General features: G+C 66.2%; 50 protein-coding genes. 17 read left to right on the top strand and 33 right to left on the bottom strand.

Going from position 1 to position 56,702, the window contains the following annotated elements:
- The first annotated feature begins 32 nt into the window (after positions 1-32).
- Positions 33-1,148: an ABC transporter substrate-binding protein gene (locus ACFRAU_RS09060; RefSeq protein WP_377999634.1), complete on the top strand. Its 1,116-nt coding sequence runs from the start codon at positions 33-35 to the stop codon at positions 1,146-1,148.
- Between the two features lie 126 nt (positions 1,149-1,274).
- Here ACFRAU_RS09060 and ACFRAU_RS09055 read toward each other — a convergent pair whose 3' ends face one another.
- The 3 genes from ACFRAU_RS09055 to ACFRAU_RS09045 form a co-directional block, all read right to left on the bottom strand.
- Positions 1,275-2,129: an IclR family transcriptional regulator gene (locus tag ACFRAU_RS09055; RefSeq protein WP_377999723.1), complete on the bottom strand. Its 855-nt coding sequence runs from the start codon at positions 2,127-2,129 to the stop codon at positions 1,275-1,277.
- 183 nt (positions 2,130-2,312) lie between these two features.
- Positions 2,313-3,584 (bottom strand): aminopeptidase P family protein, encoded by a 1,272-nt coding sequence (locus ACFRAU_RS09050; protein WP_377999633.1) that lies wholly within the window; start codon positions 3,582-3,584, stop codon positions 2,313-2,315.
- A gap of 34 nt (positions 3,585-3,618) precedes the next feature.
- Positions 3,619-4,992, bottom strand: a complete 1,374-nt coding sequence (locus tag ACFRAU_RS09045) for an MFS transporter (protein WP_377999632.1) — start codon at positions 4,990-4,992, stop codon at positions 3,619-3,621.
- Positions 4,993-5,487: 495 nt separating this feature from the next.
- Here ACFRAU_RS09045 and ACFRAU_RS09040 point away from each other — a divergent pair, with 495 nt between their 5' ends.
- The gene (locus ACFRAU_RS09040) at positions 5,488-6,045 is read left to right on the top strand and encodes an NADPH-dependent FMN reductase (RefSeq protein ID WP_377999631.1); all 558 of its coding nucleotides are present in this window, start codon (positions 5,488-5,490) and stop codon (positions 6,043-6,045) included.
- A gap of 30 nt (positions 6,046-6,075) precedes the next feature.
- Here the strand turns inward: ACFRAU_RS09040 and ACFRAU_RS09035 are convergent, their stop codons facing one another.
- A complete protein-coding gene (locus ACFRAU_RS09035; protein WP_377999630.1) occupies positions 6,076-6,627 on the bottom strand; it encodes a dihydrofolate reductase family protein in 552 nt (183 codons plus the stop codon).
- Positions 6,628-6,787: 160 nt separating this feature from the next.
- Here ACFRAU_RS09035 and ACFRAU_RS09030 point away from each other — a divergent pair, with 160 nt between their 5' ends.
- The 5 genes from ACFRAU_RS09030 to ACFRAU_RS09010 all read left to right on the top strand — a co-directional run bounded on the left by ACFRAU_RS09030 (position 6,788) and on the right by ACFRAU_RS09010 (position 9,788).
- The gene (locus ACFRAU_RS09030; protein ID WP_377999629.1) at positions 6,788-7,246 is read left to right on the top strand and encodes a hypothetical protein; all 459 of its coding nucleotides are present in this window, start codon (positions 6,788-6,790) and stop codon (positions 7,244-7,246) included.
- A 256-nt stretch (positions 7,247-7,502) separates the two neighbouring features.
- On the top strand, positions 7,503-7,832 hold the full coding sequence (locus ACFRAU_RS09025) for a PadR family transcriptional regulator (RefSeq protein WP_377999628.1): 330 nt from the start codon (positions 7,503-7,505) through the stop codon (positions 7,830-7,832).
- Positions 7,833-7,834: 2 nt separating this feature from the next.
- Positions 7,835-8,206, top strand: a complete 372-nt coding sequence (locus ACFRAU_RS09020) for a DUF1048 domain-containing protein (protein WP_377999627.1) — start codon at positions 7,835-7,837, stop codon at positions 8,204-8,206.
- The gene (locus ACFRAU_RS09015) at positions 8,203-9,030 is read left to right on the top strand and encodes an ABC transporter ATP-binding protein (RefSeq protein ID WP_377999626.1); all 828 of its coding nucleotides are present in this window, start codon (positions 8,203-8,205) and stop codon (positions 9,028-9,030) included. The genes ACFRAU_RS09020 and ACFRAU_RS09015 overlap by 4 nt, the downstream gene beginning before the upstream one ends.
- Positions 9,027-9,788 (top strand): ABC transporter permease, encoded by a 762-nt coding sequence (locus ACFRAU_RS09010; protein ID WP_377999625.1) that lies wholly within the window; start codon positions 9,027-9,029, stop codon positions 9,786-9,788. The genes ACFRAU_RS09015 and ACFRAU_RS09010 overlap by 4 nt, the downstream gene beginning before the upstream one ends.
- Before the next feature lie 50 nt (positions 9,789-9,838).
- Here the strand turns inward: ACFRAU_RS09010 and ACFRAU_RS09005 are convergent, their stop codons facing one another.
- On the bottom strand, positions 9,839-10,534 hold the full coding sequence (locus ACFRAU_RS09005; RefSeq protein WP_377999624.1) for a maleylpyruvate isomerase family mycothiol-dependent enzyme: 696 nt from the start codon (positions 10,532-10,534) through the stop codon (positions 9,839-9,841).
- Between the two features lie 328 nt (positions 10,535-10,862).
- Positions 10,863-12,452, bottom strand: coding sequence for a PucR family transcriptional regulator (locus ACFRAU_RS09000; RefSeq protein WP_377999623.1), 1,590 nt, complete (start codon positions 12,450-12,452; stop codon positions 10,863-10,865).
- Positions 12,453-12,585: 133 nt separating this feature from the next.
- Between ACFRAU_RS09000 and ACFRAU_RS08995 the strand changes: the two genes are divergently transcribed.
- The 4 genes from ACFRAU_RS08995 to ACFRAU_RS08980 all read left to right on the top strand — a co-directional run bounded on the left by ACFRAU_RS08995 (position 12,586) and on the right by ACFRAU_RS08980 (position 16,348).
- Positions 12,586-14,118 (top strand): purine-cytosine permease family protein, encoded by a 1,533-nt coding sequence (locus ACFRAU_RS08995; RefSeq protein ID WP_377999622.1) that lies wholly within the window; start codon positions 12,586-12,588, stop codon positions 14,116-14,118.
- Between the two features lie 32 nt (positions 14,119-14,150).
- A complete protein-coding gene (locus ACFRAU_RS08990) occupies positions 14,151-15,107 on the top strand; it encodes a polysaccharide deacetylase (protein ID WP_377999621.1) in 957 nt (318 codons plus the stop codon).
- A gap of 213 nt (positions 15,108-15,320) precedes the next feature.
- On the top strand, positions 15,321-15,527 hold the full coding sequence (locus tag ACFRAU_RS08985) for a hypothetical protein (protein WP_377993599.1): 207 nt from the start codon (positions 15,321-15,323) through the stop codon (positions 15,525-15,527).
- Between the two features lie 146 nt (positions 15,528-15,673).
- Entirely contained in the window at positions 15,674-16,348 is a 675-nt protein-coding gene (locus ACFRAU_RS08980; RefSeq protein WP_377999620.1) for a DUF1345 domain-containing protein, read from the top strand.
- A 90-nt stretch (positions 16,349-16,438) separates the two neighbouring features.
- On the opposite strand, the gene ACFRAU_RS08975 is transcribed toward ACFRAU_RS08980, so the two are convergent.
- The 9 genes from ACFRAU_RS08975 to ACFRAU_RS08935 form a co-directional block, all read right to left on the bottom strand.
- Positions 16,439-17,629 (bottom strand): glycoside hydrolase family 3 N-terminal domain-containing protein, encoded by a 1,191-nt coding sequence (locus ACFRAU_RS08975; RefSeq protein ID WP_377999619.1) that lies wholly within the window; start codon positions 17,627-17,629, stop codon positions 16,439-16,441.
- A 308-nt stretch (positions 17,630-17,937) separates the two neighbouring features.
- Positions 17,938-18,648 (bottom strand): class F sortase, encoded by a 711-nt coding sequence (locus ACFRAU_RS08970; RefSeq protein ID WP_377999618.1) that lies wholly within the window; start codon positions 18,646-18,648, stop codon positions 17,938-17,940.
- Positions 18,649-18,650: 2 nt separating this feature from the next.
- On the bottom strand, positions 18,651-19,316 hold the full coding sequence (locus tag ACFRAU_RS08965; protein WP_377999617.1) for a hypothetical protein: 666 nt from the start codon (positions 19,314-19,316) through the stop codon (positions 18,651-18,653).
- Between the two features lie 170 nt (positions 19,317-19,486).
- Complete coding sequence (locus ACFRAU_RS08960) at positions 19,487-20,266, bottom strand: hypothetical protein (protein WP_377993605.1); 780 nt, start codon at positions 20,264-20,266, stop codon at positions 19,487-19,489.
- Between the two features lie 524 nt (positions 20,267-20,790).
- On the bottom strand, positions 20,791-20,967 hold the full coding sequence (locus tag ACFRAU_RS08955; protein ID WP_306925217.1) for a CsbD family protein: 177 nt from the start codon (positions 20,965-20,967) through the stop codon (positions 20,791-20,793).
- Between the two features lie 108 nt (positions 20,968-21,075).
- Entirely contained in the window at positions 21,076-22,548 is a 1,473-nt protein-coding gene (locus ACFRAU_RS08950; protein ID WP_377999616.1) for a PepSY-associated TM helix domain-containing protein, read from the bottom strand.
- Between the two features lie 249 nt (positions 22,549-22,797).
- Positions 22,798-23,568: a YcnI family protein gene (locus tag ACFRAU_RS08945; RefSeq protein ID WP_377999615.1), complete on the bottom strand. Its 771-nt coding sequence runs from the start codon at positions 23,566-23,568 to the stop codon at positions 22,798-22,800.
- A 156-nt stretch (positions 23,569-23,724) separates the two neighbouring features.
- Complete coding sequence (locus ACFRAU_RS08940; RefSeq protein WP_377999614.1) at positions 23,725-24,339, bottom strand: hypothetical protein; 615 nt, start codon at positions 24,337-24,339, stop codon at positions 23,725-23,727.
- Between the two features lie 456 nt (positions 24,340-24,795).
- Positions 24,796-29,466, bottom strand: coding sequence for a beta strand repeat-containing protein (locus ACFRAU_RS08935; protein ID WP_377999613.1), 4,671 nt, complete (start codon positions 29,464-29,466; stop codon positions 24,796-24,798).
- Between the two features lie 254 nt (positions 29,467-29,720).
- Between ACFRAU_RS08935 and ACFRAU_RS08930 the strand changes: the two genes are divergently transcribed.
- Together ACFRAU_RS08930 and ACFRAU_RS08925 are read left to right on the top strand one after the other, a co-directional pair.
- Positions 29,721-31,592 carry an O-antigen ligase family protein gene (locus tag ACFRAU_RS08930; protein ID WP_377999612.1) on the top strand — a complete coding sequence of 624 codons (1,872 nt, stop codon included), beginning with the start codon at positions 29,721-29,723 and terminating at the stop codon, positions 31,590-31,592.
- 291 nt (positions 31,593-31,883) lie between these two features.
- On the top strand, positions 31,884-32,273 hold the full coding sequence (locus ACFRAU_RS08925) for a hypothetical protein (protein ID WP_377993612.1): 390 nt from the start codon (positions 31,884-31,886) through the stop codon (positions 32,271-32,273).
- A 23-nt stretch (positions 32,274-32,296) separates the two neighbouring features.
- Here the strand turns inward: ACFRAU_RS08925 and ACFRAU_RS08920 are convergent, their stop codons facing one another.
- Both ACFRAU_RS08920 and ACFRAU_RS08915 read right to left on the bottom strand, forming a co-directional pair.
- Positions 32,297-32,989 (bottom strand): potassium channel family protein, encoded by a 693-nt coding sequence (locus ACFRAU_RS08920; protein WP_377993613.1) that lies wholly within the window; start codon positions 32,987-32,989, stop codon positions 32,297-32,299.
- A complete protein-coding gene (locus tag ACFRAU_RS08915) occupies positions 32,982-34,442 on the bottom strand; it encodes a TrkH family potassium uptake protein (RefSeq protein ID WP_377999611.1) in 1,461 nt (486 codons plus the stop codon). The genes ACFRAU_RS08920 and ACFRAU_RS08915 overlap by 8 nt, the downstream gene beginning before the upstream one ends.
- Positions 34,443-34,853: 411 nt before the next feature.
- On the opposite strand from ACFRAU_RS08915, the gene ACFRAU_RS08910 reads away from it, so the two are divergent.
- Positions 34,854-36,836: an amino acid transporter gene (locus ACFRAU_RS08910; protein ID WP_377999610.1), complete on the top strand. Its 1,983-nt coding sequence runs from the start codon at positions 34,854-34,856 to the stop codon at positions 36,834-36,836.
- A 95-nt stretch (positions 36,837-36,931) separates the two neighbouring features.
- On the opposite strand, the gene ACFRAU_RS08905 is transcribed toward ACFRAU_RS08910, so the two are convergent.
- Positions 36,932-37,642, bottom strand: a complete 711-nt coding sequence (locus ACFRAU_RS08905) for a TetR/AcrR family transcriptional regulator C-terminal domain-containing protein (protein ID WP_377999609.1) — start codon at positions 37,640-37,642, stop codon at positions 36,932-36,934.
- A 104-nt stretch (positions 37,643-37,746) separates the two neighbouring features.
- Between ACFRAU_RS08905 and ACFRAU_RS08900 the strand changes: the two genes are divergently transcribed.
- Together ACFRAU_RS08900 and ACFRAU_RS08895 are read left to right on the top strand one after the other, a co-directional pair.
- Entirely contained in the window at positions 37,747-38,967 is a 1,221-nt protein-coding gene (locus ACFRAU_RS08900; protein WP_377999608.1) for a glycosyltransferase, read from the top strand.
- Positions 38,968-39,309: 342 nt separating this feature from the next.
- The gene (locus ACFRAU_RS08895) at positions 39,310-40,158 is read left to right on the top strand and encodes a phosphatidylinositol-specific phospholipase C/glycerophosphodiester phosphodiesterase family protein (protein ID WP_377999607.1); all 849 of its coding nucleotides are present in this window, start codon (positions 39,310-39,312) and stop codon (positions 40,156-40,158) included.
- Between the two features lie 23 nt (positions 40,159-40,181).
- Here ACFRAU_RS08895 and ACFRAU_RS08890 read toward each other — a convergent pair whose 3' ends face one another.
- From ACFRAU_RS08890 to glgX, 8 genes are all read right to left on the bottom strand, one after another.
- Positions 40,182-40,874: a hypothetical protein gene (locus tag ACFRAU_RS08890; protein WP_377999606.1), complete on the bottom strand. Its 693-nt coding sequence runs from the start codon at positions 40,872-40,874 to the stop codon at positions 40,182-40,184.
- A 433-nt stretch (positions 40,875-41,307) separates the two neighbouring features.
- Positions 41,308-41,850: a signal peptidase I gene (locus ACFRAU_RS08885; RefSeq protein ID WP_377999605.1), complete on the bottom strand. Its 543-nt coding sequence runs from the start codon at positions 41,848-41,850 to the stop codon at positions 41,308-41,310.
- A gap of 17 nt (positions 41,851-41,867) precedes the next feature.
- Entirely contained in the window at positions 41,868-42,491 is a 624-nt protein-coding gene (locus ACFRAU_RS08880) for a SipW-dependent-type signal peptide-containing protein (protein WP_377999604.1), read from the bottom strand.
- 8 nt (positions 42,492-42,499) lie between these two features.
- Entirely contained in the window at positions 42,500-43,150 is a 651-nt protein-coding gene (locus ACFRAU_RS08875; RefSeq protein ID WP_377999603.1) for a SipW-dependent-type signal peptide-containing protein, read from the bottom strand.
- Positions 43,151-43,386: 236 nt separating this feature from the next.
- Entirely contained in the window at positions 43,387-44,049 is a 663-nt protein-coding gene (locus ACFRAU_RS08870) for a class F sortase (RefSeq protein ID WP_377999602.1), read from the bottom strand.
- Positions 44,050-44,053: 4 nt separating this feature from the next.
- A complete protein-coding gene (locus tag ACFRAU_RS08865) occupies positions 44,054-44,947 on the bottom strand; it encodes a hypothetical protein (protein ID WP_377999601.1) in 894 nt (297 codons plus the stop codon).
- 232 nt (positions 44,948-45,179) lie between these two features.
- Complete coding sequence (locus ACFRAU_RS08860) at positions 45,180-45,434, bottom strand: hypothetical protein (protein ID WP_377999600.1); 255 nt, start codon at positions 45,432-45,434, stop codon at positions 45,180-45,182.
- Between the two features lie 325 nt (positions 45,435-45,759).
- Positions 45,760-47,925, bottom strand: coding sequence for a glycogen debranching protein GlgX (glgX, locus tag ACFRAU_RS08855; protein ID WP_377999599.1), 2,166 nt, complete (start codon positions 47,923-47,925; stop codon positions 45,760-45,762).
- Between the two features lie 214 nt (positions 47,926-48,139).
- On the opposite strand from glgX, the gene ACFRAU_RS08850 reads away from it, so the two are divergent.
- A complete protein-coding gene (locus ACFRAU_RS08850; RefSeq protein WP_377999598.1) occupies positions 48,140-49,360 on the top strand; it encodes an MFS transporter in 1,221 nt (406 codons plus the stop codon).
- 101 nt (positions 49,361-49,461) lie between these two features.
- On the opposite strand, the gene ACFRAU_RS08845 is transcribed toward ACFRAU_RS08850, so the two are convergent.
- From ACFRAU_RS08845 to ACFRAU_RS08815, 7 genes are all read right to left on the bottom strand, one after another.
- Complete coding sequence (locus ACFRAU_RS08845; protein WP_377993635.1) at positions 49,462-50,142, bottom strand: hypothetical protein; 681 nt, start codon at positions 50,140-50,142, stop codon at positions 49,462-49,464.
- A gap of 366 nt (positions 50,143-50,508) precedes the next feature.
- Entirely contained in the window at positions 50,509-51,111 is a 603-nt protein-coding gene (locus tag ACFRAU_RS08840) for a hypothetical protein (protein ID WP_377999597.1), read from the bottom strand.
- 2 nt (positions 51,112-51,113) lie between these two features.
- On the bottom strand, positions 51,114-51,431 hold the full coding sequence (locus ACFRAU_RS08835) for a hypothetical protein (protein ID WP_377993639.1): 318 nt from the start codon (positions 51,429-51,431) through the stop codon (positions 51,114-51,116).
- A 501-nt stretch (positions 51,432-51,932) separates the two neighbouring features.
- Positions 51,933-53,084, bottom strand: coding sequence for a serine hydrolase (locus ACFRAU_RS08830; RefSeq protein ID WP_377999596.1), 1,152 nt, complete (start codon positions 53,082-53,084; stop codon positions 51,933-51,935).
- Between the two features lie 223 nt (positions 53,085-53,307).
- Positions 53,308-54,579, bottom strand: a complete 1,272-nt coding sequence (locus ACFRAU_RS08825; RefSeq protein ID WP_377999595.1) for an aminotransferase class I/II-fold pyridoxal phosphate-dependent enzyme — start codon at positions 54,577-54,579, stop codon at positions 53,308-53,310.
- On the bottom strand, positions 54,576-55,433 hold the full coding sequence (locus ACFRAU_RS08820) for a class I SAM-dependent methyltransferase (protein ID WP_377999594.1): 858 nt from the start codon (positions 55,431-55,433) through the stop codon (positions 54,576-54,578). The genes ACFRAU_RS08825 and ACFRAU_RS08820 overlap by 4 nt, the downstream gene beginning before the upstream one ends.
- Positions 55,434-55,621: 188 nt before the next feature.
- On the bottom strand, positions 55,622-56,593 hold the full coding sequence (locus ACFRAU_RS08815) for a D-glucuronyl C5-epimerase family protein (protein WP_377999593.1): 972 nt from the start codon (positions 56,591-56,593) through the stop codon (positions 55,622-55,624).
- Between the last annotated feature and the right edge of the window lie 109 nt (positions 56,594-56,702).

Raw genomic sequence — 56,702 nt, 5'->3', positions numbered from 1 at the left:
ACATCCAGAAGAGAAAAAGGAAAAGTGCCCCAATGATGAAGCACAAGCTCTACGCCACCGCTGCCCTGGGCGTGGTCGCCCTCAGCCTCGCCGCCTGCGGCGGCGGCACCTCGGCCAGCTCGCCCGCCTCCAGCGGTTCCGGCAGCACCGCGTCAGCGGACACCTCGACAATGCCAACGGTCAAGCTCATGGTGGGCGGCATCGACAAGCAGATCTACCTGCCCTACCAGCTGGCGGAAAGCCTCGGCTACTACACGAAGTACGGCGTGAAGGTGGAGCTCTCCACGGAGCAGCACGGCGGCGTCGGGGCGGAAGAAGCCATGGCGTCCGGCCAGGTGGACATGGCCGGTGCGTGGTACATCCACACGGTCGACTTCCAGTCCAAGGGCAAGAACGTCATCGACCTCGTGCAGCTCTCCAGTGCACCGGGCGAGCGCATCATGTGCAGCCCCAAAGCCAACGTCCACTCGGGCGCGGACCTCAGGGGCAAGACCGTCGGCGTGACCGACCTCGGCTCGGGCACCGATGAGCTCACCCAGTTCATCGCGGCCAAAGCCGGAGTCACGAAGAACGATTACCACACCATCGCCGTGGGCGCCGGAGCCACCGCCATCGCGGCCATCCAGCGCGGCTCCGCCGACTGCGTCATGACCACCCAGCCCACAGTCGGCGCGCTGGAGAGCAAGAACCTCGCCGTCTCGGCAATCGACCTGGCGACCGCGGACGGCACCAAGGGCGCGCTCGGCGGCTCCTGGCCCGCGGCCAGCGTGCTGGCACAGGCCGACTGGGTCAATTCCCACGAAGCCGAGGCCCAGAAGGTTGTCAACGCACTCGTGGACACCATGCACTGGATCAGCACCCACTCGGCCGCAGAGATCGCGGACAAGCTGCCCTCCACCTTCGTCCAGAACAGCACCATCTCGAAGGACCAGTACGTCAAGGCGCTGGACACGGACAAGGGACAGTTCCTGCCTGATGGCCTCATGCCGGCTGGCGGCCCCAAGACCATCTTCGCAATGGAGAAGCAGAACGGCGTGGACACCTCCAAGGTGACCTTCGGCGGCACCTTCACCAACAAGTACGCGGACGCCGCGCTCAAGCTCGAGGGCTACACGCCCACCACTGCGCCGGCCGGCTCGGACGGCTGATCCCCACCGGGCTTGCGTCACCAAAGCTAAAGTACGACGGCGGGCCCGCACCTTTCAGCGCGAAAGGTGCGGGCTTTGCCTGTGGTTCTTACGTGGTGCGGTGGTGCTTAGTCGCTGCTGCGGTCCTTACGCGCTGCGGCGCTGCTTTGGAGCCACCCCGCCCAGGCGCTGCGTGACCTGCCCGGCCGCGCTCGCGCAGGCTTCGCCGAGGCTTTGCAGTGTGTCGGGGGAAACCCGGAACTTGGGTGCGGGGATGAGGACGGCGGCCGCGATGTCGCCGCGGTGGTCGTAAACGGGTGCCGCGATGCCAACCTCCTCGATGGACGTCTCGCCGTAGTTGATGGCCCAACCGCGCTTGCTGACGTCCCCGAGCCGCTGCAGGTACTCCTCGACGGAGTGGCCGTCGAGGCCGGGCAGGGTGATGGTGCCGCTGCGGAGCAGGGTGCTCACTCGTTCGGTTTGTTCGCCGGCGAGAAAGATCTGGACCGAGGCGCTGAGGGCGTCGTTGTACCGGGCGCCGAGCGGGGTGGTGTGCTTGACCTGCTGGCGGCTGGCGATCTGCTCCACGCACATCGACTCCGTGCCGTTCCACACCATCAGGGCGCTGGTCTCACCGGTCCGTTCGGTGAGTTCCCGCAGCACCGGGTAGGCCACGCGGCGTTCCTCGAGCTCGGCGAGCAGCGGCCCAGCCACCGCGATGAGGCCCAGCCCCAGCCGGAAGCGGCGCGTGTCCGGGTCCCGCTCCACCAGGTGCTCCTGCTCGAACGTGGCCAGGATCCGGGACACCGTGCTCTTGTGCAGGCCAACACGGCTGGCGATTTCCGTGACGCCCAGCATCGGCTCGTCCGCGGTGAAACTGCGGAGCACGGCGATGGCGTTGACGATCACCGAGGCGCCGCGGGCGTCGCCGCTGGCGGCTTCGTTGCCGGCGTCCTTGCCGGTGTCGGGGGCTGGCTTCGCGGGTGTTGCCGGGGGAGTCATGGTGTTCACTATATTTCTTCGCGGTCGTGCTTCCGGTCAATGTTGCCGAGCGGAAGCGGGGGTGGGCATGCCCTCCCGGCCGGCCGCCGTCGTCGTACTTAACCCAAGGCTGCTAAATCAACAGCCTTGACGACAACGGTTGCCCGGGGAGGGCATGCCCTGATTGTTTGTTACCCGACGGCGTTAGGCGCTGATGATGTTGTATTCGGGGCCGAACGGGAACGTGGTGATGTTCTCGGCGCCGTCCTCGCCCACCACCAGGATGTCGTGCTCGCGGTAGCCGCCCGCGCCGGGCTGGCCCTCGAGGACCGTGATCATCGGTTCCATGGAGACCACCATGCCCGGTTCGAGCACGGTGTCGATGTCTTCGCGGAGCTCGAGCCCGGCTTCGCGGCCGTAGTAGTGGCTGAGGACGCCGAAGGAGTGGCCGTAGCCGAAGGTGCGGTTGGCGAGCAGGCCGTGGGACACGTAGATCTCGTTGAGCTCGGCGGCGATGTCCTTGCAGACGGCGCCGGGCTTGATGAGTTCCAGGCCGCGCCGGTGGACCTCGACGTTGATGTTCCACAGTTCGAGCGAGCGGGCATCCGGTTCGCCGTAGAACAGCGTCCGCTCCAGGGCCGTGTAGTAGCCGGAGGTCATGGGGAAGCAGTTCAGGCTCAGGATGTCGTGTTCCTGGATTTTCCGGGTGGTGGCCCAGTTGTGCGCGCCGTCGGTGTTGATGCCGGACTGGAACCACACCCAAGTGTCGCGGATCTCGGAGTCGGGGAACGTGCGGGCGATCTCGTGCACCATGGCCTCGGTGCCGATGAGGGCCACCTCGTATTCGGTGATGCCGGCGGTGATCGCGTTGCGGATTGCTTCGCCGCCGAGGTCGCCGATGCGGGCGCCGTGCTTGATGACCTCGATTTCCTCGGCGGACTTGATCATGCGCTGGCGCATTGCGGCCTGGGCCACGTCCACCAGGGTGGCGGAATCGAACGCGGCCTGGATCTTGTTGCGGTTGTCCAGCGGCAGGGAATCGTCCTCGACGCCGAGCCGGCGGACGCTGATGCCGCGGGTGCGCAGCACCTCCTGGATCCCGTGGATGAAGTTGTCCCGCCGCCAGTCCGTGTACACGAGGTTGTCGCCGTAGCTGCGGCGCCAAGGCATGCCGGCGTCGATATTTGCGGTGACGGTGACCGTGTCCTCCTTGGTGACCACCATGGCGTAGGAGCGGCCGAAGTAGGTGAACAGGAAGTCGGAGTAGTACTTGATCGAGTGGTAGCTGGTCAGGACGACGGCGTCCAGGTCCTTCTCGGCCATGATGCTGCGCAGGCCGGCGAGGCGGCGCTCGAACTCTTCATTCGAGAAAGTCAGGGTGACCTTCTCGCCGTTGTTGAGGACCTTGAGGCGTTCGAGCTTGGCGACGTCGTTGACAGTGTCGCCGCGACGGGGGAGGTTCTCGGTGATGGTCATGCTTGTTCCTTTTCTTTCTTGGGTGGGTGTGGTGTCAGTGCTGCTGCAGGGGCTTCTTGGAAGTCTCCACGGCGAACAGGACTGCGATCAGGGAAACCAGTGAGGCGGCCACGAGGTACCAGCCGGGAGCCAGCTTGTTGTGCGTGAGGCCGATGAGGAGGGTGGCCATGAACGGGGCGGTGCCGCCGAACAGGGCGTTGGAGAGGTTGAAGCTGACGGCGAACCCGCTGTACCTGGTCTTCGTGGGGAAGAGCTCGGCCAGGAAGCTGGGCAGCGTGCCGTCGTTGAGGGTGAGCATGCCGCCCAGGAGGATCTGGACCAGGACGATCACCAGGAAGTTGCCCGTGTCCAGGAGCATGAACGCCGGCACGGTCAGCAGCATGAACAGCACGGACGCGGTGATCAGCATGCGCTTCCGGCCGAACCTGTCCGAGGCGATGCCCGTAAGGAAGATGAAGCCGATGTAGCTGGCCAGCGCGATTGTGGTGGCCAGGAACGACTCGCCGGCGCCGAAACCCAGTTCCTCGGCGAGGTAGGTGGGCATGTAGCTGAGGATGACGTAGAAGCCGACGGCGTTCAGCAGCACCGCGCCCGTGGCGATGATGAGCTGCCGCCTGTTGTTCCGGAACATGTCCCGGGCGGGTGCCTTGCCGTGCTCCTCCTGCGAGAGGGCGCGGAACGCGGGGGTGTCCTCGAGCTTGGTGCGGATGTACCGGCCGATCAGGCCCATCGGGGCGGCGAGCAGGAACGGCAGGCGCCAGCCCCAGTCGTGCAGCTGGCTTTCGCTAAGGACTGAGGTGAGGAGTGCGGCCAGCAAGCTGCCCAGCAGCAGTCCCGCCGCGGTGCTTGCGGGTACGACGGCGGCATACAGTCCGCGCCGATGTGCCGGTGCGTACTCCACCAGGAAGGCGGAAGCGCCGGCGTACTCGCCCGAGGCGGAGAACCCCTGGACGACGCGGACCAGCAGGAGCAGGACCGGCGCCAGGAAACCAATGGTGCCGTAGCCGGGGATCAGGGCAATGCAGAACGTGGCCACAGACATGATGACGATCGAAAGCGACAGCGCTTTCCGCCGTCCCAGCCGGTCTCCGATGTGGCCCCAGAAGAAGCCGCCCAGGGGCCGGACGAAGAAGGAGATGGCGAAGACGCCGAAGGTTGCCAGCAATGCTGTCTGGCGGTCGGCCTCCGGGAAGAAGACCGTGGAGATGATGCCGGCCAGGTAGCCGTAGACGGCGTAATCGAACCATTCGACGAAGTTGCCGATGAAGCTCGCGGTGATGACCCGGCGTCGGGTGTCTTTGCTGACCCCGTCGCCGGAGTGGGGTGCCTCGTTGGGCTGGCTGGCTTGGCTGGCGTGGCCGGTCAGCGGCTCTGCTGCTCCGGCCGTCTGGGTTATCGGGTGTTCCATGTGTCCACCAATGAAAGCTTGGGGTTGCTTGTGTTGCAACGCTGTTGCACCAGACTAGGCGTGACCCGGCTCACTCGTCAATGGGTATTTTTGGGCTTATCTGGCGAGTGTCTTGTCCAATCCGGATAGTGGAGTGCCGCTGAATGGCGAGGGGTCGCTTCGCTATAGAGGTGTGGATGGTTGCAATTGAAACAACCCGGTTGCATTAGGCGACATGATCCGGGTGGCGTGAGATCAGACGCTCCCTCACTTTTCGCCGCCTTTTCCCGGACGCTTCCTCACCTAACGTCGTCTTTTCCCGGACGCGTCCTCACGTTTCGTCGTCTTTTCCCGGACGCTCCCTCACTTTTCGCCGTCTTTCCCCGGACGCGTCCTCACCTTTCGTCGTCTTTTCCCGGCCCTTCCTCACCCAGGTCTGCGCAGCCGGGGCCTGGCTACGGCGTCACCGCCTGCGCCGCTGTATCAAGGAATTACCGGAATGAACGGGAGCGAATCATGGTGAAGATAGCGGTGCTCATCGGCAGCACGCGTCCGCAGCGCCGCAGGAGGCAGGTGGCGGAGTGGGTGTATTCCAGGGCCGGTGCCCGGGGAGGCGCGGACTTCGAGTTGCTTGACCTGGCGGACTACGACCTTCCGCTGCTGGATGAGCCCATACCGCCATCGATGGGTCAGTACACCCACGAGCACATGAAGGTCTGGGCGCAGGCAATCTCCCGCTTCGACGGCTTCATTTTCGTGACCGCCGAATACAACCACTCCGTTCCCGGTGCACTGAAGAACGCGCTGGACTTCCTTTATGCCGAGTGGAACAACAAGGCCGCGGGATTTGTCAGCTACGGAAGTGCCGGGGGAGTTCGGGCGGTCGAAAACCTCCGCCTGATCACGGCGGAGCTGCAGATGGCAGGCGTCCGCGCCCAGGTGGCGCTGCCCTTCGCGTCAGAGTTCGAGAACTACACCGTCTTCACACCGAGTGATGACGCTGAAGAAGCCTTGAAGCCGCTGCTGGACCAGCTCATCTCCTGGTCCACCGCACTCAGGACCATCCGGACCTGACGGGCCCGGGCAGCCCGAAGTGTCCAATCGTCAGTCGTTGCGAACGCTGTAGGTGCTGACGATGTTTCCCTTGCTGGTCCTGTACTGGTCCTTCAGCTCCAGCCTGGTCAGCGGATCGCCGTCCTCGAACAGCCGCCGCCCGCTGCCGGCCACCACTGGATGCGTCATGAGGGTCAGCTCGTCGAGGAGGCCGGCGAACAGCAGCTGCCGGGTGACCGAGATGCTGCCGCATACGGCGATCTCGCCGCCGTCGCGCTTTTTGAGATCGGTGATGAACTCCTCGAGCGGCGCCCCGATCAGGTGCGAATTTTGCCATTCGAGCGGTTCCGACAGGGTGCGCGATGCGACGAACTTTTCCACCGGGTTGATGAAGGCGGCGAAGTCCTCGTCCTGGGAAGCGTTGGGCCAGTACCCCGCCCACTCCTGATAGCTGACCCGTCCGAGCACGACGGTGTCCACGGTGTTGATCATCTTGGTCAGACCCTTGCCGAGGTCCTCATCGAAGCTGTCGAACTGGAAATTGAACGGGTCCTGCACCACGCCATCCACGGAGTGGAACAGTCCGGCGGTCACCTTGCGCATTGGCTCCTCCTAATCGGGTCGTCAGGCATTACCGTATTCGGCCGCGGCCGGCGTGGGAAGGTCCTGCCGCGCGCCGCGGCATTTTGACATGCCGGCGACGCGGGCCGCCAGGGCTCCTATGCTGGCCTAGGAATCGGCGTCGAAAATGAGGGGACCAACGATGATTCACCGCGCTGCCTTCGGTTTAGCCGCGATTGTCGCGCTTTTGCTTTCGGCGTGTTCGGCGCCGAAGGGGGATCCTGCTCCCGCGTCGGCTGTGCCTTCGGTTCAGCAGGAAATGCCGACGGCGGTGGTCCAGAGTGCCGCAGGCAAGAAAGCCGTGGTGCACGCCGGGGTGTCGTCCGCTCCCGAGGCAAGCGGTCAGCTCATCGGCAGTCTTGCCGCGGATAGGGCCGGATGCATCGTGGTGCGGACCCGCGGCGGGGAAGAAACAACGCTGGTCTTCCCTGAAGGCACTGTGTTCAAGGGCGAGTCACTGGCATTGCCGGACGGTTCATCCCTGTCCGCCGGGGCTAACGTGATCTTGGACGGTGCGCGTGTTCCCGCTGACGAGAAATTGAGCGTATGCCCCAACTACTTCAGGCTTTTCACGGTAGTGACAGCCACTGTCAACCGGTAGCGGCGGGATCTGCGGGAGCGTTGGGCGTGGAGGCGGCGGGATCTGCGGGAGCGTTCGGGTGGAGGCGGCGGGATCTGCGGGCGCGTTGGGGGTGGAGGCGGCGGGATCTGCGGGAGCGTTCGGGTGGATAAACGCTCTCTCAGCTTTCGCCGTCGTGCGCTAAACGCTCTCTCACTGTGGCACCATTGCGCTTCGTCTACTTAGCGTTACTATGTACTGGTAGCTAGTAGTACTAAGTAGCTGGAGGAGGTGTCCGGTGGGCAAGCAAATGACGGAGATGCTCAAGGGGACGCTGGAGGGCATCGTTCTTGCCCTCCTGACCGGTAAGCCGGCGTATGGATACGAGATCACGACGCTGCTCAGGGAGAAGGGATTCGCCGATATCGCGGAGGGCACGGTCTATGCGCTGCTGGTGAGGATCGAGCAAAAGGGCCTTGTCGACGTCGAGAAGCGTCCGTCAGAGAAGGGCCCTCCGCGCAAGGTGTACACGCTCAATGCCCAGGGGGATGAGTACCTGGAGGAGTTCTGGAGAACATGGAGCTTTCTGGCCGACCGGCTCGAACAGCTCCGAGAAGGAGGGAAATAGACATGGCCATGGGATGGATTGAGCAGGTCACCGGCTCGCTCGAACAGAAAAAACAGTACCGGCAGTACAAGGCCCGCGCGAAGCAGCTTCCCGCAAACTACCGCACAGCGCTCGAGGCGCTGGAGCGGTACCTGACGTACTTCGGGGCGATCACGAAGGGGGAGACCCTGGTGAAGATGCTGGAGGATCTGGCGGATCTCTTCGTGCAGAGTGCGGCGAGCGGAACCCCGATCCGGGAAGTCGTCGGGGAGGACCCCGTGGAGTTCGCGGAGACGTTCCTCCAGAACTACTCGGAGGGGCAGTGGATCAACAAGGAGCGGAAACGGCTCGCCGAGGCGATCGACGGCATCACGAAAGAGGAGGAGGTCCCATGAGCACCACTGCGCCGCGGGATCGCGAGCCCGCGATCCGCGTGCAGGGCATGGAGAAGTCGTACAAGTCTTTGCAGGTGCTGCGCGGTGTTGATTTCGACGTGGCGCCGGGCAGCATCTTCGCCCTTCTCGGCTCGAACGGGGCAGGAAAGACCACCATGGTGAGGATCCTGTCCACACTTTTAAGGCCCGACGCCGGCACGGCCACCGTGAACGGGTTCGACGTGCTGAAGGAGCCGCTCCGGGTCCGGGAATCCATCAGTCTCACCGGACAGTTCGCAGCGGTGGACGAGGTCCTCTCAGGCCGGGAGAACCTAGTGCTCGTTGCCAGGTTGCGGCACCTGAAAAACCCCGGCAACGTGGCGGATGATCTGCTGGCGCGCTTCAACCTGGCCGACGCAGGATCGCGGAAGGTGTCCGAGTATTCGGGAGGCATGCGCCGCCGTCTCGACATCGCCATGAGCCTGATCGGGCAGCCGAAGGTGATCTTCCTCGATGAGCCGACGACGGGACTCGACCCTGAAGCGCGCATCGAAGTGTGGCAGGTGGTGCAGGATCTCGCCAACCAGGGGACCACCGTTCTGCTGACCACGCAGTATCTCGACGAGGCCGAACAGCTCGCAGACCGAATTGGCATTCTTCATGAGGGACGGATCATCGCTGATGGGACCCTCGCGGAGCTGAAGCAGCTGCTCCCGCCGGCGGAAGTCCAGTACGTCGAGAAGCAGCCGACCCTGGAGGACATCTTCCTCGCACTGGTGGGGAAGGACAGCAGGGCCGGGTCGAGTGTCGCATCCGGCGTCGCATCAAGGGAGGGCCGGTCATGAGCAAGCACTTCTTCGGGGACACTGCCATCCTTCTCGGTCGGTCGATGCGCCACATCTTCCGTAGCGTGGACACGATCATCACCACTGCGATCACGCCGATCGCCCTCATGTTGCTGTTCGTCTACGTGTTTGGCGGCGCCATCAGGACGGACGCCGACAACTACATCAATTACCTGCTTCCCGGAATCATGCTGATCGCGATCGCGTCGGGCATCGCGTATACGGCCGTTCGCTTGTTTACCGACATGAAGAGCGGCATTTTCGAGCGGTTCCAGTCCATGCCGATCGCGCGGTCGTCCGTGCTGTGGGCCCACGTCCTGACGTCGCTGGTTGCCAACGGGCTGTCGCTCGCGATCATCGTTTTGGTGGCCCTTCTTATGGGCTTCCGGACGTCGGCCGGGCCGCTGGAGTGGCTCGCCGTCGTCGGGATCCTCACGCTGTTCACCCTGGCACTCACCTGGATCGCAGTCATCGCCGGGTTGTCTGCCAAGTCCGTGGACGGCGCCGGCGGCTTCTCCTACCCGCTGATCTTCCTGCCCTTCATCAGTTCGGCGTTCGTCCCCACGGACACCATGCCGGGTCCTGTGCGTGCGTTTGCCGAGAACCAGCCGGTCACTTCGATCGTCAACACCATCCAGGACCTGTTTGCGCAGCGTCCCGTCGGCGTCGACATTTGGATCGCTTTGGCATGGTGCCTTGGGAGCCTCGTCCTCGCCTACGTCTTCGCGATGGGCGCTTACCGGCGGAAGATCAGCTAAGGGCGTTCGACGGCGGCCGGGCGGCGGTTGGGGGATGGGCGGCGGTTCGCTTAGGGAGTCAGCGGACCGCGGAGGACACGCAGTGCGAGGCCCTTGTCGCCGTCGATAACGGCTTTGTCTGAAAGGCTGGAGCGGCCCCAGAGGCCCCAGTACATTTCCTGAGGCGCTGCGGTGACCGACGCTGCGATGTCCCCGGTGCCGAAAGTCCAGGCCGTCCCGTCCGGGACGCGGAAGGTCACCGCCCTTCCCGGGTCGGCCATCCGCTCCAGCCGAAGTTGGCGCGGGGCGAACATTGCCAGCGCCTCGTCGATGCCGTCGAGCAGGAAGTCCTCTGCGAACTCCGGGTCCGCGAGGCCGGATGCCTGGTGGGCGTCGACGAGGTGGATGGCGTGCTCGTGTGCCTGCCGGCGAAGCCAGAAGCCGGCCGTTCGCGGGGGAGGGCCGAAATTCCAGCACGCCGCGTCGGGGTTCGCGGAGGTCATGGTGGCCAGGAAGTCCGGCGTCCCTTCGAGGAACCAGGCTGCTGCTCTTGCGGAAGGCGGGATCGGTTCTTCGACGTACTGGCCGGCGCGAACCACTCCGGCAGCCCATCGTTCGATTGAGCCGAGATGCCCGAATAGCGCATCGAGGGTCCATCCCGGGCATGCCGGAACCGACCGGTCCAGCATGTTCACCGGTTGGCGCGCAACGGCTTCGAGGGCGCCGAGGCTCCGGGTGAGTTCGGCAAGGTAGCGTTCGGGCAGCATGGGTCGAGCATATCCAAGACCGATAGTGCGGAAGGGTTGGGCTGGAGGCGGCGGGAGGTGAGGACGCGTTCGGGTTTGGGCGGCGGGAGGTGAGGACGCGTTCGGGTTGGAGGCGGCGGGAGGTGAGGACGCGTTCGGGTTGGAGGCGGCGGGAGGTGAGGACGCGTCGGGTTGGAGGCGGCGGGAGGTGAGGACGCGTCACGTTTGAAGCGGCGGGAGGTGAGGACGCGTTCGGGTTTGGGCGGCGGGAGGTGAGGACGCGTCTTGTATCCAGGACGCTTCCTCACCTTTTGCCGGGTTTTCTCGAACGCTTCCTCAGCTTTCGCCGTCAATGGCCCTGGGGGAGTGCGGCCAGGCGCGTGGCCAGGTGCAGCCCAACGAGGCGGCCCGTTCCCCGCGGGTCGCCGCCGCACAGGTCGAAGATGCGCTGCAGCCGGTGGTACATCGACTGCCGTTCCAGATGCAGTTCGCGTGCGGCTTGCGCTGTGTTGCAGCCGGAGTCGAGCCACACCGTCAGGGTGTGCAGCAGCTGCGAGTTCCGCTGCTCGTCGTGCTCGAGAATGGGCCCCAGCGTCCGGCGGACAAAATCGCGGCGGGCGCCGGCATCGATACTCTCGGCCGCCAGTCGCTCGGCACCAAACGCGTCCGCGTCGCGCACCTGCCGACTCCCGCCGGCAGCGCGGCCAGCCCGGGGCGCCAGATCCAGCGTCCGTCGGGCCTCCGTCATGGACCAGCCTGCCTCACCAATGCCCTGCCCCAGAGGTCCGACGGCGATCGCGGAACCTTCCGGGACATCGAGCCCGCCCAGCGCTTCGATCAATGACGCCCGCGCGGCCCGGGCTCCCTCGCGGGGAATGCCAGCCAACGCGATGAGCTCCAACTTGTCCGCGTAGCTCGCGGCATGCGGAACCGACGCCGCCAGAACCGTATCCAGCGCCGGGCGCAGCCTGCCGGATGCGGCCGAACGGATCATGACGGCGGCCACCGGACCGTCGACGGCGAACCCCGCCGCCGCGCCCAGCTGCTCCAGCCGCCACGGCTGGGCCCCGGAATGGACGGCGCGCATGAGTTCGGCGCCCGCCAGTTCCTTCAACCCGGGCGGCATCCGCTGGAGCAGGGCAAGGCCAAGAATGTCGACGGACCGTTCGCCGGCCACCCGCACAAACGTCGGGTCGACGCCCTCTGGCAGCTCCAGCTCGAGCCGGGCGGCCAGCACACCGCGGACCGGAACGTCGACCGCCGTCGTACCCACCGCCGTCGTCCTCACCGTGCCCAAACCGCCGGTGCCCAAACGGCCGGTGCCAATAGCGCCGTCGGAACTCCCGCCGTCGGCCGTTCCAGGGGAACCGCCCGCAGCGCCGCCGCCCGCACTCCCCAGCGTCAGCCCGGCCGGCGACACCAGGCGGACCCCGGTCCCGGTCTGCCCGGCGAGCACGGCGAGAACCTCGTCCAGCCCGCCGCCGTGGGCGAGTTCGGCGGCCATGGCGTGGCTGATTTCGTCCCCGCGCTGCAGCAGCTCCACCGACTTGCCCACCAGGATCGAGTTGATCTCCTGCATGATGCCCACGAAGGGCGCCACGTTGCGCAGCTCGAACAGCGGAAGGCCCTGCGACTCCGCAGTTACCAGCATCGACTCGGGAATGTCCGGCAGGTCCGGCCCGGTCTCGATGGCTAGGGCGGCAACGCCGCGGCCGGCCAGCTCGCGCACATACGCCACCCGCCGCTCGTCGGTTGCGGTGGCGAGGGCCTGCCCGCCGCTCAGCAGGAGTTCGCCGCCGCGGAGCAGGGGCGCGATATCCAGGACCTCGCTGGAGTGGACCCACCGCACCTGCCGGCCCGGTACAGCGGAGCCGGCGGCCCGCAGCAGCGGGTCAGCCGCCCGAAGGGTCCGATGCTTCAGCACGTCTTCGAGGAACACCGATCTTACACTCCGTCATAGGCAAGGGAATTCTGCTAGACAGATCGTACCTTGTTGCTGTGATGGAGCCCACATACGCTTAATTCATCCCTTCTTCACGGAGGCTCTTCTTCCTCACACGGAGGCTTTTCCGATGCACAACTCCTCAACACCGCAGTCCGGGCCCGCAATGGAGCAGGCCGAGGACTTCGAAGCCTGGCTCCAGCCCATTCCGGAAACCGCGCGCACCCGCAAAGTGTCCGGCCAGTTCTGGATCTGGGCCGGTGCAAACCTCGCCCCGATCAACTGGGTCCTCGGCGCCCTGGGCATCAACCTGGGCCTCGGCTTTGCCGACACCGTCACGGTCCTGGTCCTGGGCAACCTGATCGGCATGCTGCTGTTCGGCTGCTTCGTCCTGCTGGGGCAAAAGACCGGCGCCACCGGCATGGTCCTGGCCCGCGCCGCGTTCGGCCGCCGCGGCAACTACCTGCCGGCCGCTATCCAGGCCCTACTGGTGGTGGGCTGGTGCGCCGTCAACACCTGGATCATCCTCGACCTGGTCATGGCACTGTTCGGCACCCTCGGCTGGGTCGACCCCGAGGCCCACAACTACGCCTGGAAGATCGGCGTTGCCACGTTCATCATGGCCGCCCAGGTGGCCATCGCGTGGTTCGGCTACAAGGCCATCGCCGCCTTCGAAAAATGGACGGTGCCGCCAACCATCATCATCCTGGTGGTCATGTCCGCCGTCGCCTGGTTCGGCCTCAAGATCGACTGGACCTACGCGGGCCCCGCGGGACACATCCTTGAAGGCTCCGAAAGGATCGCCGCCATGAGCGCCGTAATGACGGCCATCGGCATCGGCTGGGGCATCACCTGGTTCACCTACGCCGCCGACTACTCCCGCTTCGTCAGCAAGACAGTTCCCAAGAAAAAGGTCTACCTGGCCTCCGTCCTGGGCCAGTTCATCCCCGTCGTCTGGCTTGGCGTCCTCGGCGCCAGCCTGGCCACCAACAGCGGCGAGGTCGACCCCGGCAAGCTCATCGTGCAGAACTTCGGCGCCATGGCGCTGCCCGTCCTCCTCATGGTGCTGCACGGCCCCATCGCCACCAACATCCTCAACATCTACACGTTCTCGGTGGCCACGCAGGCCCTCGACATCACCGTCAGCCGCCGGAAGCTCAACCTGTTCGTCGGCGTCTTCTCGCTCATCGCCGTCGTGTTCTTCATCTTCCAGGAGGACTTCGCCTCGGTGCTCGACGCCTGGCTGATCGGCCTGGTGGCCTGGGTGGCGGCCTGGGGCGGCGTGATGCTGGTGCACTACTTCTGGCTGGAGAAGCGCTGGCCGGGCAACGTGGAACGGCTGTTCGACGGCGTCGGCACCCGCCGCCTGCCCGTGGTCAACTGGGCCGGCGTGACGTCGCTGCTCGCCGGCATTCTGGCCACCTGGCTGTTCATGTACGGACTCATCCCGATCATGCAGGGGCCCATCGCGGTGGCCCTCGGCGGGTGGGACCTCTCCTGGCTGGCCGGCGGCCTCACCAGCGCCGCGGTGTACGCGGTCCTCGGTCCGCGGCTGCACCGGCCGTACGTCACGGTGACGTCCGACGGCGGCACGGCAGCTGCCGCGGTCAGCGCACCTGTCGCTGCGCAGGCACCCCAGCCGGTTCCCGCCGTCGAACTCTAAACCTCTTCCCCTCTGACGAAAGGAACTCCGGCATGAGCACCAGCGCCTTCGCGGATTCCCAGCACCCCATCACCTGGCCGGCCGGCTTCACCGCCGCCGCGTCCTTCACCTTCGATGTCGACGCCGAGTCCTGCGTCATTGCGCACGACCCCACCAGCACCCGGCGCATGTCGCTCATGAGCCACCAGTCGTACGGGCCGAAGGTTGCGGTGCCGCGGCTGCTGCAGATCCTGGCGCGGCAGGAGGTCCGCGGGACGTTCTTCATCCCCGGGTTCACCGCGGAAAGCTACCCGGACGTGGTGCGGCAGATCGTCGACGGCGGCCACGAGGTTGCCCACCACGGTTACCTGCACGAGCCGATGCAGGGGATCGACGCCGTGACGGAGGCGGCGTACCTGGACCGCGGACTGGAGTCGCTCGAGAAGGTCGCCGGGATCCGGCCGGTGGGGTACCGGGCGCCGTGGTGGGAACTGAACTGGCACTCACCGGCGCTGCTGGCGGACCGCGGCTTCCTCTACGATTCCAGCCTGCTCGACGGCGATGCGCCGTACCGGATGTCCGTCTCGCAGGATGGTGTTTCGGACTCCCGTGACATCGTGGAGATCCCCGTGGACTGGACGCTGGACGACTGGGAGCAGTACGCGTTCTACCCGGGGGTGACCGGCAGCGGCGTGATCGAAAGCCCGGCCAAGGTGCTGGAGATGTGGACGCTCGAGGCGCAGGCCCACCACTCGCAGGGGAGCTGCTTCGTGCTCACCAATCACCCGTTCATCTCGGGCCGGCCCTCCAAGGCGGTGGCGCTGGAGCAGCTGATCGAGCGGGTCAAGGGCATGGACGGCATGTGGGTGACGACGCTGGAGCAGATCGCCGAGCACACGAAGGCCACTGTCGCCGAGGTCCACACGCACGCCAGGATCGACGTGCCTGTTGCTCCCGGGTTCGGCGCCCGCTTCAAACCCGGCCAGGTGCAGGTGCCCGCCCTCAGTTAGCGCGGCTGCTGGCGAGCGCGAACGGACAGTTGAGGCCCATTTCCAGGAGCGCGAACGGACACTTAAGGCCCATTCCCGGGGGCCCAAGTGTTCGTTCGCGCTGTGAATTCAGGACAGTGTCTCGACGGACGCACCGGGGAGTGCTTTCCTTGATCTTGGGCGACCGCCTGCCCGGCATCTGCCCGGGATTCACTTGAGCAAAGGAGCTTCAAAGTGGCTGGCCTTAGCAATAAGTTCGACTCTGAGTATGAAAGCAAGAGCGTCGAGGAACTGGCCAAGGCACCCGTCGGTGCACTCCAGGGCCTGTCCGAGTCTGACGCCCAGAAGCTCCAGGAAGCCCTTGGCATCAAGACCGTCAAAGACCTGGGAACCAACAAGTATTTCCTGTGGGCCCAGGCGGTAGCGAGACTGGCCGAATAGTCCACCAGTCGCGGAGGGCACCGGCCCGCCGACCATGACGGCGGGCCGGTTTCCTGCGTCTTTGTCCCGCCAGCGCGCCGGGCCAAGAAGACGGCGCCGACCCACAGGACCGTTGCCCCGGCGCCGGGAACTGCAATGATCAGACCATGAGCAGAGTGGACGGCGCAGGAAACCAAACATCGAAGTACGACCGGCCGGCGCATCATTCGCGGCTCAGGTTGCTGGTGATGGCCGTCATCGGTCTTGCTACGGCTGCGGCGGTGGGGCTCCTGCAGTCGTGGACCTATGCGCCGGCCATGGGGTGGGCGGCAGCAACCGCCACCTATCTGATCTGGGTGTGGGCCATCATCGGGCGCCTCCCGGCAGGTGCAACGGCGGCCCACGCCCGGCGCGACGATCCCGGCCGGGCCGCATCCGACACCCTGGTACTGGCTGCCACCGTGGCCAGCTTCGGTGGCGTTGCCATAATCCTCTTGGACGCTTCCAACAACGTGGGCGGAGCCAAAGCCGGCATCATCGCACTTGGGCTGGGGAGCTCAACATTGTCCTGGTTCCTGGTGCACACGCTCTACACGCTGCGCTACGCCTCCATCTACTATCGCGACAAAACCGGCGTCGATTTCAATCAGGACAAACCGCCGCGCTACACGGACTTCGCGTATCTGGCCTTCACCGTGGGCATGGCCTACCAGGTCTCGGACACCAACCTCAAGACAGATGCCATGCGCGGCTCGGTGCTCCGCCACGGGTTGCTGTCCTACCTGCTGGGCGCAATCGTACTGGCCACGACCATCAACCTGGTCTCCGGCCTGGTCGCCTGAAGGGTCCTCGCCTCCTCGTTTGGCCAAAAAAGGCCGCTTCGAAGCTTCTCCAAGCGGCCCTTTTTGGCCAAACGGCGAACGGAGCTGCGTCTAGTGCCCGGCTTTCACCGTGAGCACCTTCAGGGCAGCGGCGTTGACCACGGCGGCGAACGCGGGACTGCGCTGGGCGAGCTGCAGCACCGCGGTGTACATGGTTGGGATGGCGCGGGGGTTCGCGCACAGCAGCATGGTTCCGCCGGCATTGATGAAATTCGTGGCCCGCGTTCCCAAAGCCCACGGGCCCAGCTGCGCCGCGTTGCACAGGTCATCGGACAGGACGACGCCGGTGAAGTGCAGGTCTGTTCGCAGCATCGTCCGCAGGATCACCGGCGAGAACGGGGCGATGTGCCCGGCGTCGATGCGCGTGTAATAGGCGCTCGACACCATGACCCACCGGGTACCCGCCTGGATTGCTGTCCGGAACGGCAGCAGGTAAGGGTCGGTGCGCGTGGTGACGGTGTCCTTGACGTTCCGGCTGGTGTCCGTGTTCAGCACAACGCGGCCCAGGCCCGGGAAATGCTTGACCACGGGCGCGATGCCGGCTTGGCGCATGCCGGCCGCGAAGGCGCCGCCGTGGGCAGAGACGGCCTGCGGCGTGAACCCGTATTCGCGGCCAAAGAACCCGATGGGCGCGTTCCGCGGGGCGAACTGTCTGCTCGGAACGGTGTCCATTACCGGCGCCAGGTTCATGGTGAGCCCGGCCGATCGCAGCTGGCTACCCCAGACGCGCGCGTTGGCCTGGAGGGCCGCCGTCGTCTGTGTCCCCTGGGCCAGTCCTGTGGGGATGGCCGAGAAACCGGGACCGCTGAGGACCTGGACGAAGCCGCCCTCCTGATCGGTAGCCACCGCGAGGCGGATGCCGCCGGTGGTGGCCGCTGACACGGTCGCCGTCATCCGGCGAACGACGGCGGCCGTCGCCGCCGTGCCCGCACGGCTGCGCCCCGCTAGGTACACATTGCCAACGTGGAGCCTGGTCAGGTCGGCCATCGTGTTGGCGTCTGCTCCGGTTGCCGCGGCCGCCACCATGAACAGCTGGCCGACCCGCTGTGCCATTGTGAGCCGGGCGAGCTGCTGCGCCGGAGTGGGCGCGGCCGTTACAGTGGCGGCATGGCGGACGACGGCCTGCCGGGCAGCGTGGGGGACGGCCGTGGTCTGGCTTGTTGGGTGATGGCTTGTTGGGGGCAGGTTCTTTAGGAGCAGGAACTCTGCCCTCGTTGCCGTTTCCGTTGCCGTTGACGGCACGGCTTTGCTTGCTGCTGGCTGGGACTGGGGCGCGCCGCCCGCTGCAGAGAGAGCGAGCAAAAGCGCTGCTCCCAGGACTGCCAATTTACTCAGATGACGCATGTTCACACGGCTTTGCTGGGGCACTCATATAGCAATGAGAGTACGCCGTTTTTCATCGCTGCGCGGCCGGGGTAGCCACCCGGAGGTGCGCGTCGGTTTGCCAAAAAGGGCCGTCTGATAGCGAATCGGGCGGCCCTTTTTGGCGAAACCGCGAAACGGCGAGGCCCAGACGGCCCTTTTTGGCGAAACCGCGAAACGGCGGTGCGTCAGCCGGCGGACTTGGCCTTCAGCTTGGCGTACACAACGTAGTTGTCGTTGAAGAGGCCGGTGGCGGGGTCGTACCCGTCGCAGGTAATGAGCCGCAGCTCGGAACCCTTGGTGTTGCCGTAGACCTCGAAAGTGGGGAAGCTGTTCTTGCTGTAGGCCGCGGCCCTGGTCACGGTGAAGACGGCGGTGCTTCGGTCCGCGCGGCGCACCGTGATCTCCGCGCCGGGCTTGAGCCCGCGGAGGTTGGCGAAGACGCCCGGCCCGCCATCGGTGGCGTTGACGTGGCCCAGCATCACGGCCGGTCCGGTTTCCCCGGGTGACGGCGACCCCGAGTACCAGCCGGCAGGCGCCCCCGGCCCGTCCGATGGCACCTGCAGAGAACCGTTTTGCCGCAGCCCCAGCCTTACCAGCGGCGACTGCACTCCGATGGCAGGAACCGCCACCGTTACCGGGGCGGGTGCCGGCCGGGCAGCGGACGGGACCTTCGCCGCTGGGGCGGCTGCCGCCGTCGTACTTTTGGCGGGTGACGGTGTCGGTGACATGGGCGGCGTAACAGCAGCGGACTGCGTTGCCGACGGCGTGCCCGCCGCGGGTGCCGACGACGGCGTTGCCGTTCCGCAGCCACTCAGGACGAGACCGGCCAGCAGCAGGAGGGCAGCAGCGGGGTGCTTGCGGTGGCGCGCGGGAGTTGTGGCGCGAAGGGAGTCCATGCTCAGTGGTGTTCTTTCCAGCAGGCCAGGATGGTGGTGGCCACCTGGTAGGCGAAGTCCGTGCGAGTCACGTTCTGGGGGCCGACGTTGGCGGGCAGTCCGGTGGCATCGACGTGCAGTGTGCTGCTGTCCTTCAGGAAGAGGACGGAGCCGTCGGCGGTCTGGGCAGCAGGGAAGCCGAGGTTGGCCAGGCCATTGATCGGTTCCGCGTGAAGCGTGTTCTGGAGGGCATCGAAGTGTTTGCGTGCCGCGGCGGGGCCGGAAGATTCCCTGACGGCGATCACGAGCGGGCCCTCGGCCAAGTGATAGGTGCAGGTGTAGGTTTCGTCCGCCCAGCGGTCGACCGTGTGCGGTGCCTGCGCCAGGGCCAGGATGGTGGAAATGTCGTCCTTGGTTTCCTGCGCGCAGATCATCCTGGAGGCGTCGGAGGGACCTGCTGCCTGCGCTGCTGCGTGCTGGTCGGAGTGCGTGGCCGCTGCGCTCCCCGACGGCAGATTCGACGGCGGCAGGTTCGACGGCGGTGCTGTCGCCGGCGGTTGTGTTGCCGTTGCCGCTGCCGACTCGACCGGGCTGGTGCTTCCCGCGGCTGCTGCGCAACCGGACAGCAGCAGCGACGCTACGGCCAATGACACCACGGCGTGGGTGCGGGCTTTCGATGCTCTGTTCATTCTCGCGTCCTGTCCTGGTGGGTCGTTCGGCGGCCTACGGGTGACCGAAACAGCGTCCCGGGGGAATGGGCAGGGTTCCGGCGGCCGCGGGCGCACCCCCAAAGGCGTCCGCGGCGCCCGGAACCCTTACCCGCCGGGCTCAAGCCCGGCAAGGGTCCGGCGCAGGAGACCTACGCGGCGTCGGCTGCCCTGCGGCGGCGGACGATGTAGGTTCCGCCCGCAGCGGCAGCCAGGACGAGGCCCCCACCCAAAGCCAGCACCCCGGCGTCGTTCTTCTGCGGAGTCTGCGCAACGCCGGTATCAGCGCCGCCCACCGGCATGTTCATCTGGCCGACGGTGAGGGTGCCGCAGAGGGCCGGCGAAGTGGCCGCCAGCGGCAGGCTGGGCACGAGATCGCTTTTGGCGGCCTGGCCGGCGGCGCTCAGGGTTGCGGGATCCAGCCCGTGGACAACCACAGCAGCGGTGCCGTTCTGCAGTGCTGCCTTGGTCTCGGCGTTGAGCGGGAAGCTCCGGTCGATCGTGTAGGCGCCGCCCTGGCCGGCGACCTTGAGGTCCAAGCCGGCCGCCGGGCTGGTGTCGCCGCTGGTGGAGAGCGTGGTGCCGATCTTGCCGTAGGCCGGGGCGCCCTCGGTGGTGGAGATGACCCCGTCGCCGTTGGTGTCCGCTGCCGGGCCGGGGCACTGGCCCTTGGCGCCGACATGGATGTGCTGCACGTGCGGGTACGGCGCATTGTTGAACGTCTGGGCGAGGCCGGAGACGTTGAGGACCACGTGCGCCTGGTTGCCGGTGACGTGAAGCGTGACGGTGCCCGACGCGGAGCTGCCGTTCAGCTGCCCGAGCGTGGCCTGGTAGGTCTGGTCGCCATCGGCGGCCATGGCCGGTGCGCCGGACAGGGCAAGCGCGCCAAGTGCGAGCGTCGGGACGGCCAAAAATCGCAAAGTCTTATTCATCGGAAGCGTTCTCCTCGTGCGAGTGGTGGTGGATCTCCCGTGGTTGGGACACAGGCAGTTCGGAGCAGCGCCGGGACCGGATGGGTGAATTAGTGAGGTGGCTTACTTTTCTTTCCGCCGGGCCGGGTGGGAGGTGCGGGTTCGGCGCGGGTTCAGGGGGCTTAAGTGTCCACTCGCGCCAAAGGTCGGGGCCTCAAGTGTACGTTCGCGCTGGGGTATGTCCTGGTGGCGCGACGTCTTACCCAAAAGGGCTGCTTCAGGATGATTTGGGCGGCCGTTTTTGGTAATCGCGGACCGCGAAAGCACCCGCCAAAGGGCATGTAAATGCCGCCCTGCAGTGTTGGGGGCCATCGCAGGACGGCATGCATTAAAAGTACTGTGCGGCTCCTCGCCACAACAGCGTTTCCTCCACTGGCGGCGGGATCTTAACGTTTTTTTAACGCCTGCCCACTTTGAAAGGGCAAACGCGCGGCGAGGCCCTGTCCGCTCTTACCGGACAGGGCCCCGAGCTCTAACGCGGGACCTTAGTGCCTCCTAAAGGCGTCCTTGATCTTTTCGCCGGCCTGCTTGAGGTCGGCCCTGATGTGGCGGGCCCTGCCTTCGGACCGGAGCCGTTCGTTTCCGCTCGCGCGGCCGGCTGCTTCCTTGCTTCTGCCGTGGAGTTTTTCGGCGGCGTTGTGGATCTTGTCACCCAAACCCATCGTGAACCTCCTGTTCGGGAAAGCCGGGGCGGCCTGCTGCCGCGGCGGCCATTCTCAGTCTATCGACGGCGGGCCGGGGCGGCCATGGCGACTTTGCGCTCCACAGCGCTACCGTGAGGGCACTTCCTCCGGTTCCGCCGACGGTTCCAATGAACGACGACGGCGCCTGGCTTCCGCTATGGCCGTGTCCAGCAGGATGAAGACGAGCAGGCTCCAGCCAAGGAGCGGCAGGAACATGCCCACGAGCACCATCGCCGTAATCGCAGCCAGGACGCCTGCCCAATGTCCGCGGACGAAGGCTCCCCCCGGTGCCGGCCGGCCCATGGCCCAGGTGCTGCCGCGGGTGGGGCGGCGCCTCCACCACATGACGTATCCCCAGACCACCATCGCGGCCAGGCCGGCGGCCACTGCGAGCAGGACGAGCTGGTTCGGCAGGCCGAAGAGCAGGCCCATGTGCGCCGCGATGGCCCAGCGCGTCAGCTTCGCGGCAAGTCCAAAGTCCTTGAAGTCGGCGCGGCTGGTGACCTTCTCGGCTGCCGGGTCGATCGCAACGGCGCTGGCGGTGGCGGGCCATTCCCTGCCGGCCTCGGTCACGGTCCAGGCCTTGCCCTCGGAGGCAGGCGGCTTGATGTCGACCATGGGGGCGGTGATGATGTCTGCCCGGGCGATCCGCTGGACGGTGTCGTAGGCGGCCGGGTCGGCCGCCGCGCTGGAGGGTGCGGACGCCGAGCCGTGGCCGGAGTGGTCACCGGCCGGTGCGGACGCCGGCCCGGTCAGGGCGGTGGACACGGTGGGGGTCAGCCAGCCCAGGCTGGTGCGCAGGGCCGTGATGTTTTCACCCGCGCTGGCGGACCACGTCAGGCCGGAGGCGGAGAGGAACAGGAAGGCGGCGAGCATGACGGTGCCGGTGGTGCCGTGGAGCCAGACCGTCCTGGCCCGGCCGGAGACCGGGCGGGCCTTCTGAGGTGATGTCCGGCGTCGGCGGATCCTGTCGATCCACAGAACCAGTCCGCCAAGCGCTACCACCCACAGCCAGGACGCGGCCAGCTCGCTGTAGATCCGGCCGGGCTCGCCAAGGTTCAGGGACCGGTGCAGGTTGGAGATCCAGGTGCGCATCGGCAACGCGCCGCTGCTGCCGTAGGTGGTGAGGTCGCCACGGATGGCCGCGGTGCCGGGGTCCACGAATATGGTCCGGTTCTCGGACTCGCCCAGGGACTTGTCCGCGAAGAGCACCCGGGTGGTGTCCTCCGGGCCCGGTGCCGGGCGGACCGTCACCGGGGCGGCTCCGCCCACGGAATCCATGGCGGCTTTCACTTGGGCTGAGAGTGGCAACGGATTCGCGACCGCGGGGACGTGAAGTTCCTTCGCGTAGACGGCCTGTTCCAGTTGGGGTGTGATGGCGTAGACGCCGCCGCTGAGCGCGGCAACGAGCAGGAAGGGGCCGGCGAGGATGCCGGCGTAGAAGTGGAGCCGGAGCAGGAACGCCCGGAACCATCCGCGGCCCTCCGGTACGTTGCCGGCGGGAGCATTGGCCGGCGGAGCTGGTTGTGTGGATTCTTGGGGGTCGGCTAATACAGTCATGGTCTTGTCTTTCGGGTATTGCTGGCGCTGCTGCAATGAGCGTTGACCCGGCCGGGCCGCGGCGCGGCGCAATGGCACCGGCGCGCGGCGTCCCGGAGTCGGGCAGAACGCACTTGGGCTGAGTGAATCAGGGCAGCGCGAATCAGGGCAGCGCGAAGCGTTTTTTGGGGAGCGCGAAGCAGCCTCCCGCCCGGTCAGCCGGGTGCGAGGCGCTCAGCGTGCAAGTGTTGGGGAACTGGTCGCCTGGCGTTACCGCTTGCTGGCGCGCGTGCGGGCTAGTGCTGTCACGCCCGCGGCGAGGCCGATGAGTCCTGCGGCCAGCCCGGCCCATCCGGCGGTATCTGCACCGGAGGAGGAAGTCGAAGAGGCAGGCGCCACTGCCGACGCCTGCGTGGCCGCCGGGGTCGCCTCTGCGTGAGCGCCCTCGTTTTCGGCTGCCGTGGTGACGAAGGACGGTGCCGGGTGGGACTCTTCGGCTTCCGAGGCGGGCGCGGTTGACGTTGCCGACGCGTGCCCGTGCTCGGCTTCCGCGGCGTCGGCCCAGTTGACGGTGGTTCCGTCCGTGTAGCCCTGCGCCGCCGGCAGGGCCACCGTGGTGCCGGCTGCGGGGAGGCGGCCAACGGACAGGGTGAACGTCTGGAACTGGTTCTGACCGATCTGGTGCGCGGCGTCAGCCGTCCAGACCACGCTGGTGGGCGCCTTGGTCACGGTTGCCCCCGCCACCTGGACCGGCTTGGGCAGCGTAGTGGTGATGACCTGGGCCTTCCATCCATCGATGGGCAGGACCGAAACGGAGGTCAGCGGCGTGTCCGTGGGGAGCTTCACTTCGAGCCGGTTGGTCTTTGCGGTCTCGGATTCGTTGGGCACGCTGAACGTGAGCTTGGTGAAACCGCCCTCCGAGGTGGCGGAGGGGTCGACGGAGACGTGGGCGGAAGCTGCGGCCGCGCCTGCAGCCAGGAGCGCGGCGGTCATGCCGGCGGCTCCGGCAGTCTTGAGGGTACGGCGAAGGGAGGTATTCATGGCAGGAGTGCCTTTCACAGGTTTTAAGGGGTCAGGAATGGCAGGCCGGTGGGCCTGTCCGGAAAGCGGAAGAACCGCCGTCGGAAGTTCCTGCCCTGCGTGAAAGGGGCCATGGTGAAGGGGGCCCTTGCGTGAAAGGAGCGAAAGGAACTGTCTCTAGGCGGCGGCTGCGAGCAGCGGAGGGCCACGCCGAGACGGAAGGCGCACCGAATGGTGCTTGGGCGGAAGGAGCGCGGCCGCGAAATGCGGACGCGGACCACGGACGGGAACGATGACGGCCGGTTCAGGAGTCCAAAACAGCGGGCCGAGCCAGTCGGCCAGTGCCGCGAGGGCCCGCTCGCCATGGGCAAGGAGCAGCGCCGTGGCCAGCGTGGCGACGGCGTGCGCGGCGAACATGAGTCCGTCAGGTGCAGACTCGTGGGCCGGGCCGGCCAGCATCAGCGCCTCGTGGTTCAGCGACGCCGGCGCGTGCCCGGCGTGCCCGGACAGCGGCGCCTGGGCAATCGCCGTCGAAGTTTCTGCAGACATGGCATCGAACGCCCAGTGCAGCCAGGCCTGCCCGCCGCCTATCAGCCCGATCAGAACCGGCAGCGACAGCTTGAAACGGGTCAGGGCCGCGACCGGAACCATGGTCACGGCGCACAGGGCCGCGAGGATTGCCGGCATGGGCAGTTGGCCGCCGCCGGCAAGGTGCCCGCCAGCGGCCAGGCCCAGGATGATGGAACCGATCAGCCCGGAGCGGAACAGGCGGAACGAAGCATGCGGCTTCACGGGCTGTCCTTTCTCCTGGGCGACGACGTTGGCTTCAGCAGCAGAATGCACTTTACCGGCCACGGTATGACGTAGGCCACACTTCGGGCATTCATGACGCATCATTGCCGGGCTCTTTTCCGAGATCCCTGTTTACATCATCCAACCAGAACCCCGACGGCCAGACTGCCGACGGCGCTCCGCGCCACACTGAAAATGCGAAGCCCGTGTGGAGGATTCATCTGTGTCTCGTTTCGCATAAGGCCCTGGTTGATCAAAAAGGCTTCGTGGTTTGATTCCGACGCCACGAATATCGGCGTTGAAAACCTTGGGCGGCGGTAGCGATTCGTCTCCGAAGGCCGCCGCGGATGGGTGGGCCGCTGCCGCTTAACGCGGACAGGGCCGCTGCAACCCCAAATGAAGTTGCAGCGGCCCTGCCGTTTGTAATCTACGACGCCGGTCCGATCACCTGCGCCGTTAGCTCACCGGAGTCGTCGCCGCCCAGACTCTCACCGCCTCCGTGTAGCCGGACTTTGATCCCGCGACCGTTACCGAGAATGTCTTGCCCAGATCCGCTGCCAGCAGCGAGTACGTGCTGGACGTGGCACCCGTTATTGGCGCGCCATTGGCGTACCACTGGTACTTCAGCGTGACCGGCGCGGGTCCCCAAGTTCCCGGCACCACAGTGAGGACCGACCCCACCGTCAGAGCGCCCGAGACGGCAGGGTCCGATGATGTCAGCACCCCCGCAGCCACCTTGACCGACACCGCGCTCGTCTTGGTAAGCGTGGTGAAACCGGCCTTGGAGCCCGTCACAGTGACCGCCAGGGTCTTGCCGAGCACCGCTGCTGTGGGCGTGTAGGTGCTGGCCGTGGCGCCCGTGATGGCAACGCCGTTCGCCTTCCACTGGTACTTCAGGGTGACCGGAGCAGGACCCCAGGTGCCAGTCGCAGAGAGGGCCGACCCCACCCTGACGGCGCCGCTGATTACCGGGACCGGTGCTGACAGAGTCCCGACGGCGGTCCTCGCCGTGAGCGCCGACGTCCTGGACGCCGTCGCATAGCCCGCCTTGCTCCCCGTGACCGTGACGCTGACGGCTTTGCCAATCACAACTGCCGCCGGCTTGTACGTGCTCGCGGTGGCGCCCGCAATGGCCACGGCGTTGGCCTTCCACTGGTACTTCAGCGCGACCGGCGCCGGACCCCAGGCGCCCGGAGAGGCCGTCAGCGTGTAGCCCACCTTTGCGGTGCCCGTGATCTTGGGAACCGGTGCGGTGAGCGTTCCGACGGCGACTCTCGCGGTGAGTGCCGACGTCTTGACCGCCGTGTTGTAGCCAGACTTGCTTCCGGTGACCGTGACGCTGACGGCTTTGCCAACCACAGCCGCCGACGGCTTGTACGTGCTCGCGGTGGCGCCCGCAATGGCCACGGCGTTGGCCTTCCACTGGTACTTCAGGGTGACGGGTGCCGGTCCCCAGGTTCCCGGAGTTGCGGTCAGCGTGTAGCCCACCTTTGCCGTTCCGGTGACCTTGGGAGCCGGCGAGGTCAGGACGGGGTTGAGGGCCATGACCGTGCCGGTGGCGGCGGAGGTCTTGGTTGCCGTGGAGTATCCCGCCTTGGTGCCCGTCACGCTGAAGGTCAGTGACTTGCCCACCTGCGCCGTCGTCAGCTTGAACGTGGTGGCGGCGGCGCCCGTGATGGCAACGCCGTTGGCCTTCCACTGGTACTTCAGCGCGACCCCTGTGGGACCCCAGGTTCCGGGGGTCGCCGTGAGCGTGGAGCCCACTTTGGCCGTTCCCTTGACCGTCGGGGTGGGGGCGGTGATGGGCTCCACCACTGCCGCGTACGACAGGTTCTGCGTTGTGGCGCTGCCCCTGACTGCACTGACCTTCGTTGCCGTGGCCTCGGTGGTCTTGTTGCCGGAGTAGAGGTCACCGCGCCCGGACAAGGCTCCGTGCACCTTGATGATGTAGCTGCCCGTCGTAAGGCCCGAGAGCGTGTACTTTCCGGTGGCACTGGTGCTCGCACTGCGGGTAACCAGTGAGCCGTCCGGTGTGTAGGCCTGAATCAGGGCGCTGACTACCGGCTTTCCGGCCTTGTCCAGTACGGTGCCGGTCACGGAGGCCCCGGCTGTGAGGCTGGCGTTGATGTTCGGCACTGTCTGTCCGGCAGTGACAGGGATGGACTGCGCCTGCCCTGCACCGGCGGATTCAGGCTGGTTCTGGTAGTACTGGGCCTCGTCCTGGGTGTACCCGGTGGAGCGGTTGAACGCCACCTTGTAGGAACCCGCAGCGAGGCCGACCACGCTGTAGTTGCCGGCCTCATCCGAGTAGCCGTTCTTGACCAGTTTGCCGGCCGAGTCAAGGACGCTGAGGAGGTAACCCGGCTGGGCACTTGCCCCGGAGACGTTCCCGCTGATGGTCGCCCCGGTGACAACCGTCAGGTCCGCGCCACTGACACTCTGCCCCGCGGTCACCGCTACGGATTTGGCGGTGGCGGCCGTTGCCCCTCCGTACCAGAGGTCCTCGGCGCCACTCTGGCCGCCGAGGAAGCGCAGCTTGTAGGAGCCGGTCTCCAGTCCGACGATGCTGTAGGTGCCGTCCGGCTCGACGTAGCCGTAAACGGACGAGTCATCGATGGTTCCGGCCTTCGTGGCGATGACCTGTGACGCGGTCAGCCGCGTCCCCGCCGGGGCGGTGATCTTGCCGCTGATCACGCCGCCCTTGACGAGGGTGGCATTGATGGCGGTAAGGGTTTGACCGTCGGTGACGTTGACCGGGGTTGCCGTGGCCAGGGCAATGGCATTGGTGTACCACCGGGCCAGCACCCCAGTGTTGCTGTATCCGGCGAACCGGAGCTTGTAGCTGCCTGCGGGAACTCCGCGCAGCGCATACGTGCCGTCGCTGTTGAGCTGGACAGAACTAACCGGTGCGCCATCGGCTGCCTTGAAGAGGCTGACGCTGACGTTAAAGGCGCTCACGCCCGCGGGCAGGGTGACCTTGCCGCCGATTGTCGCGCCCTTGGCCAGCGCCGCATCGACCGCCGTCCTGTCCTGTCCTGCTGTCAGGACAACGGGCGTGGCAGCGGCCTCGGTCTGCACGTTGTTGTACCACTCGTCCAGCGCCCCGGAGTTGTAGTTGGAGAACTTTACCTTGTAGCTGCCGGCCGGGAGGCCCTTCACCCTGTACGTTCCATCGGCATTCACGTTCGCATACGTGCCGTAGGGGCTGCCCGCCCCGCTGGCAGACACGGACACGCCGGACAGGGTTACCCCGGCCGGGACGGTGACTTTACCGCTGATGCTTGCACCCGTGACCAGGGTCGCGTTGATGCCAGTGACGTCCTGGCCCGCGGCTACTGGCAGTACGGTGGCCGTCTCCCGTGAGGTGGCATTTGCGTGCCATTGGTCCAGGGCCCCGGAGTTGTAGCCGGAAAACAGGAAAACGTAGTTGCCCTGGGGGAGCCCCGCCAGCTTGTAGCTGCCGTCGGCCTGCACGTTGGTGTAAACGGGGTACGTCAAATTGCTTGTGGAGTCGTACGCGTAGACGGAGACGGCTGTAAGGTCAACGCCTGCGGGCGCAGTTACTTTTCCGGAGATGGTCGCACCTTTGATGAGCACAGAGTCGGGCAGCGTCAGGTCCTGGCTGCTGCTGACTGCGACGGGGGTGGCGGTAGACGCCGTGGCGGCACCGCCGTACCACTGCCCGAGTGCGCCGGAGCTGCCCGTACTGAACTGGATTTTGTATGATCCTGCGCCGAGGCCTGCGAATTCGTAGGAGCCGTCCGGGGCCGGCTGGATCGCCCCAGCCCAGGAGAGGGTTTCCGAATCGTAGAGGTAAACCCACACCTGGGAAAGGTTTACGCCCGGGGCAGAAGTGACCTTTCCGGTGATGGACGCGCCTTTAGTCAGGGCAGCATCTGCCCCGCTGTGGTCCTGGCCCGCCGTGACGGTTATGGGAGTGGCTGTTCCAAAAGTTGACGCACCGTCATACCACTGCTCCAGCAGCGTGCTGTTCGACCCGAGGAACTGTACCTTGTAGCTTCCGGTGTTAAGCCCACCCACCGTGTATGTGCCGTCGGCGTTGAGTGATGATGACGCAACGTAGTTCGGGTTGGGTCCGGTTGCCTCATAGACGGTGGCCTGGATTGAGGAGAGATCGATTCCAGCCGGGGCTGTGACTTTTCCGCTAACCGAGCCGCCGGTGACGAGGGCTGCGTTGATCCCGGTTTTGTCCTGGGCTGCGGCGAGGACCACTGGATTCGCGGTATCAAACGACGACGCTCCGGGGTACCACTGCTGAAGGAGGCCGGTTCCATAGGAGGAAAACACAACCTTGTAGCTTCCGGCCGGAAGGCCACGGAGGCTGTACGTTCCTTCAGGACTGGCGGAAGAAGAGCCGACCGTATTGCCGTTGCTGTCCCGCGCCTCGATCTGGACTCCGCTCGCATCGGCGCCGGCCGGAACTGTAATGGTGCCACTGATGGACGCACCCCGTACAAGGGTTGCATTGATCCCCGTCAGAGCCTGGCCAGCCGTCAACGTGACGGGGGTGGCAGTATCGAAGGACGTCGCCGCCGCATGCCACTGGGTAACTGCTCCGGTGTTTCCGCCAACGAACTGGATCTTGTAGGTGCCGGCCGGAAGGCCGCGCACGGAGTAGCTGCCGTCCGGGTTCACCGAACCGGATGCTGAATACCAGTCGTCGCCGGTGCTTTGGACGGAGACGTAGAGATAACTGACGTCGATGCCTGCCGGGACAGTGATGCGGCCGCTGACGGTGGCGCCCTTGATGAGGCTCACGTTTATCCCCGCAAGGCTTTGGCCCGCAGCAACGGTGACCGAGGTAGCCGTTTCATACGTCGTGGCACCCGAGTACCACTGAGCCAGGGCGCCGGAGTTGTTGTATCCGTTGAACTCGAGCTTGTATGCGCCGGCCTGGAGTGCGTTGACCGTGTAGGTGCCGTCCTCCCTGACCTGCTCTGAGGCGACCGGCATCTGTCCATCCGCGGTGTAAGCAAAGACTGTCGTAGCCGCAAGGTCCACACCGGCCGGTGCCGTAACCTTTCCGCTGATCGTGGCCTCGGACAGGTCTACGGCGTTGGCCGGTGCCAACCCTGTGACTATCAGCGCCGAAAGTACCGATAACAATAATGCGATCCTTAAACGGAATCGCCCGCTCCTAACGAGCATTTTTTTATCCCCCCATGGGCCCAGCAGGCGGCGCCGCCGCTACTTTAAATTGTCAAAGAACGCCTCAGTCTAACTGTGCAATAGAGTTTGTCCAACGATTGTGAAGCGCTCCGAATTTCTTCATTGCGTCCCCGGCCCAGAGGAAGAATTGCCCGTCTCGGGCGGTTATTGTTGGGTACGGACAATTCGGGGGAAAGGCTGCAGGCTTGCGCATGGAACGAGCAATCTCCCGCCTTCCCGGGGTCTGCATCATCCTGATGGCCGCCTCTCTTGTGGCCTTCCAGCCCGGCGGACTTTTCCGGTTCGTGTGGATCAAGCTCGTGGTGGTCATCCTCGCCGTCCTCGCCGGCCTGCTGTCGCCCGCTGGTGCGCGCCTCCCCGTGGCAGTGAAGGCCGCGACGGCCGCCTGCGTGCTGTGGATCGCCGTCGCGATGCTGCTCTCCGGAACGCCCCTTGCGAGTATCGCGGGCCGGTGGCCGCGCTATGAGGGCCTGCTGACACTGGCTGTGTACGTGGCGGTTTTCGCTGTCGGGGCCAAGGTGCTGGGCGGGGCGGGCGGGAGTCGGCGGCGCGCCCTGCTCAGCCTGTCTCTGGCTGTTGCGGGCAGCGCATTGTTCGTCATTGCGGCCCTGGAAGGTGCCGGTCTGCGTCCTCTGGGCGGCGCCGAAAACGTAAGGCCGGGAGCGACGCTGGGCAACGCAACAGACCAAGGACTGGTCGGCGTCGTTATTGCCGGTGCCCTTGCCGCACAAGGTGACTTGGACAAAGCATGGCAGGTTTGGGTGCGCCGTGCTGGTCTGCTGGCCGGCATCGGAGTTGCCGTGCTTTCCGGGTCCCGGGCGGCGCTGGCCGCACTCCTGATCGTGGCTGTGTTCAGCGCGATTGCATGGATGAGGGCCAGGTCCTGGTCCCCGGTAAAAATCGCTGCCGGAGCAGCGGCCGCCGCGGCGGGCATCGCCCTCGTCGTGGTGCTGGTACCTTCCGCACGGGACCGCCTCCTGTCCGCCGGAACGGTTGATGGCAGGTGGCTACTGTGGGACCGGAGCCTTGGGCTGATCGCCGACCATACCGTCTCGGGCGTTGGTCCGAGCGGTTTCGTGGACGCCTTTCCCGCGTACCTGAACGGGGAATGGGCCCGGACTGTGGGCGACAGCTTTCCTGCCGACTCGCCGCACAGTTGGCCACTGCAGTTGTTGGCTGCTGGTGGTGTTCCGCTGCTGGTGCTCGTTCTGCTGCTCCTCGCGGTTTCACTGGCGGCCCTGGTCCGGCGGCTGCGGGAAACAAAGCAGGCGGCAGAGCGCAGGTATCTCGCCGTGGTGCTGGTGACGGTCGTAGCCTACGCGCTGGCCCTGTTCACGCACTTCACCTCCATCGGCACTACCGGCCTGGTGGCCTTCCTGTGCGGCGGTATGGTTGGGTGCGATGGCGGGAAGCCTGCGCCCATCCGGACCGGGTTCATCCCGGTCTTTGGTGGCGCCAAAATGCGGGCAGTTCCCCGGCTGGCGGGTGTGTTGCTGGTACTCGGGGCGATGGCGATCGCCGTTCCCGCTGCCGTGGCTGAATGGCCCATGGAGGCGGGAGCCAGGGCGGCCGCGGCCGGGGACAGCGCCGGGGCGCAGCGGGCGTTTGTGCAGGCCAGGCAGCTTCGGCCATGGGACAGCGACACCGCGCTGCTCGCAGCCCAGGCGTTCGCGGGCCCGGCGACGGCGGGCGACCGGGATGCGGCCGGGTACGCCGTTGAGTGGGGACGCCTGGCCTGGGAACGGACGCCCGGCTCGCAGGAGGCGGGCACGGCGCTTGCTATCGGCTATCTTTACAGCGGTGACGTTCCGGCGGCCAAGGACCTGCTGGATGCGCTGGTTGCTGACGCCCCGTATTCAACAACCCTGTACGTGCAGCGGGGCGTGGCGCAGTTTGGCCTGGGACGCTCGGCCGACGCCATTGCCGATCTGGAGCACGCGGCCGCGCTGGACCCTTCACTGGATACGCCGTGGCGGGTCCTGGCGAATATTCACCAGCGCCTCGGGAATGCGCAGGAGGCTTTGGCTGCGAGCCAGCGTGCGGACGCCCTGGCGGGGAATTAGCAATTACAAAATATTTCGGCCCTGATGGCGCGCAGCCTAAGAATTCCGCAGGAAACGATCAAGATCGGCGCAGTTTTTCTGAGCAATGCCTTGTTTCAATTTGCTGCGTGTTATTGCACGGCATATTTTTCCTAGCTTCCATTTCCGCCATCCGCTCGTCGATTTATGAGGTGCGCTAGCTGGCAGAGCCAGTAACAGCGCAGACACACAACGGGTCAAAACCTGAAACTTTCTTGAAAACATCGTGGTGCAGGCTGGTCCCATCAACATTCCAATGGAGGGGGACCGGCCTTGAACGAACATCTGGAGCTTGAAGTGCAATCCAGCGCCGAGCTGGCGGTGGGCGACGAGGTGGAGGCCTGGCACCGCGGGCGGCTGGCGCACCGGGGGACCGTGAGCAGCACGGTCCGGGACATCGACCTGTTCTGGATCATCGACGCCCGGACCGGCGCCCGCCGGCTGCTGGATCTCGAGCAGCTCAGCGTGCGGCGCGTGCCGGCAGGAAAGGCGGCATCCGCCGTCGGGCATTCCCCGGGCGCGGCGCATTCCCCGGGTGCCGGGAAACTGAAGTCCGACGCCGGGAACCCGGCCAACGCCGTCGGCAAGCCTCCCGCACGGAGGCGAAAGCCTGTCCGAAGCCTGAGCCAGGTGGTCTTTATCGAGGCGCCGGCCACGCGATAGCCCCGTGACAGGGCCGACAGGACCTACGGCATGTTGCTGAACCGCTCCGCCTGGGTCTTGCTGCCCTGCACGATGATCTGGTCGTCGTCGTACAGGACCGTCTGCGCGGTGGTGTGGCCCCAGATGCCGCCGGGGCGCTTGACCGCCACGATGGTGATGCCGTACTTGTCGCGCAGGCCCAGCACGCCCAGCGGACGGTCGCGGGCCTCGGTGGGCGGGCTGGTGCGGATCATCACGAAGTCGTCCTCGAACTCGACGTAGTCCAGCAGCGAGCCGCGGACCAGGTGGGCCACGCGCTTGCCCATGTCGTGCTCGGGCCGGATCACGTGGTCCACGCCGAGCTGGTTGAGGATCTCGGCGTGCGGTTCGCTGATGGCCTTTGCCCAGATCTGCGGCTTCTTGAACATGAGCAGGCGCGAGGTGGTCAGGATGCTCGCCTCGATGTCGCTGCCGATGCCCACCACGGCGCGGTCGAACTCGTGGACGGAGAGCTGGCGCAGCACCTCCTCCTTGGTGGAGTCGGCCCGGACCACGTGCGTGAGCCGGCCGTTGTAGGACTGGACGGTGTCCTCGCTGGAGTCGATGCCCAGCACCTCGGTGCCCTGCGCCTCGAGCTCCAGCGCCAGCGCCCCGCCGAAGCGGCCCAGCCCGATGACCACCACCGTGTCAGCCTGCGCCCCGGATTCGGGTGAGCGGGAGAAGAAATTCTTAGCCAATGAGGGGCCTTTCCTTCGGGTATTCATAGAGAAGCGGGCGTTCGCGGAGCGCCAGCGCGGCGCCCAGCGTCACCGGTCCGAGGCGCCCGATGAACATCAGCAGGATCAGCACCACCTGCCCGGCCGGCGGGAGGGCGGCCGTGATGCCGGTGGACAGCCCCACCGTTGCAAAAGCGGAGATCACCTCGAACAGGATCCGCTCCTGGCCGAAGTCGGTGATGATCATGAGGAACATTGTGGAGCCGACCACCAACCCGATGGCCAGCAGCACCACGGTGATGGCCTGCCGGTGCACGGCGCGGGAGAGGCGCTTGCCGAAGATGTTCACGGCCGTTCCGCCCTGCAGTTCGGTCAGCAGGATGAAGAACAGCACGCTGAAGGTGGTGATTTTCAGGCCGCCCGCGGTGCCGGCCGGGCCGCCGCCGATGAACATGAGGATGTCCATGCCCAGCCAGGACACCTCGTGCATGTGCCCGATGTCGATGCTGTTGAACCCGGCCGTGCGGGTAATGACGGACTGGAAGAATCCGGCCAGGATGCGTTCGCCGGGTTTGAGGGCGCCGAGGGTGGCAGGGTTGGACCACTCGACGGCGGTCAGGAACACGGTGCCCGCGGTGAGGAGCACGGCGGTGCCCACCAAAACCAGCTTGGTGTTCATGCTCCAGTGGATGGGCCGCTGGTACTGCCTGCGCAGTTCGAACAGCACCGGGAAGCCAAGGCCGCCGATAATCACCGCGGCCGCGATGGGCAGGCAGATCCACGGGTCGCCTGCGAAGCCGATGAGGTTGTCCGTGTGCAGCGCGAACCCGGCGTTATTAAAGGAGGACACCGAGTGGAAGACGCCGTGCCACAGAGCCCGCGCGGGCTCGTAGCCGTAACCAGCGACGAGCCTGGCGGCCAGGATCCCCGCGAGGACAATCTCCACGGTGAGGCTGATGGCGAGCACCCCGAGCAGAACGCGGCGCACGTCGCCGAAACCCGTGCTCTTGATCTCCGCGGCCGCCGACAGCCGCGAACGCAGGCCCAGGCGGCGGGCCATAAGCACCCCCAGCAGCGTGCCGAAGGACATGACTCCGAACCCGCCGACCTGGATCAGGGCCATGATCACCGCCTTGCCGAAGACGCTCCAGTACACCGCAGTGTCCACCGTGATCAGCCCGGTGACGCACACCGAGGACGTGGAGGTGAACAGGGCATCGAGGAAGGGTGCGCCGCCGGGTCCGTTCCGCGAGACGGGCAGCATGAGCAGCCCCGTGCCGACGGCGACGGCGGCGGCGAACCCGAGCACGATCACCTGGGCAGGGTGTTGGGGCGCGAAGACGTTGAGGATGCGCGGGAAGACCTTGGAGCCGCCGGGCCACAGGGGCTTTTGGGTATCCGGCCGGGACCCTTTGCCGGGAGGCCTGGCGTTCCTGCCCGCAGGCCGGGCCTTCGGGTCAGGAACGTCGCGCATACGCGTCACGCTACCACCGCGGAATTCCCTGGGGCCGGTGTGAAGGGCGAGGCGTTAAGAAAGCGTTAAGATCCCCGGTTTTGGCGCTTTTCGGATTCCGGCCGGTGCTAGGCTCCCGTGGTCATCAGCAAACTGCCCATGTGAATCGAAGGACCCCGTGGCCACCTTAAGCACGCAAGGCCGTGTCCTGCCATGCTGACCCAAAGCGCCCCGTTGCTGTGGCTGATCCTCGGGATCGGCGTCACCGGCTACATGATCTACCGGCTTATCAGAGCAACGAAGTAGCCCCCGCCGTCGGACCCCTCCCGCGGTTCGACGGCGGGTTACCGGCCCTCCCTCACGTTTCGCCGCTTGATCCCCGACGCTTCCTCACCTACCGGCGCCGGCCCCCAAGATCCAGAAAGACACTTCATGACCGCACCTGCCCAATACTCCGTTCCGGCCAGCGTGCCCAACCCAGAACTGGAACATGGCCCCGGCAGCGCGTTCACGCGGTGGCTGCTGGAGCACAAGGTGCACCAGCCGGTGGGCCCGGAGTCCGAGGAAGGCACCGGGCACCAGCAGAGTTGGTGGAAGGTAATGTGCCTGACCGGCGTGGACTACTTCTCCACGCTGTCCTACCTGCCCGGCATCGCCGCGCTCGCCGCCGGGGCGCTGTCGCCGCTGGCCACGCTGCTGATCGTGGCCTTGACGCTGCTGGGCATGCTGCCGATGTACCGGCGGGTGGCGCAGGAGAGCCCGCACGGGCAGGGGTCTGTGGCCATGCTCGAGAACCTGCTGCCGTTCTGGCGCGGGAAGGTGTTCGTGCTGGTGCTGCTCGGGTTCGTGGCGACGTCGTGGATCATCACCATCACGCTGTCCGCCGCCGACGCCACGGTGCACATGCTGGAGAACCCGTACCTGCCGCCGTTCCTGGAAGGCCAGGCGGTTCCCATCACCGTGGTGATGCTGCTGATCTTGGGCGGCGTGTTCCTGCTGGGCTTTTCCGAGGCGGTGGCCGTGGCCATACCGCTGGTCGGCGTCTTTCTGCTGCTGAACGCCGTGATCATCGGCACGGGAATTTACGACGCCGTCACCCAGCCGGGTGCCGTCGCCGCCTGGATCGGTTCGCTGGGTTCGTTCGGCGGCGGCTTCTTTAACATCGCCGGCCCCGCGGTCCTGGCGTTTCCGCTGCTGGTGCTCGGCCTTTCCGGTTTCGAAACCGGCGTCAGCATGATGCCCCTGGTGAAGGCTTCCGGTTCTACGCCTGAGGAGACGCTCCGGAACCGGATCCGCAACACCCGCAAGCTCCTCACGACGGCGGCACTGGTCATGAGCGTGTACCTGATCGGCAGCAGCTTCGTGACCACCGTGCTGATCCCGGCCGAGGCGTTCCAGGAGGGCGGTCCGGCGAATGGCCGTGCCCTGGCCTACCTGGCGCATGAGCGGCTGGGCAACGGCTTCGGGTCTGTCTACGACATCAGCAGCGTCCTGATCCTGTGGTTCGCCGGTGCCTCCGCGATGGCCGGGCTGATCAACATCGTGCCCCGCTACCTGCCTTCCTACGGCATGGCTCCGGACTGGTCCCGCGCGGTGCGGCCCGTGGTCCTGGTGTACACGGCCATCAGCATCCTCATCACCATCGGCTTCAAGGCCGACGTCAACGCCCAGGCCGGCGCGTACGCCACCGGGATCCTGTTCATGATGGTCTCCGGCGCGGTGGCCGTGAGCATCTCCGCCGCGCGCAAGAAGCGCCGGGGTGCCGCCGTGGGCTTCACTCTCCTGACGCTGGTGATGCTGTACGCGCTGGTGGAGAACGTGATCGAGAAGCCGGACGGACTGGCGATCTCGGGGTTCTTCATCCTGGGCATCGTGGCCGTCTCCCTGGTGTCCCGTGTCTCGAGGACCACCGAGCTGCGGGTGGACCGGATCGAGTTCGACGATGCCGCGCGGCGCTTCGTCACGGACACGATTGACTACGACGGGCGCATCAACATCATCGCCAACCGCCCGCAGGCCAGGGACGCCAAGGAGTACGCGGAGAAGGAAGCCACGCAGCGGGAGAACAACCCGGTGCCCGGCACGGCCGACGTGATGTTCCTGGAAATCGATGTCACAGACCCCTCTGGCTTCAGCGACGTCCTCGAGGTGCGCGGCGTCGAGGTGGCCGGGCACCGTGTCCTTCGCGCCACGAGTCCGGCCGCGCCCAACGCCATCGCAGCGATCCTGCTGGCCCTGCATGCCGCCACGGGCGTACGGCCTCACGCCTACTTCGAGTGGGCCGAGGGCAACCCGCTGGCCCACCTGATGCGCTACCTGCTGCTGGGCCGCGGCGACACCGCCCCCGTGGTCCGCGAGATCATCCGCGAAAACGAGCCCGATCCCGCCCGCCGCCCGGGCATCCACGTCGGCTAGCCGGCCGTCCCCGGCAACCCCCGACGCTCTCTCGCCTGCTGCCGCTTATTCCCGACGCTCTCTCACTTTTCGTCGTGTTTTGCTGGGACGCTTCTTCAGGCGGAACCGGCGGCTGCCGGAAGGCCCGCGCCTGCCAGGTAATTGGTGATGACAGCGGTGAATACATGTTCGGGTTTCTCGGGTTCATGTTGCCCGGTGAGTGCGCCGGCCAGCAGCGGGTAGTTCCCGGACAGGACTACATCGGAGAGGTACTGCAGGCGGGCGTTCGCCCCGCCGAGGCCCGCCCCGGAGCTGTGGACTGACGCCAGCTCGTTTTGCACGAAGGCGGAGGTGATGGCCGTCATCATGGCCACGGTCTGCAGCTTCGCGGGGCCCGGCAGGTCCACGGCCTCCAGAACAGACAAGGCATGCTCCAAATATCTGAGCGAATTTGGTCCCATTGCGGGCCGGGTCAGCAGCAGCGGAGCCAGCCACGGATGCCGGTGCATGATGACACGGCCCTGCCGCGCCAGGTTCAGCAGCTGGTTCGGTGGAGTTTCCTTGGAAGGGGCAAGGTGGTATTCACCGCTGACCGTGTCCACGATGAGTTCGATGAGCTCGTCGTGCGATTTCACATACCGGTACAAGGACGCCGCGCCGGCCCCGATACCGGCGGCAACGCGTCGGATGGACACAGCCGTCAGGCCGTCCCGGTCGGCGATGTCGATCGCCGCCGCAGCAATACCCGCGCGTGAGTGTTCGGGTTTCGGCCCGACGACGGAACGCTCCGGCCGCCGCCAGACATCGATGGGGTCATGAGCGGGCATGAATGCTCCTACTTTCGTTCAGCCCCTTGGGTTAGGTTCTGTACCCATTCCATCCTATTCTTAATTGCGAACGGTGTTCGCAATTGACGGGAATGAGGAATGGCATGCGAGTACTCATGGTTACGCCCGGGACCCGGGGAGACGTCGTCCCGATGGCCGGGCTCGGCAGCAGGCTTCGGACCATGGGCTTCGACGTCGCCATCGCGGCCAATGCCGCCTATGCGCCGCTGGTCGCCTTTGCCGGGTGCGAGCACCGCGAGCTGCCCGGTGACATGAGCCACCTGGTCAGCCCGGCCCCTCCCGGGAAGAAGGCCACGGGCGCGGATCTGCGCAGGTACATGGGTGAACTCGGTGACTACATGGACCTGGCGGCGACCGGCACACTGGCCGCGGCCGGGGCCGGGGCCGATGTGATCCTCGCCAATGCAGTCGCACCCTATGCCTACGACGTGGCCGAGGCCCTCGACATCCCCGTTCTGGGCGCCCATCTGCAGCCGACCGAACCCAGCAGCGCCTACCCGCCCGTGGTCCTGGGGACCGCCCGCAGCTTTGGGCCGGCCGGGAACAAGCTGCTCGGTTCACTCATATCCGCGGGAAAAGCACCCTACGACGCCCCGAGCGCCCGCATCCGCCAGGTGCTCGGGCTACCCAAAAGGGCCAGGTCCGCGTCCGAACGGGCGCGCAGAAAAGCCAACCGCCCGGTGCTCCACGGCATCAGCACCACAATATTTCCGCGCCCGGCAGACTGGCGATCCGGACTCACCATGACCGGCTACTGGTGGCCGGCAGCCGATCCTGCCTGGCAACCAGCCCCCGAGCTGCTTGAATTCCTTGCGGACGGTCCGCCCCCGGTCTTCATCGGCTTCGGCAGCAGCGCCGCCCTGGACACCGACTTCATGCTCGACGCCGCACGCCGCGCGGGAGTGCGCGCGGTGCTGCAAGGAGTCCAGGGTGTCTCCGGGCCCGATGCCATCAGTATCGGAGCGGTTCCGCACGAATGGCTGTTCCCGCAGATGGCTGCGGTGGTGCACCATGCCGGCGCCGGGACCGCCGCAGCAGGGCTGCGCGCCGGTGTGCCGGCGGTCAGCGTGCCGATATACACCGACCAACCGTTCTGGGCCGCGCGGATCACATCCCTCGGCGCGGGCCCGCAACCGGTACCGTACAAGGAGCTCACCGTTGAGCGGCTGGCAGCGGCCATCAGGCAGGCCGCCACGACTCCGGCCTACACCGCCCGTGCACGCCAACTGGCGCAGGCCCTCACCGCGGAGGAGAGCATCGCGCCTGTTGTGACAGCGCTGCGGGCCGCTGCAAAGCAGATCTAGCGCGTTCGGAACGGCCGTCTCCGCTGGAAGCCAAGCGCGTTTTCAATGTTCCGTTTCGGACGCTTCCTCAGTTTGCGTCGCGTCCTTCCGCACGCTCTCTCACCTTTGGTCGGGTTCTGCGGGACGCTTCCTCACCGTTGGTCGGGCCTGTCGAGATCACGGGTTTCCGCCCGCTGGTTTCGGAAGGCTCGGCCAGAGGCGCAGGACACGTCCTGTTCACCGCGGTGTCGGCTGCCTGTGGGTAAGCGTTAGCTGCCGGCAGGCAGGGTGGTGGGGCGCGCCGTCGGACGTTCACAATCCGGGAAGCGCGGCCGCGTCCCAACCGCACAAAAGGAGAACCCTGTGCTGCTCAAAAGCACCGTCACTGCCCTCTTCGCCCTCACGGCGCTCGCCGGAATTGCCGCCCCGTCCGTCGCGGCGCCGGATGCCGCCATCGTACTGGGGGAGCCGCATGCCGCGGCGCACGCGCACAACGACTACGAACACGGCCGGCCGCTGTTGGACGCGCTGGAACACGGGTTCACCAGTGTGGAGGCGGACGTCTGGCTGGTGGACGGCGAGCTGCGCGTGGCGCACGACCTTGCGGATGCGCGCGCCGGCGTCACCCTCGAAAGCCTCTACCTGGACCCGCTGGACAAGCTCGTGCGGCAGCAGGGCCACAGCGTTTACCCGGGTTGGGATGGCAGCCTGCAGCTGCTGATCGACATCAAGAGCGACGGCGAAACGACTTATGCGGCCGTCGAGAAGGAACTGGCTGAGCACCCCGCGCTGATGACGCGCTACGCCAACGGCAAGGTCTCTGCCGGGCCGGTCACCGCCGTCATCAGCGGCAACCGACCGCTCGCCACCATGCAGGCTGCGGACAAACGGTTCGGGTTCTATGACGGCCGGTCAGCGGACCTGGCTTCAGGAATGCCTGCCACGCTGATGCCGCTGGTCAGCGACAACTGGACCAAGCTGTTCACGTGGCAGGGCGTTGGTCCCATGCCGGAGTCCGAGCGCGCCAAGCTGCGCGCGTACGTGGAAGCGGCGCACGCGAAGGGGTACCGGGTACGGTTCTGGGCAACGCCGGACCAGGCCGGCCCGGCGCGTGACGCGATGTGGACCGAGCTGCTTGATGCCGGCGTCGACAACATCAACACTGACGACCTCCCCGCGCTGGATGGGTTTCTGAGCGCGCGCGGGGCGTAGTTTCTTGTTCGAGGGCCGGAGGCTTACGGTCCCCGGCCCTCGTCGTCTTCCCGGGGCCGGGTTTCGGTGGCATTCCTCGCCAGCTTCACGGCGGTGGCGCTCATCTCATCCGAGAGACGGACGACGTCGTGCATTCCGAACAGCCGGCGGTCATTGCTGAAGGCGGTGATGGCTGAACCGGTCTCGGTGGATTCCATGAAGAAGTGGACCGGCGCTTTCCGTTTCATGTGCGGGCCCGCGTCCCGGTGCCACCACTGCTCGGCATGCCACTCCCTGCCGAGCTGCACCCAAACGGTCTTGCCGATTACGCGCGCCTCGGTGCCGGGCTGCTGGAAGAGCCGGAGCAGAGCCTCCTGTGCCCGGGTGGGAGACAAGTCTGTCTTCCAGGTCTCCTCGTTCATGAAGCGGGTTGTGGCTGTGCCGCGCATGATGCCGGCGGGGAGAGGAATGGGCTGGTTCAGGACGGCGCCGTTCGTCCAGAGGACCACAAGGAATGCTCCGCCTGCGTACAGGAATATGTTGGGGACCAGGCTGAGCGGGAAGTTGTCCGACCTGTCGAAGGCCAACTGGAGCAGGAGCCATACAACGAAGAATGTGAGCCCAGCCCAGAATCGACGACGGCGGGAGTTCAGGAAGAGCAGTGCCCTCTGTTTGCGGCTGAGGGGCTCGCGGTCTGGACCGTTAGCGGCGCCCGGAGTGGTGGGCTCGGGGGTCATACGCGGCAGCTTGTGATGAGGCCAGTTAGTGCACTGACAGTACCTTCGATCGAGGAAGATTCCCATTGACCTGGACCGATGGTCTTCACTGAAACTGTGTAGGTGCCTAGGGCTAGCACTCCAACGTCGACGGTCAGGGCTCGTTTGTTCGCCGGCTCAAGAGTTGGTGACAGAACTACTGCATTCCCGTTCTTGACCATCCACGAGAAACCGGTTGGCTCCACCCCGCCGTCAGGTTGTGACCAATTGAACGTGTACTTGCTTCCTGTGGTCCGGGTGCAACTTACCCAGGCCGGAGGAAGCACCGTCCCCGCCACGAACGTCCCTGTCGCCTGCTGCGGCACTGTCCAGGCCGCCGTCGTAGGTTCCGGCGGAGCCACCACCAGGGCCGCCACCAAGGTGAGGAGTCCGACGGCGGCAAGCAGCCGCCGCTTCACGTCGCCGCTTCCTCGGGCTCGCCTTTCGCCCGGCGGCCTCTGCGGTGGGGCTCCTCTCGGGGCCAGAAGGCCCACGTCACCACGACGGCCATCACGACGGAAAGGCCGCCGAGTATCAGCGGGTTGTTGGCAGCATTGACCGTGTAGGCGAGTTCGGGCACAGACCAGAGAACGATCCGCACCGTCTGGATTTCGTAGGGCAGGGGATCGTCGGTGGGGTTGGCGTCGCCGCGCATCGTGATTTTGGCTGCACCGCCTTCAGCCGGCATCACCGACGTGACTCGGTGCGTCACGGGCAGGGCCGACGCCCGGTCGACGGTGACGACATCGCCCACACGTGCTTCGGACGCTGGGATCTTCTTGACCACGGCGAGCGAGCCAGCCGGGATTGTCGGGCTCATGGAACCGGTCTTGAACATGATCAGGGTGATCTGGAAGAAGAACGCAAGGATCACCAGAACGATGCAGACAGTGCCGCCGAGGGCAGCGACGTTCAGGAAGGCGTTGCCCAGCCGGCCCTGCATGTTCGTTCGGCTCATGTCCGGTTCTTTCCTAACTAGTTCGAGATCCCCGTGAAGAGCCAAGTCACCGTTGCGCCCTTGCCTTGGTAGCTGTTGTCTGCGCCTTGCTTTATGCGGACGTCGAAGCAGTAACGCAACTCGCCCAACGGTGCACCAATCGGCGACGCGACAGGTGTGTCTTGCACCGCAGTCGCCGGCCGGTACGCCGACGACGATCCGGCGATGTACGTCGCCGATCCGGAGAAGGCGCCCGAATCGCATGTCGCCTCCGTCAACACCGCCCGGTACTCCAGCACGGGCGACAAGTCGCCAACCGGCGTCGAACTTGCCAGGGTGACTTTTCCACCGACGGTTGATGATGACGTCGTGCGGATCTTCAGCCAGGCGTATTTCGACGCTTCCGGCGACAATCCACCCGCGCTGACAACAAGGGAGGCGTCGCCTTCAGTACTGTCTTTCCAGAGGTTGGGAAGTGTGCTGGATTCGGTGCTTGATTCCAATCGGAACGTGCTGGCCGTGAATTTGCCTGCGGCATACTCAGAGTCAGACCAGGAAGCCAGGGTCACACTGGCGCCCATGCCAAGGACGAGGGCGCCAGCGAGGACCGCGCGTACACGGGTGAAATTGCGGTGCCGCATTCGTTTCACGTGCTTGCCCACGGCACTGACTACGCCGCCTGGGACTCCGCGATGAATTCCCAGGTTGCTGTGACGGTTTTATCCTGTTCCAGTCCACTGCCCGCGGTCACCTGAATACACAAGAATTTCTCGTCTCCTGCGTCCGTTCCGATATTGGCAGAGGTCTCGAGTACGACGGGAGTGTTGTTCACAGCGCTGTCCAGTGTTGCGCCTTGAGCTATTGACGTTCCTGTCGGGTCGACGTGGCAAGCTGCAAAGGAAGCGACCTGAGTGATCGTGTAGCTCAGGCTTGAGATTGCGTTTGCGTCCCCGTCAGCCGTTGCGTCCACGGAAACCGAAGCCTTGTATGTGCTGTCCTTGTCTAGGCGCAGGGCATAAGGGGCGGCTACCTTTCCGCCGGGGCTCATGTTGCTGAAACTTGTCGTGAACGTCAGCGCCGCGGCCGAGACGTCATCTTCGTGGTCTGCGAAGTTCACGTTGGGATCTGCCGTGCCTTCGATGTCAAAATGCCCGCTATCGAATATTCCCTTCGCGAACTCGGAGTCGTTCCATGCGGCGAGCGTCACGGCTGCACCGATGCCAAGAACAAGGCCGCCGGCCAGAATTGCTTTAGCCTTCCTGCGCTTTGATTTATCCGCAGAGGGCGGAGGTGTGGCAGGTGTGATTTCGGTTGTGGACATGGTTCCCCCAGGAAGTATTTTGTCGGATTTTTGCAACCGAACTCATACTGTCACAGCGCTCTCACTTGCCTGCCTCATCACGCCTAAGATTGCCGCAGGATTCCATCAATATTGAATCAAGACTGCTAATCAGTGCGGGAGCGTCGGGAAATATGCGGCGAAAGCTGAGGGAGCGTCGGGAAATAAGCGGCGAAAGCTGAGGGAGCGTCGGGCCAGTCACGGCGGGTCGGTGCAGCTTACGCAGCGGGGGAGGCCGTGACCACCACGTTCTTGCCCCACGGGTCCTCGGTGTAGCAGCTGATCAGCACCACCCGGTTGGGCACGACGTTCCAGATGGCGCTGTCCTTGAGCGTGTTTTTGTCGTGCGTGGTCACCGAATCCACCACGTACTGCAGCGTCCCCTTGGCAGTGGTGACCGTGACCGCTTTGCCCACGAGCGACTCGTCGCTGAGCCGGTTGAACGGAGCATCCCGGCCGTCCCAGCTGTGCCCCACGATGTAGGTCGTATTGACCGACCCCGCACCGGGCACGCCGTAGCTCGTCAGCCAGTACGCGTCGACGGTCAGCGGCGGCACGAGCGATTCCGAAGCCAGTTCGTCCGCACTCGGCGTCAGCGGCAGGACCCGCACGTTCAGGTCGGCGGCCGCGATTGACACCGCCGTCGGCGCCGTCGCCAGCGGCCGCACCGCCTTGCGGGCAACGGGCGTGGCACTCGCGGACCCCGTGGCTAAAGGAACGGCTGAAGGCACGACGGCGGTGCTGCCGCCACCGTTCGGGGGAACGGCGTTCGACGGCGCCAGGAAAAGAGCGGCGGCCAGACCAGCCGCAGCAACTGCGGGCACGGCAAGCCACCGCCGGCGGATGGGCCGGCGCTGGCTGGTCGTGGTTTGCGGTACCAAGTGCTTACCTGCGGGCGCGCTCCAGGCGGCGCATCCTCATGGCCACGGCCGCGGGCACAGCGATGCCCGCCGCCAGGAGACCGGCGAGGAGCGCCAGGCCGGGGTGAACGCCCGGCTCGGCTTCTGCCGCGGTCTGCACGTTCAGGCCCCTGTTCGTGGCGACCGCCGCGGTGCCGCCCCCGGCGGGAGTCACGTCGACCGCATTGGCGACGGCCGGCGTCGTGCTTCCCGGGACAGTAACGGGTGCGTTCACCGGCGGCGTGACCGCCGGGTCAACACCGGTGGAGTCCGGGTTGCATGCCGCCAGGAACGCCTCGAAGAGACCCGCGAGGTCGGCGGCGGAGGTTTCATCGAGCGAGACGGCGGCCAGCGCGGCGTCGAAGTCGGCCGCCGCTGCGTTGAAGGCGTCCTGGGCGGCGATGATCTCCGGCGTGTTAATGGCTGCGTCGTACGCCGCGGTCAGGTCCGTTACGGTCTGCCGGGCGGCGTCTTCGGCCTCTTCGGCCGCTTTCGTGGCGTCCTGGGCTGCACTGATGGCGGCCGGATCGCCCGAATCCTCGGCCTCTTCCTCTGCCGCTTCGGCGGCGTCGGTCGCTGCGATGGCGTCCTCCAGCGCGGCCTGAGCCGTGGCGAGTTCGGCGGCGGGGATCGCTCCGGCCGCTTCGACCATCGCGAGATACCCCGACTCGGCGTCGGCGGCGACTGCGGCCTTGGACTCGAGATCGGCAACTGTGGTTTCAGTGATGCCGGCGGCAGAGAGGGCGGCCTCGAACTGGCCGGATGCCTGCACGCACGCGGCGTCGCCCGGCGCTGCGGCGGCCGTGGGGGCTCCGAGGAAGAGCCCGCCAGCGAACACAGCCGCTGACGAACCGGCGGCGACCCATTTGGATACGGTCATGGTGTGTGCGTCCCCCAAACACGAAGTGGCCCCCGGGACAGCCCCGGCGGTTCAGCGCGCAGCAGAACGGCTCATGGCTGTTGCTCCGAAGATTCCGGCTGGACCAGGCTGGAGAGACGCTCGTGCTGCTAATCATCCGGTGTACGACGGCGAGACCTCAGTTTTACCTGAATGCCGCCCGGAAGATTGCTGTGAGAGTAAAAATACATAGCGATGTCGGTCGTGGCAAACGTCACTGGCTTGCGACGTCGTTTGGACCGCCGGCCGCCGGCCGCACGACGTGCACGGCCAGCGGATCGATGAGCTTCCGGGTCCCGCCCCTGGCCTCGAAAATCCAGAACATGCCAAGGACAGGCACGGTTTCCGTCACCGTTCCCACGTAGTAAAGCTGACCGTTGTAGCGGGCCTCAATCACGTCGCCGGGCGAGAGGTAGCGGCAGTCGATGATGCGGCCGGCTTCTTTGCCGGTCGCGGCTGATTCGTGCATGGCGAGCTCCGTCCTGGCGCCGTCGTCGGGCACTTTGGTCCTGTCGCGCCGTTGGCGCTCTTTCAGGATGGGGCCGCTACATTGCCGGGCGGTTTCCGCCGGGTGATTTCCGCGTGACCTGCGTCGTGCCGGCCTGTTGGGCGGCGGGAGGTGAGGGAGGGTTGGGGGAAAGGCGGCGGGAGGTGAGGAAGGGTTGGGGGGAAGGCGGCGGGAGGTGAGGGAGCGTTGGGGGGAAGGCGGCGGGAGGTGAGGAAGGGTTGGGGAAAGGCGGCGGGAGGTGAGGGAGCGTTGGGGAAAGGCGGCGGGAGGTGAGGGAGCGTCGGTTTCAGGCGGGGCCGGGGGACTGCAGGCCGGGGGCCAGGGAGAGGTTGGGTTCGGGCTGGGCGAGGTCGCGGGCGCGGAGCACCGCCATGGACTTTGCGGCCACCTTCAGCACCGAGCCGGTGTCGACAGGGCCGCGTTCCACTCCTGTCCCGGCGGTGTTGATCACCATGTCCCAGGCCTCGGCGAACTCGCCGGCCGGGAGCGTGAACTTGATGTCGTCGTCGTTCGCGTTGAAGTACAGCAGGAAGTTCACGTCGGTGATGCGGCGGCCGCGGTCGTCCCGGCCTTGGATGCCGTCGCCGTTGAGGAACACGCCGATGGTCCGGCCGAAGCCGCGGCCCCAGTCCTCCGGGAGCATCTCCGTGCCGTCCTCGTTCAGCCACACGATGTCCGGCAGCTTCTCGCCCTTGCCGCGCCGCACCGGCCGGCCGTCGAAGAAGGTGCTGCGCCGGAACGTGGGGTGCTGGGCGCGCAGCCGGTTCACCGCGGCGGTGAAGTCCATGAGCGGCATGTCGATGGCGTCCCAGTTGACCCAGCTGAGCTTGGAATCCTGGCAGTAGGCGTTGTTGTTGCCCTGCTGCGTCCGGCCGAGCTCGTCGCCGTGCAGGATCATCGGCACGCCCTGCGAGAGCAGCATGGTGGCGATGAAGTTGCGCTGCTGCCGCGCCCTGAGTGCCAGGACGGCGGGATCCGACGTGGGGCCCTCCATACCGCAGTTCCACGAGCGGTTGTGCGATTCGCCGTCGCGGTTGCCCTCGCCGTTGGCCTCGTTGTGCTTCTCGTTGTAGGACACCAGGTCACGCAGCGTGAAGCCGTCGTGCGCCGTGACGAAGTTGATGGACGCCACCGGCCGCCGCCCCGACCTCTCATACAGGTCCGCGGACCCCGTCAGCCGCGACGCGAACTCGCCCAGCGTGGCCGGCTCGCCGCGCCAGAAATCCCGCACGGTGTCGCGGTACTTGCCGTTCCACTCGGTCCACTGCGGCGGGAAGTTGCCCACCTGGTACCCGCCCGGTCCAACGTCCCACGGCTCCGCGATCAGCTTCACCTGCGACACGATCGGGTCCTGCTGCACCAGTTCAAAGAACGTGGAGAGCCGGTCGACGTCGTAAAACTCCCTGGCCAGCGCGGCGGCGAGATCGAAGCGGAACCCGTCCACGTGCATCTCGGTGACCCAGTACCGCAGCGAATCCATGAGCAGCTGCAGGGAGTGGGGTTGCCGCACGTTCAGGGTATTTCCGGTGCCCGTGTAGTCGACGTAGTACTGCTTGTCATCCTCCAGCAGGCGGTAGTACGCGGCGTTGTCGATCCCCCTGAAGCTCATGGTGGGGCCCAGATGGTTCCCTTCCGCCGTGTGGTTATAGACGACGTCGAGAATCACCTCGATCCCCGCACGGTGCAGTGAGCGGACCATCGCCTTGAAGTCCTGCACCTGCTGGCCCATCTGGCCGATCGAGCTGTAGGTGTTTTGCGGCGCGAAGAAGCCGATGGTGTTGTAGCCCCAGTAGTTGCTGAGGTTCATCTCCTGCAGCGTCCCGTCATTGACGAACTGGTGCACCGGCATCAGCTCGATGGCCGTGACGCCCAGCCGCTGCAGGTGCGCAATGACGGCGGGATGGGCGACGCCGGCAAAGGTGCCGCGCTGCTCCTTGGGTACCTCGGGGTGGAGTTCGGTGAGCCCGCGGACGTGCGCCTCGTAGATGACCGAGCGGTGGTAGGGGATCCGGGGCGGCCGGTCTCCGGCCCAGTCGAAGAACGGGTTGATCACCACGCCCAGCATGGTGTGCGGCGCCGAATCCTGGTCGTTCCGGGAGGCGGTGGCGCCGAAGTTGTAGGAGAACATCGCCGGGTGCCAGTGCACCTGCCCGGCAACGGCCTTGGCGTACGGGTCCAAAAGGAGCTTGTTGGGATTGCAGCGCTGGCCCTTGGCGGGGTCGTAGGGCCCGTGGACCCGGTACCCGTACTTCTGGCCGGGCTGGATCTGGGGCAGGTAGCAGTGCCACACATACCCGTCCGCTTCAAGAAGCTCCACGCGCGTCTCGGTGCCGTCGCCGGCTATCAGACACAGCTCGACGGCGGTGGCCGCCTCGCTGAAGAGCGCGAAGTTTGTCCCCATCCCGTCAAAGGTCGCACCCAGTGGATACGCGCTGCCCGGCCAGACTTCCATGATCACTCCTGCGGCTGTTCAGTTTTCCGAACCATGTTCGATGTCCGGTTGGGGTCCGCGCGCCTCGCCCTGACACAAGGCTAAGCACACTTAGTAGTTTCGCCAAGCGCGGCCTATGAAGCTGTGACGTTGTAAATCAAATTGTTTGTGATTCTGGACTCGTGGCGCCCGGGTTTCCGCGGCGGCGGCACCGCCCGCGCCTAGGATGAGGGTGATGACTTCGCCTCCGCCCGACAGCCCGCCGCCCTTTAGCCTCCGCGGCATTGCTGTTCCGGCGTTCGGCCCTGCCCTCCTGTTCAGCACCGGCCAGGGCGCGATCCTGCCGGTGGTGGCACTTTCCGCCGTCCAGCTGGGTGCGTCCGTAGCTGTGGCCGCTTTGATTGTCACGCTGATCGGCCTGGGCTCCTGGTTCTTCAACCTGCCGGCCTCGATGATCACGCTGAAGTTCGGCGAACGGTGGTCCATCGTGGGTGCTGCCGCGGCGGGGGCACTGGCCCTGCTGGCCGCCGGGGTGTCCCTGGTGATGGGCAACGGACTCTGGCTGCTCGCGGTGGCGATGGCCGTCGTCGGAATGTCCGCGGCAGTCTTCAGCCTGGCCCGGCAGAAGTACCTCACGGAGGCAGTGCCCGTGGAGTTCCGCGCCCGGGCCCTGTCCACCCTGGGCGGTGTGAGCCGCATCGGCACGTTTATCGGCCCGTTCATCGGCGCCGCCGCCATCGCCTTCGTTGGCATCAGCGGCGCGTACTGGGTGGGGGTGGCCGGCATGGCCGCCGCCGCCGTGCTCGCCGTGACCGTCCCCGACCTCGTGGCTGTGGGCGGGGCCTCCGCCACGACAGGCCCGGAGCCCACACTGCGCGGCGTGGCCGTCTCGCACGCGGGCGTTTTCCTGACGGCCGGAACCGGCATCCTGCTGCTCAGCGCCCTGCGCGCCTCCCGCCAGGTGGTTATCCCCCTGTGGGCCGACCACCTGGGCCTCGACCCCACGCACGCTTCGCTGGTCTACGGGCTCTCCGGGGCGATCGACATGCTGGTTTTCTACCCGGCGGGCAAGGTGATGGACCGGCGCGGGAGGCAATGGGTGGCCATACCGTCCACGCTGATCATGGGCGTGGCCCTGCTGCTGATCCCGCTCACCGCCGGGTTCACCAGCCTGCTGCTCGTGGCCCTGCTGATCGGCTTCGGAAACGGCATCAGCTCCGGCCTGGTGATGACACTCGGCGCCGACTTCTCGCCAGACCGCGGCCGCGGGCAGTTCCTGGGACTCTGGCGGTTCATGGCCGACGCCGGATCCACCGGCGGCCCGGTGCTCCTCTCCGCGGTGACGGCGGTAGCCTCCCTCGGCGCCGGAGTGACGGCCACCGGGGTACTGGGGTTCGCGGCGGCAGGCGTGTTCGCCGTCGTGCTTCCCAGGCTCAGGCACCGGCGCAACTACTGACGCCAAACCCAACTGACTCGCAGTTGTTGTCGTTTTGAGGGCTGAAAACGACAACAACTGCGAGTCAGTTGGGCGGCGGCACGAGGGCCGTTACGGTTTGCTTAGCTCCCGGCCCAGCGGCGGAGCGTGCTGTTCACGAGGCCGATCAGCACGGCCGTCCACCAGCACGCCTGCGAAATGCTGAGCGCGATCAGCAGACGCGTGCGCAGCCGGCTGCCCAGCTCGCTGAAGCTTGTATCCCGGGGAAGCGCGAACATCTTGTGCATGGCCGGCGCGATGCTCAGGCCATTCAGCATCAGGATGAGCACACAGCCCAGCTTCACAGCGGTCACCGGGTTGGTGATGTCGGGATGGATGAGCGCTCCCGATGCCAGCAGCAGCGCGAGGCCGCCCCAGATCAGCGGCTTAGTTGCGCGTTCAAGCTTGGGAGATGCATGCATGTGCACCTTGCCCAAGAGCCACAGCAGGCCCAGCCAGTCGACAACAAGGATGGTGCCGAAGGCCAGCACGAGGGCGAGGATGTGCCCGGCGAGCCCGATGCGGTGGAGTACAGGTCCGAACTCCACAAAGTGCCCCACCAGGACGGACGCGAGCCAGCCCGCGGTGCAGAGGATGCCGAGCAGGAACAGCCGGATCGTCTGCTTTCGGGGGGTGGCCTTCCTGAGCGCGGCGCGGTTGCGGCGGGCAGGAGCGGCAGGGTGCCGGGGCTGGTATCTGGATGCGGGGTTGGTGGCGGTTCGGGTTTCAGGGCGGGTCAAGGTGGTGCGGGTGTCGGCGTACATAATGCCGGCCTTTCATCACTGTTGTGCTCCCCTGAATGGTGCCGGGAGCTGGCTGGCCGGGTTGTTCCGGACAGCAGGGAATTGCTGGGCTTGGTTGGGGATTTATTTAGGAGCCGGGAGCGGCTGGCGCGCTGCGATGCAGGGCGCAGGCTGCTGGAGTTTGCGGTTCCAGGGGCGTTTCGGTCTACCTAAATGAATACGATACAGGTTGATTTATGGATTAAGCAAAGAAAGAGTTACCAATTCGTTGGCGTGTCGATGCTAGATCTGGTCTCACACTCATGTAATGGAGCCGATGTAGGAGGGTCTTCCGCGTGGGTGCAGAAGGCCCGCGTGGACGGTTCCGCCCCCGTCGGAAGTCGCGCTTTAGTCGTCCGAACCGTGTCCGCCGCTGTCGCCGCCCGGTTGAGACGCCTTGCGCTGTCCGCCCTTGTCATCGCCCGGTTGTGGGGCCGTGCGGAGGCCGGTTTTGTCGTCGCCAGCCTGGACGGGTACGACGGCGGGGCTCGCGTTGGGCTGGGAGCCGACGGTGCCGTCGGGCTGGGAACCGGCAGGGCCGGCGTCGGACTGCGAAGTGGAGTCGCCGGTGGGCCGGGAAGTGGAAGTGCCGGCGTCGGACTTTTTTGTAACAATGCCGCCTCTATCGTCCCCGACGTAACGCGATTCGGTGGACGACGACGTCCGGCGCCTGCCCCCGTCGTCACCGGACTTCGGCGTGCCGGCAGTTTTCGCGGCGGCCGGAGGTGTCTTGCCGCCGCCGACCGTGGAGGTCACCCTTGGCGTCACTTTCGCGCCGACGATGGCGGCCGGGGCCGGAGAATTGCCGGAGTTGGTCGGCAGGAGGATGCTGTTCGCGTTGCCGGTGCCCGCCGGTGTGGTGTTCAGAACCTGCGTGTTGACGGCGAGGGCGGCGGATCCGGTCACGAGGATCCCGGCCACCGATAGCGCCAGGGCTGCTCTGGTTTTCATGGTCAGCTTCTGTCCTTCATCTCGTGCAAATGCGCCAGCATTGCCCGTTCCGGGTGTCCGGGATGTTCGGAGATGTTCCTGAGCAGCGACAGCCGGGTCTCCGGGTCGAGGCCCTCGTCGCCGAGGATTTCGCCGATGAGCCGCATCAGCTGGCGTTGCAGTATGCCGCCCCGGGGAGCGTGCTGGGCTGGGCGGTGGCCGCCACGGGCCGGGTCAGGAGCTGCTGCGGGTACGCCGGCGGCGTGCCGGGCAGGTAGCCTCTCCGGCGTGGGGGACTGCCAATGGCTGTCACCTGGTGAATACGGGTCCGGGCTCATCATCATATTTACCTTCCACCTGCGCCGCCCCGCGGGCCCTTCCGGCATGCGCTGAGACCGGCGGCGTTGCCGGCAAATCCCGGTGTGAAGGGGAATGCCGTCTGCCGGTATTGTTCCGGTACTCCATGGTGGATTTGCTGGTGGACCTTGGAGTCCTGAGGAGGCGGGGTCCCCCCAGCGGGAAGGTGCGCCTGCAGTGTGCGGCGGCGGGCGGCCGCTGGTGGGTTGGGGGTCTGCGTTTCCCAAGGTTAAACGGGATTTTCCTAGGAACGGCTGGCACGATCTTTCTATCTGGTCCGGCGCCACAGCCGCGAGTGGACGCTCGGCCAGCTGGCCGGCCCGGCATTGCACCCCCCTGACATGCCGGGCCGGCAACCCCCACTCTTTCTGCCGGGGGCACTTAGGCCGCCGCCAAGACGGGCCGCCGGCCCCACCCCCGGAAATCCTGCCGGGGATCCGCTGGCCCGCAGCCCGAAAGCTTCTGCCGGGAACCGCCGTCGTGCGTCAGAACACCTGTTCCACAACCGCCCGGGTGAGCTGCCGGATGATGGCCGTTTGTACGGGTATTTCCGCCACGCTGGCTCCCAGCGAGTACACCACGAAGGCGTAGGCGCGCCGGCCCTGGACCAGGATGCTCGCGTCATGCAGGTTCCCGTCGAGCAGCCCGTACTTGTGGAAGACGGTGACGTCCGGCGGCACTGCGGCGGGTATCAGTGTCTCGTAGTTGGTGTTTTGCATGTAGGACAGCAGCTCGGCGGTGTGGGCCGGGCTGAGCAGCCGGCCCGTGTAGAGCAGTGTCAGAACCCTGGCCGTCTCCGCCGGGGACAGGGTGTTGAAGGTCCTGTCGTACGGAATGCCGAGCGACGCCGCGTAATCATGGATCCCGTTCTGGCCGATGGCGCCGAGGATCAGGGCCCAGGATGTGTTGTTGCTTTGCTGGATCATCTGCCGGATCTGGAAGGCGGCACTCTGGCTGCCCAGCGGCGCCGCGAGGGACAGGACACCGGCCTCGGCGAGGTGGTAATACGCGGCCGCGGCAAGGATCTTGCCCGTGCTGGCCGCCACGAACTTCTCCCGGACGCCGTACTGGCGGACAACGCCGTCGGACATGTCAACGAGGGCCACCCCCAGCTGGTACCGGCTGTTGGCCGCAATGATGGCATTGAGCTGTTCCCCGAGCGTCGCGTCGGCGGGCGCCGCCGGCGCCGGTTGCGGTAGCGCGGGCGCCGCCTTTGGTGTTGGCGGGGCGGGGGCCGCCTTTGGCGTTGCCGGGGAGGGATGGACGACGGCGGCGGGCGGGGAAGGTGCCGCACGCTTGGTGGCCGTGGCCGTGGCCGTGGCCTTTGCCTTGGCCTTGGCCTGGGGTTTGGTCGGTTTTGCGCTGCCGGGAGATGGTGCCGGAGCTTGTTGGACCGGTTTGGTTGCCTGCAGTGCAGGGGTCCCTGAGGGGAAAGGCGACGCTGCCGGCACGGCCCGTGAAAGTGCCGGTGACGGAGCCACGGCTGACGCGTAGACGGTTGTTGCGGTCAGCACTATCGCGGCGCAGAGGATGAGGAGCCGGCCGCGGGCCTCCGTCGGCCAGGGGACTGTCCGGGTGGCTGCTTTGCCAAGCCGGTGGCGGCTGCGGGCGCGATGCCGGCCGGGGGCCCCGCTCATCGCCGGGACCTCATGGCCGGGACCTCATGGCCCGGACCTCGTGGCCGAGACCTCATCGCCATGGCCGGAAATGTGTAGCGCCTGCCACTCGCCTCACCCCAATTCGCCTGCCGCCTTCGTCAGGAGCGGCACAGGGCCACGCTGGCACTGGGAGGTTGGGAAAAGGTGGGGCTCTGGCTGGGAAAAAAGTTGACCTAGGCCACCAAAATGGGGGATGGCCCGGTCAGGGGAGTTTTCTGGGGTTGGCGGGAACGACCGGGATCAGGCCCGTGGGCAGCTTGATGTCGGCGTCCTCCGGGCGGTCCTGCCCCGCCCGTTCGATGGCCGCCCGGAAGTGGGGCAGGCTGCGCTCCACCATGTCCTCGCTGGCCGTGAGCGAAATCCGGAAAAACCCCGGTGTCTCGAACAGGACGCCCGGCAGCACAAAGACGTCCTCCTGGCCCAGTGCCTCGGTGAAGGCCTCGTCATCATGAATGGGGGACTGGACGAACAGGTAAAAGGTGCCCTCTGAGGGCCGGAGCCGGTACCCCATGCCGCCCAGCTCCTGGACCAGCCGGTCCCGCTTTTGCTGCAGCTGTCCGACGTCGATGGTGAACGTCTCCAGCCGCGGCAGCGCGTACTGCAGCACGGCGTTGGGGTAGATCCAGCCCATGGCCAGCTGCATGGCCTCGACCGCAGCCCCGAGTTCCTTGCGGTCCGGCATGCTCGGGGGGAGCGCCAGGTATCCGATCCGCTCGCCCGGCGACAGGTGCGTCTTGCCGTACGAGTAGGCCAGGAGCGTGAACGGATAGAACTCGGCGGGGCTGTGGAATCGCGCACCGTCGAAGACGATCCTGTTGTACGGCTCATCGGACACCAGGTAGATCCGCCGGCCTATCCGCGCCGACGCCTCGTCGAGGAGCGTGGCCAGCTGGCGGAGGAGCTCGGGCGGGTAGATCCTGCCGGTCGGGTTGTTCGGCGAATTGATGATCACTACTCGGGTCCGCTCCGTGATGGCCGCTTCAATGGCCGCCAGATCGAGGTCGAAGGTTTCGAAGTCGATCCGGACCTTCACCGGTACCAGCCCCGCCTCGACCGCGAGCGGCTCGTAGAGGAACCAGGGCGGCAGGCTGTAGATGACCTCGTCGCCCGGATCGGCAACCGCCTTCAGCGCAAGGGCGATCGCGGTGAAGCCTCCGGTGGTGAGGTACAGGTCCTCGGCTTCGAACGGAACATCCAGCAGCCTGCCCAGGGAATCCGCCGCCGCCTCCCGCGCATCCACCTCATTGGTCTTGTAGGCGAACCACTGGTCGTCGTGCGGATGGAGAGCGTCCCGGAGGGCGTCCACGTAGGCGTCCTGCGGCATCTGGTGCGGGTTGCCCAGGGTGAAGTCGCAGATGCCGGGAACGTGCTTGCGGCGGGCATAGGTGGAATGGTTCAGGTGCTCGGTGATCCTCCGGAAGGACGGAATGGAGGCCACCTCAAGGGCGCGGCGCGAGGCGGGGGAGGCCGTCACAGTCCGGTTTCCTGGGGCTTGGTGTTGGCCTTCGCCGTGAGCAGCAGGTACTCCCACTCCATCTGTGCGGGCGTATCGCCGTGGGCCTCGATGTACGTGTTGGCAAGTTCCGTGAGCGCGTCGTCCAGGGCCTTGGCCTTCTTCCCGTCACCGGACAGCGACTTGTACACGGAGATGGTGGGTCCGTAGTGCGACTTGAAATAGTGCAGGAAGTCTTCGGGCTGGCGGAAGCTGGTGATCGCGACGGTCCGCTTCTGCGCCCGGATCTCGCCCAGCCGGTCGCCGAACAGCTCACGGACATGGTCTGCGCTGCCCCACAGGGGGGCCGGCTGGGCGCCGGGCGGAGGCGGCGGAGCGAAGGGTTTCATGGTGGAGAACATCTGCCCGATGAAGCCCTCGGGGGTCCAGTGCAGCAGCCCAATGGTCCCGCCCGGCCTGCAGACACGGACTAATTCGTCGGCGCTCGCCTGGTGGTGCGGGGCGAACATGGCGCCGAGGCAGGACATGACGACGTCGAATTCGCCGTCCGCAAAGGGGAGGTTTTCGACGTCGGCCTCCACCCATTCGAGCTCAACGCCGCGGTCGGCAGCCTGCCGCCGCCCGGCGTCGAACATCTCGGGGGTGAGGTCGCTGGCAATCACCCGCGCACCCATCATGGCCGCGGGGATGGCCGCATTGCCGGCGCCGGTGCCCACGTCCAGGACACGCTGGCGCGGTTTGATGTTGCAGGCCTGCACCAGGATGGCGCCCAGATCCAGGAGGAGCTCGGTGGCAAGGGCAGGGTAATCGCCCTGCGCCCACATGGCCCGGTGTTTCTCCTTCAGGGCCTTGTCCGCCCCGACTTCGTCCTTCATGTCCGCGCACCTCTGCTTTCGCAGGTCCAGTAGCAGCGCTCTGCTGAGTCAGTGGAGGCTGTGGTGCGACTTATTGTGGGCTTCCCGGCTGGGCTTGTAAAGGTTGCGGAGCCCCGGCTGGGTAGCACATCCGGGCGTTATCAGGGCTGAGAACGCCCTGAGGTGCTACCCGGATCCGCGCAGGTGCGTCAAGAGTAGTCGGCCTTCAACAATGCCGACTGGGCGGCGAACGCCGGGTCCCCGGTTTGCCGGCCCAGGATGGCGAGCTGGTTGGTGACGCCCTTGTGGTAACCCGCGGGGGCCCGCCACACGTACTGGCCAAACGGGCTGGCAGCGTACCAGGAGATGGTTCCGGGCCGGCGGTAGCTGGTGAAGTGGTCGCGGATGGTTGTGGCAGCGGTGTTGAACATCCACTGCGCCGTGGGATTCTTGGTGAGCCGGTAGTAGTCGTAGGCTCCCCATGCCGCATAGATGTGCCCGTTGACCACGTGGCTGGGGGGAATGTTCGTGCCGACGTATTCCTCAAACCACATATAGATCTTGCTGCCCTTCAGCACCTGGTCCTGGAACCACGGCTGGCCGTTCTTCTTGGGCACCTGGTAGGAACGGAAGACGCGGTCGGCCTGGGTCTTCCAGTAGGTGTTGCCGGTGGTTTCGTACAGATTCACCAGCGTGGAGAGCATCATGCCCTGGGCCATGCCGGAATACCAGGGAATGCCCATGTTGATCTTGTTGCCCGGCGTGTGCCTGAACCTGTACGGGAACCAGGTGGCTCCGCTGGCGTCCGAGAACGAGCCGGACAGGATGTAGCGTGTGGTGGCGTCTGCGCGGCGCAGGTACTCGGGGTTCTTGGTGACGCGGTACGAGGAGAGCATCTGGTTCACGAACCACGCGCTGTTCACGGGGTGGTAGACCACCACGTTGTTGATCTTGATCTGCACCACGCCCTTGCTGTTCACCGTGCCCCACGTTGTTGCCGTCAGGGGAACCACGGCTGTGCCGATGTAAGGCGAGCCGCCGGCGGTGTTGATGGTGTAGTTCGCGTTGGCGTACGTGAGCTGCACGGGCGGGGCTGCCTGTGAAGTGACGGCAGCGGCCAGGAGCATCGCGGCGGCCGCGATCAATGCCGTAAGAGAGCGTGAAATATCGCGGACGCGCAAAGAAATTCCCCCAAGAGACCAGACAAGATTCCGCCAATGGTAGCAGCCCAACCAGGTCGCAGATCAGGGCGGTGGCACCGCGGGGGGACCCCCGATGATGGGCCGAGTT

Origin of the sequence: Arthrobacter sp. NPDC056691 (genome assembly GCF_042791415.1) — a bacterium.
Lineage (GTDB): Bacteria > Actinomycetota > Actinomycetes > Actinomycetales > Micrococcaceae > Arthrobacter.
The sequence above is the reverse complement of the archived record's forward strand: the minus strand, read 5'-3'. Positions and strand labels throughout refer to the sequence as shown.

Excerpts from the sequence above, each read along its gene's own strand:
- ACFRAU_RS08820 (WP_377999594.1), bottom strand. The coding sequence starts at position 55,433 with ATGAAGGACGAAGTCGGGGCGGACAAGGCCCTGAAGGAGAAACACCGG.
- ACFRAU_RS08845 (WP_377993635.1), bottom strand. The coding sequence starts at position 50,142 with ATGTACGCCGACACCCGCACCACCTTGACCCGCCCTGAAACCCGAACC.
- glgX (WP_377999599.1), bottom strand. The coding sequence starts at position 47,925 with ATGGAAGTCTGGCCGGGCAGCGCGTATCCACTGGGTGCGACCTTTGAC.
- ACFRAU_RS08865 (WP_377999601.1), bottom strand. The coding sequence starts at position 44,947 with ATGACCGTATCCAAATGGGTCGCCGCCGGTTCGTCAGCGGCTGTGTTC.
- ACFRAU_RS09060 (WP_377999634.1), top strand. The coding sequence starts at position 33 with ATGATGAAGCACAAGCTCTACGCCACCGCTGCCCTGGGCGTGGTCGCC.
- ACFRAU_RS08890 (WP_377999606.1), bottom strand. The coding sequence starts at position 40,874 with ATGACCCCCGAGCCCACCACTCCGGGCGCCGCTAACGGTCCAGACCGC.
- ACFRAU_RS08950 (WP_377999616.1), bottom strand. The coding sequence starts at position 22,548 with ATGACTGTATTAGCCGACCCCCAAGAATCCACACAACCAGCTCCGCCG.
- ACFRAU_RS09030 (WP_377999629.1), top strand. The coding sequence starts at position 6,788 with ATGATTCACCGCGCTGCCTTCGGTTTAGCCGCGATTGTCGCGCTTTTG.
- ACFRAU_RS09015 (WP_377999626.1), top strand. The coding sequence starts at position 8,203 with ATGAGCACCACTGCGCCGCGGGATCGCGAGCCCGCGATCCGCGTGCAG.
- ACFRAU_RS09055 (WP_377999723.1), bottom strand. The coding sequence starts at position 2,129 with ATGACTCCCCCGGCAACACCCGCGAAGCCAGCCCCCGACACCGGCAAG.
- ACFRAU_RS08900 (WP_377999608.1), top strand. The coding sequence starts at position 37,747 with ATGCGAGTACTCATGGTTACGCCCGGGACCCGGGGAGACGTCGTCCCG.
- ACFRAU_RS09020 (WP_377999627.1), top strand. The coding sequence starts at position 7,835 with ATGGCCATGGGATGGATTGAGCAGGTCACCGGCTCGCTCGAACAGAAA.
- ACFRAU_RS08995 (WP_377999622.1), top strand. The coding sequence starts at position 12,586 with ATGCACAACTCCTCAACACCGCAGTCCGGGCCCGCAATGGAGCAGGCC.
- ACFRAU_RS08850 (WP_377999598.1), top strand. The coding sequence starts at position 48,140 with ATGACTTCGCCTCCGCCCGACAGCCCGCCGCCCTTTAGCCTCCGCGGC.
- ACFRAU_RS08955 (WP_306925217.1), bottom strand. The coding sequence starts at position 20,967 with ATGGGTTTGGGTGACAAGATCCACAACGCCGCCGAAAAACTCCACGGC.
- ACFRAU_RS09005 (WP_377999624.1), bottom strand. The coding sequence starts at position 10,534 with ATGCTGCCCGAACGCTACCTTGCCGAACTCACCCGGAGCCTCGGCGCC.
- ACFRAU_RS08960 (WP_377993605.1), bottom strand. The coding sequence starts at position 20,266 with ATGAATAAGACTTTGCGATTTTTGGCCGTCCCGACGCTCGCACTTGGC.
- ACFRAU_RS08965 (WP_377999617.1), bottom strand. The coding sequence starts at position 19,316 with ATGAACAGAGCATCGAAAGCCCGCACCCACGCCGTGGTGTCATTGGCC.
- ACFRAU_RS08970 (WP_377999618.1), bottom strand. The coding sequence starts at position 18,648 with ATGGACTCCCTTCGCGCCACAACTCCCGCGCGCCACCGCAAGCACCCC.
- ACFRAU_RS09045 (WP_377999632.1), bottom strand. The coding sequence starts at position 4,992 with ATGGAACACCCGATAACCCAGACGGCCGGAGCAGCAGAGCCGCTGACC.
- ACFRAU_RS08835 (WP_377993639.1), bottom strand. The coding sequence starts at position 51,431 with ATGATGAGCCCGGACCCGTATTCACCAGGTGACAGCCATTGGCAGTCC.
- ACFRAU_RS09040 (WP_377999631.1), top strand. The coding sequence starts at position 5,488 with ATGGTGAAGATAGCGGTGCTCATCGGCAGCACGCGTCCGCAGCGCCGC.
- ACFRAU_RS08910 (WP_377999610.1), top strand. The coding sequence starts at position 34,854 with ATGACCGCACCTGCCCAATACTCCGTTCCGGCCAGCGTGCCCAACCCA.
- ACFRAU_RS08905 (WP_377999609.1), bottom strand. The coding sequence starts at position 37,642 with ATGCCCGCTCATGACCCCATCGATGTCTGGCGGCGGCCGGAGCGTTCC.
- ACFRAU_RS08980 (WP_377999620.1), top strand. The coding sequence starts at position 15,674 with ATGAGCAGAGTGGACGGCGCAGGAAACCAAACATCGAAGTACGACCGG.
- ACFRAU_RS08930 (WP_377999612.1), top strand. The coding sequence starts at position 29,721 with ATGGAACGAGCAATCTCCCGCCTTCCCGGGGTCTGCATCATCCTGATG.
- ACFRAU_RS08840 (WP_377999597.1), bottom strand. The coding sequence starts at position 51,111 with ATGAAAACCAGAGCAGCCCTGGCGCTATCGGTGGCCGGGATCCTCGTG.
- ACFRAU_RS08860 (WP_377999600.1), bottom strand. The coding sequence starts at position 45,434 with ATGCACGAATCAGCCGCGACCGGCAAAGAAGCCGGCCGCATCATCGAC.
- ACFRAU_RS09010 (WP_377999625.1), top strand. The coding sequence starts at position 9,027 with ATGAGCAAGCACTTCTTCGGGGACACTGCCATCCTTCTCGGTCGGTCG.
- ACFRAU_RS08875 (WP_377999603.1), bottom strand. The coding sequence starts at position 43,150 with ATGTCCACAACCGAAATCACACCTGCCACACCTCCGCCCTCTGCGGAT.
- ACFRAU_RS08945 (WP_377999615.1), bottom strand. The coding sequence starts at position 23,568 with ATGAATACCTCCCTTCGCCGTACCCTCAAGACTGCCGGAGCCGCCGGC.
- ACFRAU_RS09035 (WP_377999630.1), bottom strand. The coding sequence starts at position 6,627 with ATGCGCAAGGTGACCGCCGGACTGTTCCACTCCGTGGATGGCGTGGTG.
- ACFRAU_RS09050 (WP_377999633.1), bottom strand. The coding sequence starts at position 3,584 with ATGACCATCACCGAGAACCTCCCCCGTCGCGGCGACACTGTCAACGAC.
- ACFRAU_RS08915 (WP_377999611.1), bottom strand. The coding sequence starts at position 34,442 with ATGCGCGACGTTCCTGACCCGAAGGCCCGGCCTGCGGGCAGGAACGCC.
- ACFRAU_RS08830 (WP_377999596.1), bottom strand. The coding sequence starts at position 53,084 with ATGAGCGGGGCCCCCGGCCGGCATCGCGCCCGCAGCCGCCACCGGCTT.
- ACFRAU_RS08885 (WP_377999605.1), bottom strand. The coding sequence starts at position 41,850 with ATGAGCCGAACGAACATGCAGGGCCGGCTGGGCAACGCCTTCCTGAAC.
- ACFRAU_RS08990 (WP_377999621.1), top strand. The coding sequence starts at position 14,151 with ATGAGCACCAGCGCCTTCGCGGATTCCCAGCACCCCATCACCTGGCCG.